This is a genomic window from Candidatus Accumulibacter contiguus (genome assembly GCF_036625285.1).
Classification (GTDB): Bacteria; Pseudomonadota; Gammaproteobacteria; order Burkholderiales; family Rhodocyclaceae; genus Accumulibacter; species Accumulibacter contiguus.
On sequence record NZ_JAZKUC010000001.1, the window covers coordinates 1,826,542 to 1,879,712 of the forward strand.

The window sequence follows — 53,171 nt, forward strand, 5'->3', positions numbered from 1 at the left end:
ATCACGAAATCCGCAGCGGCATGGGTTCTGGCCTGGTATTCAAGGACACCACGGACGGAACTGCCGCGGGAATCCGGATGGTCGTGGGCATTCACTTGCCGAAAAGCCGCCAGTAGTCCCCGAAGATCTCTTCCTCACTCGGTACCCGTTCCGGGATCGGCCGCACGATGCGCGTAATGTTGAGGAAGTGGCGATAGTTGAGGTTGTCGGAGAAGCTGTTCCCGGCCCAGGTGCCACAACCCATCGACAGCGAGAACGGCAGGCCGTTGGCGAACGAACCGCCGACCGCGTAGCAGTGCACCTGGTCCACGATGACCCGGCATACCGGGAGATCAAGGCCGAGGCGCAGTTGCTGTTCGGCGTTGGCGCCGTGAATGCCGACCGAATGCCCCTGGCCCTGGTACTCGTAGAGGCGCCGCACCTGGGCGATGGCGGCGTCGAAATCCGGCACCCGATAAACGGTGAGCACCGGCGAAAGCTTTTCGCCGGAAAAGGGGAATTGCGCTCCCACCCCTTCCTCGCTGACGAGGATGAAACGGCAACTCTCGTACGCCGCTCCGAAGAGTCCGGCCAGACGAGCAATTTCCGTCGCCGGGCGCGCGATCAGGCGGGGCGACAGGCGGCCCTCCGGGAACAGTGCCTTGGCCAGGCAGGCCTTCTCGGCCGGCGTCGCGAGTACGCCGCCTTCGGCACGCAGCGCAGCCAACAGCCGCTCCCAGGCGCCCTCGACGACAATCAGGCTGTTTTCGGAGGAGCAACTGGTGGCATGGTCGAAAGTCTTGGAGGTGGCGATGCGGGCTGCCGTGACCACCGGGTCGGCAGAGGGCAGGACGATCGCGGCGACATTGCCTGCCCCGACGCCGAGGGCCGGCTTGCCGCTCTGGTAAGCCGCTTTGACATTGTCCCGCGAACCCGTGGCAACGACCAGATCAGCCTGGGCCATGAGTTTCGCCAGCATCGCCCGCGAGCCCGGGGGAGGAAGTTGCTGGACCAGATCAAGGGGTGCGCCGACCTTGACCAGTTCGGCGTGAACGAAGTCGAGCAGCAGCGCACAGGTCGAGGCGCCCTTGGGTGAAGGGGCGAGAATGATCGCGTTGCCACCCTTGAGCGCATTGATCAGCTTGTTGGCCGGCGTCGCTGCCGGATTGGTCGATGGCGTCACTGCCGCCACCACGCCGACCGGGCGGGCAATCTCGGTCATGCCGCGCGCGCAGTCCTCGGCAATGACGCCGACCGTGCGCACGCCCTGCAGGTCGCGCAGCAGGCCGAGCGTCTTGCGGTGATTCTTGCGCACCTTGTCCTCGACCGCGCCAAAGCCGGTGTCGCGCACCGCCTGCTCGGCCAGGCGTCGGTTGCGGCCAGGCTCGATGATCGCCCAGCCGGCCGCGGCGACGGCCGCGTCGACCCGGTCCTGGGTCCAGGTCGCGAACTCGGCCTGGGCAGAGCGCGCGCGGCCGAGCAGTGTGCCGACCGGGTCGCTGTCGGTCACCGCTCAGCCTTTGGCACTACGCGCCGCGTATTTCGCCAGCAGGCGCTTCGGCGGCTTGAAGGCATCGCGGCCAAGAACGAGTGGGGCGCTTCGAATTGCAGATAGCTGTTGGCGACCAAGGTCTCGACAAACGCCTCCGGGGGCGTCATCCGCTGCCTTCCTGCTCCCATCCTCGATTCTCCGTGATTGAACACTCGATTCTAGGGGCCGGCGGCGGCGGCCGTAACGACGCTTTCCTGCTTAGCTTATTCGGCGATCGCCGTTCGGGAAAAAGCCCGAGGCGGATCCAGGATCTGCCCATTGGGGCCTTTCAAGGCGGCCCTGCTGAATGATTGATAAGCTAATCAGCACTCGGCAACGCCGGCTGGGCCTGGCAGGAGGTGCTGCCCTGCTTCATCCGCGCCGAGAGCAACGATCTCGGTCGCGGACCATTGCACGGCAACTCCGGACCGCTCAAGGTGTCGAGTATCGGCCAGGAGCACGAGTTGATGGAGGCGATCATCGCCGCCGGCGAATCCTTGGGCATTCCCCGTACTGTCGATTTCAACGGCCCGCAGCAGGAAGGCGTCGGCTACTACCAGCTCACCACGCACCGCGGCTGGCGTTCGTCGTCGGCCACCGGCTACCTGCAACCTGCCCGCCGGCGTGGCAACCTGCGGGTCCTCACCGGTGCCCAGGTCACCCGTATCCGCTTTGCCGGCAGACACGCCCGAGCCATCGAGTATCGCCGGGGCGGCAGTGAAGGATCGGCGCTGGCCGGCGGCGAAGTCATCCTCGCCGCCGGTGCCGTGCACAGCCCGCAACTGCTTGAACTGTCCGGCGTTGGCGATGCCGCGCGGCTGGGAACACTGGGCATTCCGGTGATTCGCCACCTGCCGGGGGTTGGCGAGAACCTGCAGGACCATCTGCAATTGCGCCTGATGTACCGGGTGGCCACACCGATCACCACCAACGACGATCTACGCACCCTCACCGGCAAGGCCCGTATCGGGCTGCAGTGGCTGCTGCGTCGCAGCGGCCCCCTGGCCATCGGTATCAATCAGGGTGGGTTGTTTACCCGTGTCTTGCCGGAATCCCACAGCCCCGATGTCCAGTTCCACTTCGCCACCCTGTCCGCCGACCAGGCGGGAGGCCAGCCGCACCCCTGGTCCGGTTGCACCTTTTCGGTCTGCCAGTTGCGGCCGGAATCCCGCGGCAGCGTGCATGCGCGCTCGCCGGACCCGCTGACGCCACCGGCCATTCGCCCCGGCTATCTGACCGCCGAACTGGACCAGCGAACCGCCGTCGCCGGACTGCGCTTTGCCCGCCGCCTGGCGTCAGCCTCAGCGCTGCAAGCTTACCTCAGCGAGGAATACCGCCCCGGGAAAGCCGCACGCAGCGACGAGGACCTGCTGCAGTTTGCCCGCGACTACGGAGTCACGATCTTTCACCCGGTCGGTAGCTGCCGGATGGGCAGCGACGAAATGGCCGTCGTTGATCAGCAGTTGCGTGTTCACGGGCTTGCGGGCCTGCGCGTCGTCGACGCCTCGATCATGCCGACTCTGGTTTCGGGTAATACCAATGCGCCAACGATAATGATTGCCGAAAAAGCGGCCGAAATGATCCTGGCCGCGGCTGCCGCTTGAACCCTGCTGGCCGGGGTCAATCAGGCGGCAGCCGCGGCCAGGATCAGGCGCCGATTCCAGCCAGCGCCTCGCCCAGTTGACTGAGGCAACGGCGACTGAAGATGATCGGTACGCGCATCTTGTTGGCGGTCCGCCGGGCCTTCAAGGCCAGGAGGTGATTGACCTGGTCGACGAGAACGACGACCAGGCGCGTCCCGGACGGAATCTGGCGGTGGCACTCGCTTTTCCGGCGACCATTCCAGTGGTGGACGGTCGCGTAGCCCCGGCTCTGCAGAAAATCGCTGTAGCTCCCCACGCGGTCGCCGCCGACGATCAGTGCGATCACGACGACTGCACTCCACACACCAGCCGGATGGAAGGATTCGCGGGCATCGCGGTCAGCCCGCCGGTTTCCAGATGACTACCTCGGCGGTATTCACCTTCTTCGGCACCAGTCCCTCGCCAAAGAACGCGTCAGCAATCTTCTGCTGCTCGGCGAGAGCTGCCGGCGCGACCGTGCGCACGTCATAGCTACGGCGGCTGTTGGCCAGTTCGACGGTAGCCGCATCGAGCCCCCAGACCGGTGCCAGCAGGCTCGCGGCCTCCTTCGGGTTGTGCCTGATCCAGACGCCCGCCTTCTTCAGTTCCTCGAAAATGATGTTCAATACCTGCGGATTGGCTCGGGCGTAGGGAGTGGAAACCAGGTAGTAGCGCTGGTAGTCGGCGACATTGCGGCCATCGCTGACGATGCGCACCTGCGACTGGCGTTGCACTCCGGCAAGGAAGGGATCCCAGGTCACCCAGGCATCGACGGCACCACGCTCGAAGGCGGCACGGCCATCGGCAGGACTGAGATAGGCCGGCTCGATGTCCTTGAACTTGAGGCCGCTCTGTTCCAACAGGGCAATCAGCAGGTAATGACTGCCCGCCGCCTTGGCCACCGCCACCCGCTTTCCCTTGAGGTCGGCCACCGCCTTGGCCACCGCCACCCGCTTTCCCTTGAGGTCGGCCACCGACTTGATCGGCGAATCCGCGCGCACCACCAGGGCCTGCGCAGTCGGCGACGGCGCTTCCTGAGCCAGATAGGTCAGGCGCGCGCCGGCTGCCAGCGCGAAGACCGGCACGGTATCGGCGACGTCGGCGCTGACATCGACGCTGCCGATGTTGAGGGCCTCCAGCAAGGGCAGGCCACTGGTGAATTCGTGCCAGCTCACCGTCACCCCGGCAGGAGTCAGGCGCTTTTCCAGCGTACCCCAGGTCCTCAGCAAGGTGATCAGGGTCGAGGATTTCTGGTAGCCGATGCGCAGGGTGGTCGTTTCGGCAGCCCGGGCCAGTGGCGCCAGGCAAGCACCGATGCCGGTAGCGGCAGCGATACCGAGGATCTGCCGGCGACTGAAGTTCAAGTTCATTGCAGACCTTCGCAAACGACGGGACCGTCGATGATTTCCTCGATCCGTCCGCTGAACTCGTTTCTAGCGTTGATTGACTGGATGTGCACGACATTCTCCGTTGGGGGATTGACAAGTACAGTCTGGCCAATGCTGACGCTCGCGGCAAATAATAAGAAATGAGTTCCTTATTACCCCGCGGCTCACCTTGCCCTGACGCAAGCCCCTTCCGGATGCCCCGTGGCGATAGAGGGCCGATCCGTCACGGCTGCGGCGAGACCTGCCGCCAATAGGCGACGCAAACCTCGGCCAGAGCCTGCGTCGAGTCGATGCTGATCGGCAGGAGTTCCGAGTCAATGTGGGTCAGCCCGATCGGTACCTCGGTACAGGCCAGCACCAGCCGGCGTGCCCCCCGCTCGACAAGCAGACGACCGGCGTGCTCGAGCAATTTGCCTCCGCGTTCCAGTTCGTAGTTCTTGATCGCGTAGCAGCCGGGAGTGAAGAATTCGTCCAGTTCTTCGTCGGTATGGGTGTGAAAGGGAATACCCCCGGCAACGAAACGCTGCTGGTAGATCTCGGCGCGCAAGGCACCCCTGGTTGCGATCAGCCCGACGGGTGCGACCGCCGAAGTTGCACGCGCCAAGGCTGCCAGCGTCGCATCGGCGATATGGATCACAGGCACGCTGCTGGCGGCAGCCAGGGCGTCAAACCACAGATGTGCCGTGTTGCAAGGGATGACGATCCGGGTCGCCCCCGCCGCGTTCAGTCGGGCGATACCGGCCAGCATCGCCGGCAGCGGGGACTCGCCAGTACCGGCCAATGCGCGCTGCCGGTCGGGGATTTGCGGCACATTCCAGACGACCGTCGGCACGTGTTCCTGGTCACGGCGGGCCGGCAGTGCGACGATCAGTTTGTGGAGAAAATCGACCGTCGCGAGTGGGCCCATCCCCCCCAGCACGCCGATCAGTGGCTGCGTCACCGACATCGATCAGAGCGCCGCTCTCGGCGCAAGCAGCGAACGGTAGGCAAACAGGCCGGTCGCTCCGCCAGTGTGCAGGAAGACAATGTTTTGTCCCTTCCGGAAATGCCTGTTGCGCACCAGGTCGACCAGGCCGGCGAAGCCCTTGCCGGTATATACGGGGTCGAGGAGAATGCCCTCGTGCCGAGCCAGCAGGTGCACGGCTTCGATCATGCCGTCGGTGGGCACGCCATAGCCCTCTCCGACGTAGTCGGAATTGACCACCACCGAGTCCTCGGGGAAGCTCCCGCGTATGCCGAGCAGGTCCCAGGTCCGGGCAGCCAACTGCCGAACGTTGTGTTCCTGCTTCTCCTTTGCCGCCCTGACGCTGATGCCGAGTACGGGAATGTGGCTGTTCGACCCCTGCAAGCCAACCAGTAATCCCGCCTGTGTACCCGTGCTGCCGGTCGCGTGAACCACGTGGTCAATATGCAGCCCGTGTTCGTTGGCGTGGGCAACGATCTCCTGTGCCGAAACGACATAGCCCAGTGCACCGATCGGATTGGATCCGCCACCCGGGATCAGATAGGGTGTTTCGCCGGCAGCGCGCAGACGTTCGCCTGCCGCGATCAATTCCCCGTGCATGTCGAGGCCAGCCGGCCGGGTTTCGATGACAGCCCCGAGAATCTGGTCGAGCAACACATTTCCGTTCGCGTAGTAATCCGCTGGTGCGCCGCTGACGCGCTCTTCCAGCAGAACGGTCGTCTTGAATCCGTACTTGTTGGCCGCCGCTATCGTCTGGCGGACATGGTTGGACTGGGTGGCTCCCTGGGTGAGGATATGTGTGGCGCCCTGCGCCAGTGCATCGCCGATCAGGAACTCCAGCTTGCGCGTCTTGTTGCCGCCCAATGCCAGGCCGGTATTGTCATCGCGCTTGATGTAGATGTTCGGGCCATCGAGAAGGCGGGTCAGGTTGCCCAGGAACTCCAGTGGCGTTGGCGCCTGGGTCAGGCGGACGCGCGGAAATGAAGCAAGGTTCATGTTTCTTGATGCTCCGTAACAGAAGGGTCAGGCAGGTTCGCCGACGAGGGACTTGGCCGCCTCTTCGCGCACCACGTGCAGAATGTTGCGCTTCAACTGGCCATAGCGTGGGTCCGCGACCAGATCTTCGAGGCTGCGCGGCCGCTCGAAGGGAACCTGCAGCTCCTCGCGGATACGGCCCGGCCGTGCCGACATGATCAGCACGCGGTCCGCCAGGAACAGCGCTTCGTCGATGTCGTGAGTGACAAAGAGGATGGTTGTCTGGATGGTTTGCCAGATCGTGGTCAGCAGTTCCTGCATGGCCAGCCGGGTCTGCGCATCGAGGGCGCCGAAGGGCTCGTCCATGAGCAGGATTTCCGGATTCGGCAGCCAGGCGCGCGCCAGGGCGGCCCGCTGGCGCATACCACCCGAGAGTTGCCAGGGAAAGTGCTCGGCAAAGTCCTGCAGGCCGACCAGGCGCAGGTAGCGCTCGGCATCGGGCAGATACTGCTGCGCGGTCTGACCCGACATGCGCGGTCCAAAGGTCACGTTGTCGCGTACCGACAACCACGGAAACAGCGTCGGCTGCTGAAACACCATGCCGCGCTCCGGGCCTGGGGCGTGGATGGGTCGGCCATCCAGCAGCACTTCGCCCCGGTCGGCCTGGTCAAAACCGGCCACCAGGTTGAGGATCGTCGACTTGCCGCAACCCGACGCACCGAGCAGGCAGACAAATTCACCAGCCGAGAGCACGAAGGAAACGTCTCTCAGCACGTCGCCGTCCAGGGCCGCAGAAGTTGGGCCGGCGAATTGCTTGCAGACCCGTTGCAGGGAAATCCTCGGTGGCAGGCTCATGAATCCATGCCGGCCCACGGCGCAAAGCGGCGTTGCAGGTGCACCAGCGACCAGTCAAAGAAATAGCCGGTCAGTCCGAGCAGGACGATGCCCAGCAAGACGACATCGGTACGCAGGTAACTGCCGGCATTGATCACCATCCAGCCCAGCCCCGAACTGGCAGCCACCATTTCGGCGGCGATCAGCGAGGTCCAGCCGATGCCGATGGACAGCCGGACGCTGGTGAAGAGTTCGGGCAGCGCATTCGGCAGTACCACATACAGGAACAGCTGCCGGCGGTTGGCGCCCAGGGTCTGCGCGGCTCGCCGGCGAGCCTGGCTGACGCCGAGTACGGCGGCCGCCGCACCCACCACGATGCTCAGGAAGCTGGAAATGAAGATCAGGAAGAACTTCGCCCCCTCGCCAATCCCGAACCAGACGATGACCAGCGGAATCAGCGCAATCTTGGGCAAGGGACGCAGGAACTGCACAAAGGGATTGAGCGCGGCGCCCAGGGTCGGTGACAAGCCCATCCCCAGGCCCAGTGGAACCCCGCTGACGATCGCCACCACGAACGCGACCAGCGCTCGCGCCGTGCTGGTGAGAAAATGCTCCCACAAGGGCGTTTGCCGGTAGCCGGAAGCAAGCAATTCAAGCGCCGTGCGCAGGATCTCGCTGGGTGGTGGGAGTAGCAGCGGGTCAACCCAGTTCAGGCTGCCGGAGAGCTGCCAGACCAGGACAAACAGAGTGACGGTGGTGCCACTGATCAGCGGATACTTCCAGCGTCGCCACGGCGCCGCCGGTTCTCGTGGACCTTTGCCGGTTGCCGCTTCCTGTTGTGGCAGCAGCAGCGCCAATTCAGCTTCAGAGCGCATTCCCACGGTTCACTTGCCAGCCAGGGCGCGCTGCAGGAAGGAAGTATTTATTGCCGGCGCATAGGACTCGGGAATATCCGCCTTGCGCAGTTCGCCAATCTCGGCCAGGAAGCTGGCGGCGTCATTGTACGATCGGGTGACGCGCGAATTGTTCTTGGTGGCCTCGTTGCCGATGTAGGCGGGGGTTAGCTGCTCGGCAATCGACGGATATTCCAGGCCGGACAGCGTGCTGCGTGCCGTATCCAGCGGGATGTCGAGATGCTTGGCAATTTGCTGCGCCGAGCCTTCGGGATCCTTCTTGTACTGGTCGACCTTGTCCTGCACCACGCGCAGGAACTTGACCACCAGGTCAGGATGTTTCTCGGCAAATTCCTTGCGCACCGCGAAGTTGTTGAAAATCAGCACACCATCCTTCTGCAGGTCGCGGGTGGCAAAGATCTCCTTGCCACCATCGCTTTCCAGTTGCTGGCTGAACGGCCCCCAGACGTAGGCGGCGTCGATATCGTTGCGTTTCCAGGCAGCAACGATTTCCGCGGGTTTGAGCGCCAGCGACTTGATCTTTTTGCGCTCGACACCGGCCAGTTTCACCGCCACTTCAAAAGCGTATTGTGCGGTCGAGTTGGCAGGAAAAGCGACGGTCCTGCCCTCCAGATCCTTGAGCTTGTTGATCCCTTTGCGGGCAATCAGGCGCTCGCTGGTGGCGATGATTTCCGGCGTACCAATCACCTCGATCGGCAGCCCGCGTGCAATACCGGCAGCCGCTGGACTTGATCCAAAGCGGGCAATGTCGATTTCCTTGGCAGCAAAGAGCGTCAGCACGTCCGCTCCGGAGTTGAACGGAATCCACTTTACCCTGGTCCCGAAAGCCTTGTCGAAAGCGCTGTCGATCTTGCCCAGAATCCAGACTCGCGGTCCGCCAGCGTAGGCGAAGCGCACCTCGGACGGCAGCGTTTCGGCATGCACCGAAGAGGACAGCGCCAGCACCGATACGACTAGAAAATACAGCAGCATCTCGATCCACTTTGCCAGCATGAGGGTTCTCCTGATTGGGTTCGTCCGGGCGAACACTATAGGGCGCTACCCTTCACGCTGGAACGAAGATAAAACGATGTTCTTATATGAACCTGGCACCCGCAGACCGCCGACTTGCCATCGCGGGCGCACCCATCTGCTACACTTCGCTGCGTGCCGCCGACGTCGATTTCCACCGCCTGGTCGATCAATCGGTCGTCCGGGCTGGCGCCCTGGCGGTACGCTTCGCCGTAAAAAGGGCTTGAAGGTCGAGCCGGGCTGGCGGTGCGCCTGCTGCACATGGTCGAAGGCCTCCTGCTCGAAGTCGCGGCTGCCGACCCAGGCCTTGACGTGGCCGTTGCGCGGATCGATGGCCAGGAAACCGATCTGTATCTGCGTCTTTTGTTGGCGCAGCACGCGCATGAGGTCCTTGTCGGCCGGCAGTTCCTGCATGGCCTGGGCAGGCGTCCGGCCCTTGGCGATGGCGGCGGCGTACTCCGGCGATTCGCGGATGAAGGCCTGGATCAGGCTGGAGTCGTTGCTCCACGCCGAGCGCTTTCCCCAGGCCGCGTTGGCGAGGTTCTGCAAGCTGTTGCCCTGCCATGAAGGGTTCGTATCAAGCACGAATGGGCTCGTGCGCAAGCGTTCTTGCCAAGGATTTTTCGGGAGGGAGAAGCAAAATTTACAGGACAGTGTATCGGCATGTCCCCCCGCTTCGGGGATTTTCTCACCCGCCGATTTTCCTGGCGCGATGGAATCCCCGTATGCCTCCTGCGAAGCATCAAGGGAGACGCAGGCTCAGCGGCTGCAACCAGACCGGCGTGCGCCTGTCGATGAGGGCGTTGATCTGCTGGCAAACGTAAAAAAGGACGCTGCGAAAAAGCAGCCGTCAGGCGGCCAGCGCCTGCATCAGGTCGGCAATCAGGTCATCGGCGAATTCGATGCCGATCGACAGCCGCAGCAGGTCGTCGGGAACCAGCGTGCCGGCGCCCTCGACACTCGCGCGATGTTCGACCAGGCTTTCCACGGCACCGAGCGAGGTGGCTTGCCGGAAGAGTTTGAGCTTGCCGGCCACGGCGCGGGCCCTTGACTCTCCGCCGGCGATACGCACCGACAGCATGGCGCCGAAACCACCCTGCATCTGGCGGGCGGCAACTTCGTGGCCCGGGTTCCCGGGTAGCCCTGGGTAAAGGACCTCGACGACAGCCGGATGAGCGGCCAGGAAATTCGCGATCTTTTCGGCGTTGCCCGCAGCAGTCCGCACGCGCAGGAAAAGGGTAAGCAGGCCGCGCTGCAACAGCCATGCTTCGAACGGCCCGAGCACGGCACCGCCAAGATTGCGCGCCTTGCGGATGCGCAGCCAAAAATCGTCGGTATCGCGGGTGGGTAGTGGTCCAGACGTGGATATCAGCCTCATATAGTATTTTATAATCAATATCTTATAGGTTAGCATATCCACTTGAGGAACACCACCCGCGGGTGATCAAGGCACCGGCGACGACATCGGAGTGGCCGTTCAGGTATTTTCAGGTCGCTGTTGGTGTACAGCGCCAGCTCGATGCCCCACTGGCTTGTGAAGTCGCGCAACCAGTTGCGCCAGGCCCAGTAAGCGGAGCGTGCTGCCACGAGGCGGTCGCCAGGTTTAAGGGCAAGCAGGACGGCCGTTGCCGCCGCCATGCCGGAGGCAAAAAGCAGTGCCTGGGCGCCGCCTTCGAGTTCGGCCAGCAGTTTTTCAGCGCCGTCGTAAGCCGGGCTCTGGTCGCGCGAGTAAATGACGACCACCTGGGTAGCTGCCATCGGCAGCCCGCTCGAAGGTGGTGGCCAGATGAATCGGCTGGACGATGTCGCGATACGGCTCGGCGACGCCGCTGCCGCCATGCGCGGCCAAGGTTTCTGGGTGAATCTGGCTCATGCCAGCCTCTGCCGTTCGAGATGCAGTTGCGGCGGCCGCTTCAGCGTCTGATAGATGACGCAGTAACGCTCGGAGAGGCGCAGCAGATTGTTCAACTGCTCGTCGCTCGCCTCGGTGTCGAGCACGAACTTCAGGCGGATGTCGGTGAAACCGACCGGCGCTTTCTTGCTGACTCCGAGGGTGCCGCGGAAATCATGTTTGAAAACCTTCAGTGGGCAAAATTGAATCGGGAAATGAACAGCGGCTCTCGGCAGCCCACCGATTGCTCAGGATTTTCGGAGAAGTCGAGGGAGTCGGGTTGGCCACCGTTGAGCAGGTTGAGGATATCAGCTGCACGCTGGGTCAGTTGCAGATTGCGGCGGTCGCGCGGGCGCGGCAGACCGATCTCGATCTCGCCGCTGATCCGCCCCGGGCGGCTGGCCATGACGACCACCCGGTCGCTCAGGTAGGCCGACTCGTTGACGTCGTGGGTGACCATCAACAGCGTCGTGTCGTGATGGCTGGTGATGGACAGCAGCAGATCCTGCAGGCGCATGCGGGTGAAGGCATCAACGGCACTGAACGGTTCGTCGAGCAGGAGCAGTGCGGGCTGGGTGAACAGGCCGCGGGCGATTGCCGCGCGCTGGGCCATGCCGCCCGAAAGCTGTTTCGGGTAGGCGTTGGCGAAATCTGCCAGGCCCACTTCGGTCAGCAGTTCATGGACCCGCGGATGCTTGCCGCCGGCCCGTCCGAGATCGAATCCGACGTTTTCGGCGACGGTCAGCCAGGGCAACAGGCGCGGCTCCTGAAAGATGAAACCGACATCGCGCGAATGCAGGTGGGGCCTTTCGCCCTTGACGCGGACCTCGCCCTGATAGTCAGAGCCCAGCCCGGCAATGATGCGCAGCAGGGTGCTCTTGCCGCAACCGCTCGGGCCGACCAGGCTGACGACCTGGCCCTGGTCGATGGAGAACTCGACATTGTCGATGACGTGATGGGTCTGAAAATCCTTGGCCTTGACGGCCAGTGCCAGCAATGGTTGTGACATGGTATGGCTCAGGAGGGACGGCTGTCGAAGACGTCGCGCCAGGCAAGAAGGCGGCGTTCGAGCCAGCACAGCAGGCTGTCGCTCAGTTTCCCGAGCAGGGCAAGGACGATGATGGCGACGATGACCAGGTCGGCCCGACCGGTCTCGCGGCCATCGGTCAGCAGATAGCCAAGGCCTTTTGTCGCGGCGATCAGTTCGGCGGCGACCAGGAACATCCAGGCCAGCGACAGCCCGGAACGCAGGCCGGTAAACAGGTTGGGCAGCGATGCCGGCAAAAAGATCCGGGTAATCAGCTTGGCACCGGTCAGCCCGTAGATACCGCCAACTTCGACCAGCTTGCGATCAACATTCTGGATGCCGGCCACGAAATTGAGGTAGACCGGGAAGAAGGCGCCGATCGCGATCAGCGTGATTTTCGGCGACTCGTCGATGCCCAGCCAGAGCAGCAGCAGCGGCACCCAGGCCAGCGAGGGAATGGCGCGAATCGCCTGGAAGGTCGGGTCGAGCAGTGCTTCGACACAGCGTGACAGGCCGACGGCAGCACCGACGATCAGGGCCAGGCCTGCGCCGATGGAAAATCCGATCACGACACGCAGCGAACTGACGCCGATATGACCGAAGATGGCGCCACTCTGTCCGAGATCGGCCAGCGTGAACACCAGTTCGCTCGGCGGCGGCAACAAATGAGCGCTGACCCAGCCGAGACGGACCACGCTTTCCCAAATGATCAGCAGAATCACCGGCACGATCAGACCCTGGCCCTTGCGGGCCAGGGTCTGCCACCGGAGTGAATTGCCTGCAGGGGTCTCGCCCGATGCGGGGAGAATGGCGGTACTGCTCAGGCTCATCCGGTGGACCCCTTAGCGAACGACGGCTTTGGCGAAGCTCGGCTCGATCAGTTCATCGATAACTTTGTTCACGTCCGTGCCCTTCTTGACCAGTTCCTCCTCGATCAGGATCGAACCGGCAGACTTGAAGGCCTTGATGTGTTCTTCACCCGGCACGGAGTTCTTGAAATCGTTGCGGGTCAGTTGCAGTTTGGCCACCGGTAGCGACAGTTTGGCTTCCTCGGAAATGATCTTGGCGGTTTCGTCCGGATTGGCGATGATCCACTTGCGTGCTTTTTCATAGGCAGCAATGACCTTCTTGACGTGATCCGGATGATCCTTGGCAAACTTCTCGGTGACATTGAGGAAGCCGTAGGTGTTGTAGGCAACGTTGCGGTAGATCAGCTTCGATCCGGCCTCGACTTCGCTGGCTGCCATCAGCGGATCCAGGCCGGCCCAGGCATCGACCTTGCCTTGCTCAAGAGCGGCGCGGCCATCGGCGTGCTGCAGTGCGACGTGCTCGATGTCGGACTTCTTCAGGCCTTCGGCGTGCAGGCTGCGCAACAGAAAAAGGAAGGGATCGGTGCCCTTGGTAGCGGCCACTTTCTTGCCCTTCAGGTCCTTGATCGATTTGATCGGCGAATCCTTGGGAACAACCAGCGCGGTCCATTCCGGGCGCGAGTAAATGTAGACACCCTTGATCGGGTTGCCGTTGGCCTTGCTCAATACTGCGGCCAGGCCAGCCGTCGAGCCGAAATCGATGCTGCCGCTGTTGAGATATTCGAGAGCGCGGTTGCTGCCGGCGCTGAGCACCCATTTGACTGGAACGTTTTCGGCCTTGAGGTCCTGCTCCAGCCAAAACGCTTGAGCACCAGGCTCGGTGCGAACATGACAACGCCCCGGGGTGCACGCAGCACGCCGGGGCGCTTCTCTTTCCCTAGGCCGGCAGCCGGCTAGCTGACTGCCCGGCCCTTTCCCCTCGCCAGGCGCTGCAGTACCGACACCAGCAAATCCACTTCCTGGCAGGTATTGTAGAAGGCCAGCGATGGCCGCACCGTGGCTTCGACACCGAAGCGGCGCAGGATCGGCTGCGCGCAATGATGGCCGGCGCGTACGGCAATGCCTTCCTCGTTGAGCGCTGCCCCGACCTCCTCCGGGCGGTAACCGGCGAGGACGAAGGACAGCACACTGGCCTTGTCGTCGGCCGTGCCGATCAGGCGAATGCCGGGGATCGGCTTGACCCGCTGCGTCGCGTAGGCAAGGAGGTCATGCTCGTAGCGCGAGATGTTCTCGATGCCGATCCGCTCCATATAGTCGATCGCCGCACCAAGGCCAACGGCATCGGCGATGTTGCCGGTGCCGGCCTCGAAGCGCGCTGGCACGCCCTGGTACAGGGTGCGCTCGAAGGTGACGTCGGCGATCATGTTGCCGCCTCCCTGCCAGGGCGGCATGTCTTCGAGAATGTCGCGCTTGCCGTAGACGACGCCGATGCCGGTCGGCGCAAATACCTTGTGGCCGGAGAAGACGAAGAAATCGGCATCGATGGCCTGCACGTTGACGCGCATGTGCGACACTGACTGGGCACCGTCGACCAGCACCCTGGCGCCCGCCCGGTGGGCGAGTTCAACGATTTCCTTGACTGGCGTGACGGTGCCCAGGGCATTGGAGACCTGGCTGACAGCCACCAGCTTCGTGCGGTCGTTCAACAGTCGCTGGTATTCTTCGAGCAGAAGCTGGCCCCTGTCGTCCACCGGAATGACCCGGATTCTGGCCCCCGTTTCGGCGGCGAGCTGCTGCCAAGGGACGATGTTGGCGTGATGTTCGAGCAGCGAGATGATGATTTCGTCGCCTTCGCGGATGTTCTGCCTGCCCCAGCTCTTGGCGACCAGGTTGATGGCCTCGGTGGCGCCGCGCACGAAAATGATCTCCTCGGCCGAACCCGCGCCGATGAAGCGCGCCACCTTGCTGCGAGCGGCCTCGTAGGCATCTGTCGAGCGCGCCGCCAGTTCGTGCGCGGCACGGTGGATGTTGGAGTTTTCGTGCTGGTAGAACTGCACCAGTCGATCGATGACCGCCTGCGGCTTTTGCGTCGTCGCCGCATTGTCGAACCAGACCAGCGGCTTGCCATTGACGCGTTCGGCGAGGATCGGGAAGTCGCGACGTACAGCCTGCACGTCGAAGGCCGGGAAGCGCCCGACATCGGACTGCGGGACTGACGCCGGCTGATCGAGGAAGTAGTAGCCGCCGTGGCCGGGCGCCGATGGCGGCGCTGCCGCCGGCAGTGAGCGTTCGCCGGCGAGTTCATCGAGCACGCGGCGCAGGGCGGCCTCGCCTGGCAGTTCGAAGGGGTGGGCGACGACGTGATTGTCCGCACCCGCTGCCGGTGCCTGGTGTGCTGACGAGAGCGCCGCTGCTTCACCGAGGAAGTAATACGGCGACCCCGGTACACCCGCGGGGGCGCTGATCGGGGCGGTCATCGGCAACGCGGCGGCATAGGCTTCGGGCACGCCAAACTCCGGCGCGACAGGCCCCGCTTCGACCGGCGCCTGGCCGACCGAGGGCGCGGCGAAGGGCTGCAACGCCGGCCCCGGCTCGCCGATGGCCAGGCCCTTGATCCCCGGCGCCAATGGCGAAGACGAGGCCTCGCCCCCTGGCAGTGCCCGGAAAAATTCGCCGGCGAGACGGGCAAGCGCCGTTTCGTCCGGCAGCCCCGGAATGGCCGCGAGGCTGAAGGGCAATGCGCCGGGCAGCGAATCAGCGGTAGGTGTCAGCATAGTCATGGTATTTGTCGATCTCCACGTCATCGAGGACAGCCAATGCGTCTTCCGTATGGACAGCCAGCGAGCAATAGAGCGAAATCAGGTAGGAGGCAATGGCATTACGGTCGATGCCCATGAAGCGCACCGACAGGCCGGGGCTCTGTTCGCCCGGCAGGCCCGGCTGATAGAGGCCGACGACCCCCTGGCGCTTGTCGCCGACGCGCAGGAGCAGAACCTTGGTCTTGCCGTCCTCGACCGGCACCTTGTCCGACGGGATCAGCGGGATGCCGCGCCAGGTCACGAACTGCGAGCCGAACAGCGAAACGGTCGGTGGTGGAACGCCGCGGCGGGTGCACTCGCGGCCAAAAGCGGCAATCGCCAGCGGATGCGTGAGGAAGAAGGCGGGTTCCTTCCAGACCTTGGTCAGCAGATCGTCGAGGTCATCCGGCGTCGGCGCGCCGCTCAGCGTCGTGATGCGCTGACCGTCGGCGACATTTGCCAGCAGGCCGTAGTCGCCGTTGTTGATCAGTTCGTTCTCCTGCCGCTCCTTGATCGTCTCGATGGTCAACCGCAGTTGTTCCTTGATCTGGTCGTGCGGACTGCTGTACAGGTCCGAAATACGGGTGTGTACGTCGAGGACGGTGGTGACGGCGCTGAGGAAGTACTCGCGTGGCTTCTCCTCGTAATCGACGAAGGTCTGCGGCAGTTCCGACTCGTCGCGCTTGGCGCAGGCGACTTGCACATTGCGCGGGTTCTTGACCTGGTTCAGGCGGTAGATGCCGGCTTCGACGGGCAGCCATTGCAGCAGGTGCGTCAGCCAGCGCGGGGAAATGGTCGAGAGCTGCGGGACGGTCTTGGTGGCGTTGGCCAGTTGCCGTGCGGCGACATCGCTCAGGGCGGCTTGGTGGGGACTATCTGCCATGGGGTACTCCTTGCAATTGTGACAGGGGTTATAAGAAAAACGCATAAGCAAATAAATTTTGCTTAAAAGGCAACATTACCCTTTGCGGGACGGGTAGCTCAACATGCTATAGCCACCACCAGGGCCGATGCCGCTGACTTCGGGCGAGCGCTATCCACGCTCGCAACGAGCGACCAGAGCCGAGAGGTCGACCTCCAGCGCTCGTGCCAGCTTGTCGGCGGTGATCAGCGAAGGACAGGCAATGCCGCGCTCGATCTCGCCGACGTAGGAGCGGTTGAGGTTGGCCTTTTCCGCCAGACGCTCCTGCGACCAGCCGTGCGCCTGACGTAACTGCCGGACGACGACCGGGAAGCGGTCGCTGAGGCCGTTCAAATGCCGCCGCCGTCTTCGAGAATCTCGTTCCTGGCAAACGCCTGGGTGACGATGCTCCCCGGCGGAACGCTGTGCGTCAGCCAGACGTTGCCGCCGATCGACGAGCCCCGGCCGATCGTGATGCGGCCGAGGATGGTGGCGCCGGCGTAGATGACCACATCGTCCTCGACCAGCGGATGGCGCGGCGAGCCCTTCTCGAGGGCGCCGTCGGCATCGACGGTGAAGCGTTTGGCACCGAGGGTAACCGCCTGATAGAGACGAACCCGCTGGCCAATGACTGCGGTTTCGCCAATGACGACGCCGGTGCCGTGATCGATGAAGAAGCTGCTGCCGATACTGGCGCCAGGGTGGATGTCGATGCCGGTGGCGGAGTGGGCGAGTTCGGCGACGATACGGGCCAGCAGCGGCACGCCGAGCCGGTACAGGGTATGCGCCAGGCGGTGGTGAATGGTCGCCAGCGTCCCTGGATAGCAGAGAACGATTTCATCGACACTGCGAGCAGCCGGATCGCCACGGTAGGCGGCCTCGACATCGCTGTCGAGAAGGACACGAATGTCGGGCAAAGCGGCAGCAAACTGGCGCACGACCTCGATCGCCTGCTTCTCGATGGTCGCGGCGTCGACCTCCGGGTCGTGCCGGGCAACATGCTGCAATTCCAGGCGCACCTGGTCTACGAGACTGCGCAACGCGATGTCGAGGGTGTGGCCGACATAGAAATCTTCGCTGTGTCCCTGCTTCAGATCGGGCGGGCCAAGGCGCATCGGAAAGAGTGCGCCGCACAGCCGCTCGACGATGTCGCGCAGAGCGTCACGGGAAGGAAACTCGCGGGCGCCCGATTCGAGGGCGCGGTGCTGCGCCAGGCGCCAGCGCTCACGAGCAGCGCGCAGATCGCGGACGATGTCGTCAAGACCCGAGAGCGCCGAGTTCGACGGATCGGGTAGTGAACGAAAGGTTGCGTTCATCAATCGTTTTTCCTCAACGCTCAGTCCTGAACCCAGGGCAGGCCATGGTAGCGCCAGCCACCGGTCACACCGCGTTGTCCGTCGGCAGTAATCTCGCCCTCGAAGCCTTCCAGAACGTTGAACACCCGCAGGAAGCCAGCGCGTGTAGCGGCTTCGGCGGCCGCGGCCGAGCGCTTGCCGCTGCGGCAAATGAGGAGAATCACGTCGTTCTTGGCGGCCTTGCCTGCGAGTTCACGGGCGAAGCGCGGATTCTTCGTCAGAGCCGCCCCGGATTGCCATTGCACCAGTGGAGTACCGGGCACGTGACCGACGTACTTGTATTCCTCGGTGGTGCGCACGTCGATGAGAATGGCGACCCCCGCCTCCGCCAAAGTCCAGGCCTCGTGCGGCGGAATCGTACCGGCGTAGGGAAGGTTCTCGCGCGCGGCACGCGCGGTCGCTGCGGCGAGGATGCCGTGCAGGTCGGCGTCGTGCGCAGCAGCATCCGAGTCGTATTCCGTCGCGATCGGGGCAAAGTCGGGTTGGGCAGTGGCAAGCATCGAAGTCTCCTGGACATGGAAAACCAGCCGTCGTGGTGATGGCGCCGGCCTGTGGGCAGCACTCTAACCGCAGGGTCTGTGACAGCGAACGAAGAAAAACTGCGTTGCTTATAACGGAATGGCGCTAATAGTCTGTGGGGTATAAGCAACGAATGAAACAATCGTTCTTGTCGCTTGTTGGACACGCTAGAGTTCCATCCTGAATTTCCCCACTCTCAGGAGAACGCGATGATCCAGTTGAAAACCCTGCGCTGCCTGCTACCTGCCCTGGCCCTGGCAACGGGGCTCGGCAACGCCACGGCGGAAGCGCTCAAGGTTGGCTATCTGCCGGTGACCGGCCACGCCAAGTTCTTTGTCGCCAAGGAGCAGGGCCTGTTCGCCAAGGAAGGGCTGGAGGTCGAGTTGATCGAATTCCAGAATTCCGCCGACGGCCTCAACGCCATCGTTGCCGGCAAACTGGATATCGGCGCCTTCGGTACCACCGCACCGGTGGCGCACATTGCCAAGGGTGCCAAGATCAAGATCATCGGCGGCATCATGGGTGGCGATGCCGCACTGATCGCGACGCCGGCGAATGCAGCGAAGATCGCCAGTGTGGCCGATCTCAGGGGCAAGAAGATCGCCACCGTACGCATGGCTTCCGGGGATGCCGTGCTGCGCGGCGCCCTCAAGGACAAGGGTCTCAACTGGAAGACCGACGTCCAGATCTTCGAATTGAAGAACCCGCCGGCGGTGATCGAGGCAGTCAAGTCCGGCCAGGTGGACGCCGGGTTGGTGTGGGGACCGCACGACCTACGGGCCGAAGATCAGGGCTTGAAGGTGGTGATTCACTCCACCGATCTGCAGCCCGGTCATCCGTGCTGTCGCCTGGTAGTCACCGAGGCCAGCCTGAAGAACCCGGTCACCTGGGAGAAATTCCTGCGCGCCATCCTGCAAGCCGAGAAATTCGCTGCCGAAAACAAGAAAGAGACCATCGAATCGATCGCTCATTACGTCAAGATCGACCGCCAGTTGCTGTGGCGCGGTTACTACTCGCCGTATCTTGACCAGTCGAGCGACCCGGATGTCAAGGGTGTCAAGCACTTCGCCGACGTGATGGTGAATAGCGAGTTCATTTCCGCCAAGCCCGACCTCGACGCCGCGATCGACGTGCGTGTGTATGAGAAGGTGCTGAACCAGTTGGCGAGGGAAAATCCGGGCGATCCCTTCTGGAAGAAGTTGCAAAGAGAATTCAAGCAGAAGGACGCGTGATGAGCCCTGGCCTCAAGCTGGAGGGCGTTGGCTTCGCCTACGACACGACGCAGGTCCTTCAGGACATCAACGTCACGATTCCGGAGGGTCAGTTCGTCAGCCTGCTGGGAGCCAGCGGCTCTGGAAAGACCACCTTGCTGCGGCTGGCGGCGGGCCTCGATCCAGTCGGCAGCGGCCGCCTGACCTGGAATGGCGCGGCGGTGGTCGGCACCAGCCTGGAGCGCGGCGTGGTTTTTCAGGATTACGCGTTGTTTCCCTGGTTGTCGGTGGTGGATAACATCGAGATCGCGATCGCCAAGGCCAAGCCGAAGGTCAGGAAAGCCGAACGGCTGGCGGAGGCCGCCAGATACCTCGGGGATCTGGGGCTGCAAGCAGCGATCGGCAAGTACCCGGGCGAACTGTCGGGAGGCATGCGCCAGCGCGCCGCGATTGCCCGTGCGCTCGCCCTGGGTTCCCCGCTGCTGTTGATGGACGAGCCCTTCGGGGCGCTCGATCCGGTGAACCGTGCTCGTTTGCAGGACCTGCTGCTGGAGGTCTGGGAAGTCGCGACACCGAGAAAGACCATCGTCTTTGTCACCCATGATGTGGACGAGGCGATCTACCTCGGCGATCGCCTGGTCGTCCTCGGGTCGTCACCGGGTCGGGTGATCGCCGACCTGGAGGTGCCACTGCCGCGACCACGCGAGCGGCGTAGCCTGCTCGACAGTCACAGCCTGCATGCGCTGCGGGAACAGGTGGCGGCGACGCTGGTGCAGGATACCCTGGAGCGGCTCAAAGCCGCCTGAAGCCCGCCCGCTGCAATTCAACAAGGCAACAAGGAGGATGACCGATGAGTGACTTTATTGCCCTGGTGGACCTGCAGGTGCCGGCAGCGGTGCCTGCCGCATCGGCTGAGCCCGGTCCGGCACCCGGCTGGCTGGGCCGTGCGTTGGCAAGCGTTTCGGTCTGGATCGTACTGCTGCTGGCCTGGTGGGTCGCTTCAGTCCATCTGCCGCTGGGCGACAACCCGCTGCTGCCGTCGCCGCTGATCACTGCCAGGGCACTGTGGGAATCGCTGCCCGAACTATGGGCGGGGACCCTGTCATCGCTGACCATCCTGATCCCCGGCTTCGCCCTGGCAACACTGCTTGGCATCGTCTCGGGGCTGACAGTGGGCACGTCAGCGCGGCTACAGCGGATCTTCCTGCCCTTCGCCAAGGTCGCCGGCCCAGTGCCGCCGACGGTATACATCCCGTACGCGATCGCCATCCTGCCTACCTTCAAGCTGTCGGCGATCTTCGTTGTCTTCATCGGCGCCTTCTGGCCGATCTTCCAGAATGCCGTTGCCGGGGCGCATGCGCTGGAACAGCGTTATCGCGACAATGCCCGCATCCTCGGCCTGACTCGCTTCGAGTACCAGCGGCGCGTCGTTTTTCCCGCGGCCTTGCCGCATGTCTTCACGGGTATGGCGGTGGGCCTGGCCTTCTCGTTCATCCTGCTGACCGTCGCCGAACTGTTCGGCGCCAACGCCGGCCTCGGCCGCTTTGTCCAGTATTACGCGGATTTTGCCGACTATCCCAAGATGGTTGCCGGGATCCTGTATACCGGCCTGGTGACATTCCTGGCGATGACGCTTCTCGACGGCGTCCGCCGGCGGTCGCTGTTCTGGTTGAAATAGCATGCGGCGTCACCCTTTCCGTCCGTTGATTCCGACATACCTGCAGGTCGCTGCCGGCCTGCTGTTCTACCTGGTCGGCGGCGGGTCGCAGGCGGCGCTCTTCGAGCGAAGCGCTGACAATCTGCAGCAAGAGGCGGAGGCAGCCCACGCGGAAGGGAAGCGCTTGGCTGTCGTCCTCACCCTCCCGGATTGCCCCGGCTGCCGGGAAATGGAGAAAACCGCCTATCGTGACCGGCGCACGGAGAAGCTGATCGAAGGCCGCTTCCGGACGGTTCGTCTTGACCTCTCGCGCTCTGCGCCGATCATCGACGCACTGGGGCGTGCCACGACGGTCGCCGATTTCGCCAAACGCCTTCGCGCCGTCGCGACGCCGTCCTTCGTCTTCTTCGCGAGTGACGGCAGTTTCTCTTACCGGTACACGGGCACTCTCGATCAAGCCGGGCTACGCGACCTCGCCGATTACGTTGTGCGGGCGAAGTTCGAAGACTTTCCGTTCGTGCCACGGAACGCTGCCCGCGGCAACCCTGCCGCTCGTCAGGAGAGGGCGCTGTACGCCTCTCCTCCCGCCGGCAGTCTGCCGCTCTACCTGCAACTGGTGGCGGAGAAAAGACCGTCGGCGAGTGCGGGCTATACCGTGGACCATACGGCCGGTGTCTTCCTGTTTGATGCCAACGGTCGCCTGCGCGGCCTCGCCCCGTTCGGCCAGAGCGTCGCCGACCTGCGCAGCGACCTGGCCCACCTGCTGGCTGAAGGCTCCGGCGGACCAGCAATAGCGCAGCGACTTGCGCGTGCCAACTGAAGAGATGGACGAATGCCCACCAACAAACTGATTACCCTTGCCGAGGCCGTTCGCCGCTACACTTGGGATGGCATGCAGTACGCGAGCGGTGCGGCCCTGCCGGTCGGTTCGGATGCCATCGTCTTCGGGCGTGAACTGTTGCGCCAGCAGCGCCGCGAACTGCACGCCATCTTTCACGCCAACACCCAGCAACTCAACCTGCTGGCAGCGGCAGGCGCGGTGACCCGGGCAGAATGTGGTTTCAGCGGGCTGGAGGGCTTCGGCTTTGCCAACGGCCTGCGGCGGGCCATCGAGCAGGGCAGACTGGTCCTTGAGGACTTCTCGAATCTGGCGATGGCGCTGCGCCTGCTGGGTGGTGCGCTGAACTGGCCGTTCGTTCCGGCGACGGTCAATATCGGCTCGGACCTGCAATACCGGCGCGCTTTCGAGCCCGACGTGCACCCCAATCCAAACAAGATACCTTCGGTGACCGATCCCTTTTCGGGGAAGCAGATCGGCGCTTTCTCGCCGCTGCGTCCTGATCTGGCGGCGATCCACGTGACGCTCGCCGATCCGGAGGGCGACGCGATCATGCTCGGCACGGAGTGGAGCCGCTTCGAACTGTCGCGGGCGGCGAGAAGAGTCGTTCTGCTGGCCGATGCCATCGTGGACACCGACTGCATGCGCCAGTATCCGAATCTCGTGCGCATCCCCGGGATCGTCGTCGAAGCCGTCGTCTACTGGCCGTTTGCTGCCTGGCCGCAAGCTTCGCCCGGTATGCACGACGTAGACGAGGCCCACATGAAGGCGATGAACGTAGCTCTCGGTAGCGACGATGGTACGGCCGCCTACATCCGCGACTACGTCGAAAGTTACGCCGATCTCGATGGCTATCTCGACCTGATCGGCCGCGAGACGATCAGCGAACTTTCGAACGGGGCGACCGCTTTCCTGCTTGACCCCTACCGGCGCTGGCTGCTTCCCCATGCCGAAGCGCTGGCCCTCACCGCGGAGGCCAGCACATGACTACCGATTACAGCCGCCAGGAGATGATGGCCATCGCCACCGGCCGCGAGATTCGCGATGGCGAACTGGCCATCTTCGGCGTGGGTCTGTCGATGCTCGCCGGCTACTTCGCGCAGGCCCATCACGCTCCCGGCGTCCGCGCCATGACCGAAGGCGGCGTCTATGGCGCGAGACCGGTTGGCGGCCTGCCCTGGGGGATCGAATGCAATCGCCTGGCGGTCAATGCGGTGAGCTTCACCAGTGCCCTGGACGCCCTCGGCTGCCTGGTCGCCTCCGGTCGCTGCGACGTCGGTATCATCGGCGCCGCTCAGGTCGATCGCTTCGGCAATGTCAACACGACCGGCATCTGGGACGGGCCGATCGGCGAAATATACCGCCCACCGAAGACTCGCCTGACCGGCGCCGGCGGCGCCAACGACATCGCCTGTGGTGCCAAGCGGTACCTGATCATGGTTAGCCATGAGCCGAAACGCTTCGTGGACCGGGTGAGCTACGTCACATCACCGGGTTACCTCGACGGTGGCGACGCCCGTGAACAGGTGGGTTTGATCGGTGGCGGTCCCTCTGCAATCATCACCACCCTCGGCATCCTGCGGCCCGACCCGCAAAGCCGCGAATTCCAGCTCGACGCCTATTTTCCATTTTCCGGTGCCGAGGAGATTCTGAGCAATACCGGCTGGGATCTAAAGGTGGCGGCCGACGTCCGCGTCGTCTCCGAGCCATCGTCCGAGGAACTCGCGGCCCTGCGCCGCGTGGACGAAACCGGCATGCTGCGCCGGTAGCGAGGGCCAAAGGGCCCCGGCGGGCCCTAAGTTCGTCGGAGTTCATGGAACAGGGCGAGGCCTTCCGGCCATGCGCCGTAACCCGACTCGACGTTGATGTGACCTGCGTCGCCAAGGTTGCGGTAGCGGCTACCCCAGACGCCTGCCCAGTGTTCGGCGACGCTGCGCTTTACCCACGGATCGTTGTTGCTGGCGACGACAAGGCTGGGGAAGGCAAGTCGCTCTTCCGGGAGCTCGGCCGCTGCCCCGAAACGCTCGGGATCGGCAGGTGCCACGAGCAGGGCCGCGCGGATACGGGTGGGGCAGACCAGACCGGCGCTGACTGTTGCGAGGCAACCAAAGCTGTGAGCGACAATCCACACCGGCTTGCTCTGGGCGTCGATGGCTGCGCGCACGCGTGCCGCCCATTCGGGAAGACCGGGCTGGTTCCAGTCGGCTTGCTCAACCCGCCGGGTATCGCTGAGCGTGCTTTCGAACCAGGTCTGCCAATGAGTTGGCCCACTGTTGCGCAGACCCGGGACGATCAGGGTGATATCCATGGACTTGTCGATCAGCCCAGGGTGTCTTTCCAGATGCTTGTCGCCCAGGCCCGCGTGTAGAGACCTTCCTCGACCGACGCCTCTTTCGAAACGCCACCGGAGCCCTCCACCACCAGCGGCACCTTTTTCTCCGGCCAGATCTTTCGCTGCGCGTCCTCGACGACGGCGATGCGGCAGGGTAGAAAAGCCGCGAACTCGAGACTGTAATCGAGGAGTTCCCGGGCAAGCAGCGCGTCACAGAAGTGGTAGATCTCGACCCTGGGTGTCGGCTTGCCGGTCATCGCCTCGATTTCCTTGTGGACCGGGTGGGTACCAATGAACTTCAGGTTGATCTTGTTTGCCCGGAGCTTCATGGAGGTGATGACATCATCCCAGGAAAGACCCGGCTGCGCTGCGACCTTGTAGGTCACCAGGTTGATCAGTTCGCGGATCGAAAGCGGTGACTGCGCCAGCGACGTCTGAAGAAACGTTCGCCGTGCCTCTGGCGTAATCGGGTCCATCATGGTGTTGGGAGTGAACGGCCGCACATTCGACGCTGATAAGGGGATCGCTGCCGGGAGGCTGGAAGGGCCGCCGACGTTCGCGGCGTCATTGGCTTGCGCCAAAGCCCCGCTGGCAGCCAGGGTCAGACTCATTGCGAGGAGAGCGCTCGGGTGGCTCGCCATGTCACCTTCTCGCTTTGTCGTTCATGCTCTTCTCCTTTCCAGGCCTGCCGAAACGGGCCGACAAGCGGCGCATGATGCCAACCACCAGGAGTATCGCAAACGATTTATTTCCCATAAGCAAATAGTGATTCTGCCGACTCGCGCCGGATCCCGAGGTGGCGCGAATAGCGCTGCCGGAAATTGGCTTCGGCAAATATGGTTATAAGAAATTCTTACTTTGCCTGCCGTTGCTCCCTGCATAATCTTGGGGTTTCTTTGATCGTCGAATCGCCTGGGGTGCCGTGACCAGTTGCCAGATTGCCAGGGCCTTGTTGCCGCTTCCCGCTGCAAGCAGCGTTCAGACGTAGGCGAGCGAACCGCATCCGGGGGTGGATTGAGGGTCAATCGGATGTCGCATCACGCAACACCAGAGACGACGAGCGCCGGATCAAGCACCGGCGATTCCCCTGCCTGCGAGCTGCCGGCCCATTGGCAATTGCCGACCATGCAACGCAATGCGCTGAGAAAGGTATTTGATCGTCCCGAGTTTACTCCCGGTGAGGTGGCCGGCCTTGGTCATCGGCGCCTCGAGCGGGCCGAGGGAATCGGCCGAAAGGGCCTGGCAACGATCATTGAGTGGTTGCGGTACCAGGGCTACGAACTCGCTAGCGACGCCCATGGTTCACAAGCCCGAGATCTTGCTACGGCTCGGCGGCAGATCAAGAAGCTCGAAAAGGCCATGCGTGTTCTGCGAACTCACGGTTATACGGTCCTCCGGAGCGAACCCTCCGCGGATGACGGCAAGGACTGCTGCAACTCGCCAGAGATTCCTGACATCTCTGAATAAGGCGATCTCCGGGAATCAAGCCAATGATTTATCTATTTTTTAATTCAATCTGTTGTTTGTTTTCTGGTGCGGATGATTATCGATACCGCTCGCCAAGTGTAAAAAATTTCGACACCCGGAAGCCGTCAATGGGCTTCCAGGAGCGAGCCAATCGCGCGGAAAGCCCCAGCAAGGGCGGGAAGCGGGCTTTGCGCGGAGTGTAAAAACCGACCGCCGGAATCGGAATGCTCGGGGCTGCCATCCAGGCCACTCTGCCATCAGCGGCCAACGTCGGACTTCGGACCGACCGAGCGGCATCGCCGCCCTCCCCTTCAGCGCCAGGCCTTCCGCAGGCCATGGCCCCTACTTGCTCAACAACCTCATTCCCCGCTCCAGCCCATCGAGTGTCAGCGGAAACATCCGACCCCCCATCAGGTTGTAGATCAGCGAGGTCGATTGCCGGTATGGCCACGACTGTTCCGACTCGGGGTTGAGCCAGATCGCGTGCGGCCAGGTTTCGGCCAGGCGGCGCAACCAGGTGGCGCCGGGTTCGGCGTTGTTGTATTCGAGGCAGCCGTTGGGCTGTACGAGCTCGTAAGGACTCATCGACGCGTCGCCGACGAAGATCAGCTTGTAGTCATTGCCGTATTTGTGCAGCACGTCCTGGGTGGCGATGCGCTCGCTGTGGCGACGGCGATTATCCTTCCACAGACGGTCATAGACGCAATTGTGGAAATAGTAGTGTTCGAGGTGCTTGAACTCGCTGCGGCAGGCCGAGAAGAGTTCTTCGCAGACGCGGATGTGGTCGTCCATCGAGCCGCCGATGTCGAGGAACAACAGCACCTTGACGGCGTTGTGACGTTCCGGGCGCATGTGCAGGTCGAGCCAGCCGGCGTTGCGCGCGGTGCCGGTGATCGTGCTTTCGAGGTCGAGCTCGTCGGGAGCGCCCTGGCGGGCAAAACGGCGCAGGCGGCGCAGCGCGACCTTGATGTTGCGCGTGCCGATTTCGACACGATCGTCGAGGTTGCGGTATTCGCGCTTCTCCCAGACCTTGACCGCCGAGCGGTTCTCGCTCCTGCCGCCGACGCGGATTCCCTCGGGATGCGTGCCACCGTGTCCAAACGGCGAGCTGCCGCCGCTGCCAATCCATTTGTTGCCGCCGGAATGTCGCTCCTTCTGTTCGGCGAGGCGCTGTTTGAAGGTTTCCATCAGCTTGTCCCAGCCGAGCTTTTCGAGTCTGGCGCGTTCGGCGTCGCTCAGATGCTGCTTGACCGCCTGCCGCAGCCACTCTTCGGGGATCAGTACGTCCATCCCCGGCAGTGCCTCGACTCCCTTGAAGTACTCGCCGAAAGCACGGTCGAACTTGTCGAAATGGGTCTCGTCCTTGACCAGGGTGGCACGCGACAGCACATAGAAGTCGTCGATGCTCTGTTCGATGACATGCTGCTGCAGCGCTTCGAGCAGGGTCAGGAATTCCTTGATCGATACCGGCAGGCGGCTCGCCTTGAGGTGCAGGAAGAAGTCGATCAGCATCGTTGCTGCCCGATTTGCCTCAGCGGTTCTGACGCGCCATGAAAATCAGGCGCTCGAAGAGGTGTACGTCCTGCTCGTTCTTCAGCAGCGCGCCGTGCAGTGGCGGGATCGCGGACTTCTGATCCTTGCTGCGCAGCACTTCCGGCGGAATGTCTTCGGCCAGCAGCAGCTTGAGCCAGTCGAGCAGTTCCGAGGTCGAGGGTTTTTTCTTCAGACCCGGAATCTCGCGCAGTTCGAAGAAGACCTCCAGTGCTTCGCACAGCAGTGTCGGTTTCAGGCCGGGGAAGTGCACGTTGACGATCCTGGTCATCGTCTCCTTGTCGGGAAAGCGGATGTAATGGAAAAAGCAGCGACGCAGGAAGGCGTCGGGCAGTTCCTTCTCGTTGTTCGAAGTGATGAACAGCACCGGTCGGTGGCGCGCACGCACCTGCTGACGGGTTTCGTAGACAAAGAACTCCATGCGGTCGAGTTCGCGCAGGAGATCGTTGGGAAATTCGATGTCGGCCTTGTCGATCTCGTCGATCAGCACCACCGATGGCGTTTCGCATTCAAACGCCTGCCAGAGAATGCCCTTGACGATGTAGCTGCCGATGTCGGCAACCTTCGCCTCGCCGAGCTGCGAGTCGCGCAGGCGCGACACCGCATCGTATTCGTAGAGCCCCTGCTGCGCCTTGGTCGTCGATTTGACGTGCCACTCGAACAGCGGCAAGCCCAGGGAGGCAGCCACCTCTTCGGCGAGCATGGTCTTGCCGGTCCCCGGCTCGCCCTTGATCAGGAGCGGGCGCTGCAGGGTGATCGCGGCGTTGACCGCCAGGGTCAGGTCGCGGGTGGCGACGTAGGTATCGGAACCGGAAAAGCGCATGGCGGGAATCCTCTCAGTGACGGTCTGATTTTACCCGCAAATGTCCCGACAAGGGTCAGGCTGTGGCGTTTCAGCGGCTCGCCGTCTGCCGCAAGCAATCCAGGTAAGCCGCCGCATCGATTGCCCCACCCTGCCGCTGCGCACGCCAGAGCGCCTCGCCAAGACACTCGATGAACGCGTGTTCGGCGGCATGCACCTCAAGGCGGGTGCGCAGGGCCTGATAGGCGGCACGAATTCCCGGTGGCTGGTCGATGCTGATCTGTTCGGCGATGGCGAGGTGCAGCGAGAGATGGAGAAAGGGATTCATCTGCCCGCTCTCGGGCGTGAACTCCTGCTCCAGCGCCAGCGCCGGGTTTTCGAGCAGAGCGTGGTATTCGGGGTGATGCAGGATCAGGTCGGCAGCCGTGACCTCGGCGCCTTCGAGAATCGCACGTTCGCGGTATTTACGCCAGGCTTCGCAGAAAAACTGGCGGACCTGTTCACGGCTGGGATTGAACATGGCTTCTCCAGGCTGCGCGGGGGATCGGAGCAGTGACGGCGTTCATCGGGGCGGCGGCCCGGGCGGAGCACTGGTCTTCTCCGGGTAGGCACAGAGATCGGCAATGCTGCAGCGCCAGCAATCGGGCTTGCGCGCCTTGCAGACGTAGCGCCCGTGCAGGATCAGCCAGTGATGGGCGGCATGCAGGAATTCCTCCGGTACCGCCTGCAGCAGCGCACGTTCGACGGCCAGGGGAGTCTTGCCGGGGGCCAGCCCGGTGCAATTGGCGACTCGAAAGATGTGCGTATCGACGGCGATCGTGGCCTCGCCGAAAGCGGTGTTGAGAAGCACATTGGCAGTCTTGCGACCGACCCCCGGCAGCGCTTCGAGGGCTGCGCGCGAGTGCGGGACTTCGCCGCCATGTTGTTCGAGCAACTGCCGGCAGGTGGCGAGGATGTTTCTGGTCTTGCCCTGGTAAAGGCCGATGCGGTTGAGGTAGGGGGCCAGACCGCTTTCGCCGAGCGCCAGTATCGCCTGCGGCGTCGGCGCGTCGGCAAAGAGCTGCCGGGTGGCGAGATTGACGCTCTTGTCGGTGGCCTGTGCCGACAGGATGACGGCAATCAGCAACTGGAAGGTGCTGGCGTAGGCCAGTTCGGTGGTCGGTTCCGGGTTGGCCAAGCGCAGGCGGGCGAAGAGTTCCTGGGCTTGAACACGGTTCATCGTCGCCGACTCAGACGCCATCGCCGAGCGCCAGCAGTGGTGGCTGTGATTTCGGCCGGCGCGCAGCGGCGCGGGCTTCGAGCCAGTTTTTCCAGGAAATCAGGCAGCCGAGCAGGATGAAGGCGCCAGGTGGCAGCATTGCCAGCAGAAAACCGGGATAGTCGGCCGGCAGCAACTGCAGGGGCTGCAGCGCCGGAAAAACCATGTCGATACCGGCCAGCAGCGTACCGCCGCCGATCAGTTCGCGCAGCCCACCGAGCAGGGCAAGCGTCCACAACATGCCGACGCCCATGAAGACGCCGTCGAATGCCGCTTGCAGTGGCGGATTCTTGTTGGCGAAGGCTTCGACACGCGCCAGCACGATGCAGTTGGTGACGATCAGGGGGATGAAGATGCCAAGAACCAGGTACAACTCATGCAGTTGGGCATTGAACAGCAGATCGACAACGGTCACCAGCGCGGCGACGATGAGGATGAAGACCGGGATGCGAATCTCGTGCGGGATCAGGTTTCGCAGCGATGCGACGGCAACATTGGCGATGGCCATGACGACGATCGTCGCCAGCGACAGCATCACGCCGTTGACCAGATTGGTGGTCACGGCGAGCAAGGGGCAGAGGCCCAGAATCTGCACCAGGCTGGTATTCTGGTGCCAGATGCCGTTGGCGCCGATCTGGCGGAATTCTTCACGACTGATCATTTCTCTCCTCCTGCGCTCGCGCTAACGGTCATGACTTTTCCAGGCACCCTCGATCGTGAAAGTCATGACCGTTTCCCTCTCCCCCGACCCCTCCCCCGCGAGGGGGGAGGGGAGATTCGTGAGTCGCTGACGCGACTTTTACATGCAAGAGTTGCTGGCGATTTTCGGCAACGTAGTGTAAGGCCTTGTGCACCGCCTTGATCACGGCGCGCGGCGTCACCGTCGCGCCAGCGACCGAGTCGAAGCGACCCTTGTCCTTCCTGACCCGCCATTCGCGGTCGGCTACCGTCGCCAGCGAGAGACCGTCAAACTGCCGGATCCACGGGTGCTCCTTGTTCTTGTCCTTCCTCGGATCGATGTAGTCGCCCAGGCCTGGGGTCTCCTTGTGTTGCGTGACGCGGACGCCGAGCAGCGTTCCGTCGGCGGCGACGGCGATCAACAGGCGGATCTTTCCGGAATAGCCATCGGGAGCGACCGCTTCAAAAACCAGCGCGCTGGTCTGGCCGGCCTTGCGTGCCAGGTAGGCAGTCGTGGCTTCGTCGGTACCGAGGGCAGTGCTCGGCGGCAGCGGCAGATGATCGTTCAGCAGGTCGTTATCGTAGAGTTCGCGCGGCAGCACTTCAGCGATCAGCTTCATTTTTTCCTCTGCGGCGGCGGCCTCGATCGCCGTCCGGGTCGACAGGAAAGCGGCAGCCAGCAGGCTGGTGAACGCCACCACGAAAATCAGCAGGATGAGCGCCGTGCGCACCGCCATCCTGGCCGCACTGGGCGTCTTCTGCGGTAGCGTCATTACTGCTTCTTCATGCCGAAGATCGGCGGTTGCGTGTACCTGTCGATCAGCGGCACGCAGAGGTTCATCAGCAGCACGGCGAAAGCGACGCCGTCCGGATAGCCGCCAAAAACGCGGATGATGTAGGCCATCACACCGGCGGCAAAGCCGAAGATCAGTTTGCCCCTGTTGGTGGTACATCCGGAAACCGGGTCGGTGACGATGAAGAAGGCACCGAGCATCGCGCCGCCGGAGAACAGATGGAAGAGCGGATTGGCAAACTGTTGCGGGCTCCAGACCCAGAGTACGGCGGCGAGCAAGGACAGGCCGCCGATGAAACCGAGCGGTGCATGCCAGGTGACGATCCTGCGCTGCCACAGCCACAGCCCGCCGACGAGATAGCCGGTAGTGACCCATTCCCAGCCACGCCCGGCGAAGTTCCCGAAAACGTCCTGCGTCGCCAGCAGCGTCGGCACGTCGACCGCGCCATCGCCGAGTTTCAGGGCGGTCTTGAGTGCATCCAGCGGAGTCGCTCCGCTCATCCCGTCGATACGCGGTGCGAGACCGGCAATCAGCTTGAACTGCTCGATCAGGGTCAGCTTGAGGCCGAGCGCCGGCCACTGCGACATCAGCGCCGGAAACGAAACGATGCACACGGCGAAGGCGATCATCGCCGGATTGAAGGGATTCTGACCGAGTCCGCCATAGAGATGCTTGGCGACGACGATCGCGAACAGCGTGCCGACGACGATCAGCCACCACGGCGCCAGCGGCGGAAAAGCCAGGGCAATCAGCCAGGCAGTGACGACCGCGCTGCCATCGCTGAGGAACAGGGCGAGTGGCCTGCCGCGCAGCCAGAGCATCAGCGCCTCTCCGGCCAGCGCGGCGAGCGTGGCCAATAGCAACTGCAAGACGATGCTCACACCGAGCAGCCAGACACCGGCGGCAATTCCAGGCAACAGGCCGATCAGCACCTGCAGCATCACCCGCCGCACGCTGCTTTGCCCGAGCAGATAAGGAGGAGTCGAGAACTCCGTCATTCTGCTGCCCGCTCCGGTGGGGTCACTGTGTTCAGCGGCGACTCTGCCTGCAGGGCGGCGCGGCGCGCCTCGATGGCGGCGATTTCGCGCTGCTGCTGGGCAGAGAGTTGCCCGGTATTTCTGGGCTGGACGGCGGCGCGCTGGGCACGGGCACGTTCCATCGCCGCGACGATGGTCGCCTTCTTCTGCGCATCGGCATCGGCCGCAGAGCTGACAACGGCCGGTTCGCTGGCCAGGGCGCTGCTAACGCCCGCTTCAACGACCGCTGCGCTCGCAACAGCGCTGGCCGGCTTCCGTTCGCTGCTCCGGGCTGTGCTGGCCCTGGCCAGGCGATCGGCCTTCTCGGCCTGTTCCCGCTCGGCGCGTGCATTGCGCAGTTCGAAGCGGGCTTTGGCGGCTTCTGCCGCCTGCTTTTCCCGCTCACGCGACCAGATTTCACTCTTGGCAAAACGAAAGTACTGCACCAGCGGAATGTGCGACGGGCAAACGTAGCTGCAGCAGCCGCATTCGATACAGTCGAAGAGGTAATACTCCTGCGTCTTGCCGAAGTTTCTGGCGCGCGCGAACCAGTACAACTCGAACGGTTGCAATTCGTGCGGACAGACTTCGGCACAGGCGCCGCAACGGATGCACGGCATCTCGGGCGGACTCGGCGGGAACAGCGTCGGCGAACCGGCGATGACACAGTTGGTGGCCTTGACCACCGGCGCAGCGAGGTCCGGGATCTCGAAGCCCATCATCGGCCCACCCATCAGGTATTTGTTGGTGTCGGCTTTCGGCTGGCCGAGCGCGACCAGGTCGCGTAGCGGCGTACCAAGCCGTACTTCCCAGTTGCGTGGCTGCAGGACGTTGCCAGTCAGCGTGACGATGCGCGAGATCACGGGCTCGCCATAGGCCAGCGCCCGATACGCGGTATAGGCAGTGGCGACGTTGAAGCACTGCACGCCGAGTTCGGTCGAGCGCTTGCTGGCCGGGACTTCCTTGCCGGTCAGGACGCGGATCAACTGCTTGGCACCGCCGGCCGGGTAGCGGGTGGGAACGGCGACCACTTCATGATCCTCACCCAGTCGCTGCACCGCTGCCTGCATTGCCGCGACGGCTTCCGGCTTGTTGTCCTCGATGCCGATCAGCACTCGCCTGGCCGCCAGCAGCTCACGAAAGATCGCGCTTCCGCGCACGATTTCCTCGGCGCGCTCGCGCATCAGCAGGTCGTCGCAGGTCATGAAAGGCTCGCACTCGGCACCGTTGATGACCAGTTGTTCGACGGCGACAGACCTGGCCGCGGTGAGCTTGGCGTGGCTCGGAAAGACGGCGCCGCCAAGGCCGACGACGCCGGCATCGCGCAGCGCTTCGCGTACGCCCTCGGGCGGCAGGCTCCGGTAATCGAGCGGTGTGCACGAGATCCATTCGTCACGGCCATCCGGCTCGATGACCACGGTCAGCGTCGGCAGCCCCGAAGGGTGCGCAGCAACGTGCTCTTCGATGGCCAGAACGGTTCCGGAGGTCGGCGCATGCACGGCTGCCGACACCCAGCCGTCGGCACCGCCGATCAATTGCCCTTTGAGTACCGGCTCGCCGACCTGAACGAGCGGATTCGGCACGCCACCGATGCTCTGGTGCAGCGGCACGTACAGGCGCGCCGGCAGCGGCGCCTGGCCAATCGGCTCCTGCACCGAAGGCGCCTTGTTGGTCTGCGGTTTGACGCCGCCCTTGAAGCCGAAGAGGTGCTGGAGCATTGCGGGCAATTCAGGCGGCGCGCTTGATTTCGATCACCGGATATTTCCATTTCCAGTTGTCGAGATTCTCGGTGATCGGCTGCATGTGAATGCACTCGACCGGGCAGGGTTTGATGCACAACTCGCAACCGGTGCACAGCGATTCGATGATGGTGTGCATCTGTTTGGCGGCGCCGACGATGGCGTCCACCGGGCAGGCCTGGATGCACAGGGTGCAGCCGATGCAGGTCGCCTCGTCGATGATCGCCACCTGTTTCGGCTTCTCCTCGACTTCCAGCGGCTTGACTTCGCGACCGAGCAGGTCGGCGAGCTTGCGCACACCATCCATGCCGCCTGGCGGGCACAGGTTGATGTCGGCCTCCCCCGCCGAAATGGCCGCTGCGTATGGTTTGCACCCCGGATAACCGCATTGGCCGCATTGAGTCTGTGGCAGGATCGCTTCGATCTTCTCGACCAGCGGATCTCCTTCCACCTTGAACTTGATCGACGCATAGCCGAGTGCGGCACCGAGGACGATGGCACCGAGCGCCATGATCGCCAGCGTGATGATCATTGATACTTGTCCAGCCCGGCGAAGCCCATGAACGCCAGGCTCATCAGGCCAGCGGTGACCATGGCAATCGCCGTTCCCCGGAAATGGGTCGGCACATCGGCGCCCTCGACGCGTTCGCGGATGCCGGCGAAGAGAACGAGCACCAGCGAGAAGCCGATGGCGCTGCCGGCACCAAACAGCAGCGATTCGACGAAGTCATATTTGTTGGCGATGTTCAGCAAAGGCACACCGAGCACCGCGCAATTGGTGGTGATCAGCGGCAGGTAGATGCCGAGCACCTGGTGCAGCAAGGGGCTGGTCTTCTGGATCACCATTTCGGTCAGTTGCACGATGGCGGCGATGGTGACGATGAAGGAAAGCGTCCGCAGGTATTCGAGCCCGAACGGCATCAACAGGTAGTGGTCGATGACATAGCTGGCACCGGTCGCCACGGTGAGCACGAAAGTGGTCGCCGCACCCATGCCAAACGCCGTTTCCAGCTTCTTGGAAACGCCCGTGAACGGGCACAGGCCGAGGATTTTCACGAGCACGACGTTGTTCACGAGAACGGCGCCGACAAGGATGAACAGGTAGTGGGTCATGGTGCGCTTACCCTGAAAGTCGCGCCAGCGGCTGACGAATCCTGACCTGAGCCTTGTCGAAGGATTCCCCTTGCCCACGCGCGGGAGAGGACTTGAGGGAAACGATCGTGGCTTTCATGATCCGGGGTGTCTGAGTAGCCACGACCGTTGGGCAGGAAGCGAAAGGGTCCGGGGCGCCGCGATTATCTCCCGGCGAGCACGTGCATTCAACCACTTTGCCAACCACGCCATGCACTGTCAGGCACGGCGCTGCCCAGCGATCGCTGCAGCCGCTTCGGCAACCAGTTCCGGGCCGCGGTAAATGAAGCCCGTGTAGAACTGCACCAGGCGGGCACCGGCTGCGACTTTCTCGGCCGCATCGGCACCACACAGGATGCCGCCGACGCCGATGATCGGCACTTCACCGGCCAGGGCGAGCGAAAGTTTCTTCACCACTGCGTTCGACATCGTTCGCAGCGGCGCACCGGAAAGGCCGCCCGCCTGCTCGGCGTTCGCCAGGCCTGCGACAGCGGCTCGCGAGAGCGTGGTGTTGGTGGCAATGACGCCATCCATCCGGTGCTGGCGCAACAGGTCGGCAATCGCCTGGATCTGCGAATCTTCGAGGTCCGGAGCAATTTTCAGTGCCAGCGGCACATACCGGCCATGGCGGTCGGCGAGCCGTGACTGGGCGCTTTTCAGCCGGCCGAGCAGCGCGTCGAGCGCAGTGTCCTGCTGCAGTTCGCGCAGGTTCTTGGTGTTCGGACTCGAAATGTTGACCGTGACATAACTGGCGGCGCCATAGACGCGCTCCAGACAGGTCAGGTAATCGTCGGCAGCATTCTCGATCGGGGTGTCGAAGTTTTTGCCGATATTGATTCCGAGAATTCCACCAGCGCGAGCGAAGCGGGAACTGGCGACATTGGTCAGCAGCTTTTCGACGCCATCGTTGTTGAAGCCCATGCGATTGATGATCGCCTGCCGCTCCGGAATGCGGAACAGGCGTGGCTTCGGATTGCCGGGCTGCGCACGCGGGGTCACTGTACCGATCTCGATGAAACCGAAACCGAGGGCAGCCAGTGCGTCGATATGCTCGCCGTTCTTGTCGAGACCCGCCGCCAGGCCGACCGGGTTGGGAAAAGCAAGCCCCATCACCTGCAGCGGGTCCGGCGGCACTGCCGCGGCGAGCAGACAGCGCGCGCCCGTGGCGTTGAGGAAATCGATGCCGCTCATCCCGACAAGGTGTGCGGTTTCGGGGTCGAGAGCGAAGAAAAAACGACGTAACAGAGGATAGAACATGCCGGCATTTTACCGCATCGCAGCATGCCGCGCGTGTTCGGCCCTATTGCCCGGTGGCAGATGGCACCGTTCGTGACATACTCGCGCTTGCCGATTATGGATGAATTCCTACAGGAGATCAGGCATGGCCCGCGTTTTCTTCGGCTGTTGTCGCCTGGCGACAGCCATGGTTCTGCTGCTCGGTTTCTTCTCCACGAACCTGGCGGCCCGCGACCTGCGTCTGGCAACGACCACCAGCACCGACAACTCGGGTCTGCTGCGCGCCATCCTGCCGCAGTTCGAGTTGCAGCAGGGCGTCAGGGTGCAGGTCATCTCGGTCGGCACCGGCAAGGCGCTCAAGCTGGCCGAGAACGGTGACGTCGATGTCGTGCTGGTGCATGACCGCCAGGCCGAAGAGGCTTTCGTCGCTGCCGGACACGGCGTCAATCGACGCGATGTGATGTACAACGATTTCGTCGTCGTCGGTCCCGGCAGCGACCCGGCCGCACTGCGCGGTGGCAGGGAGGTACTCGATGCCTTTCGCCAGATCGCTGCCAGACAGGCGCGCTTCGTTTCCCGTGGTGACGATTCGGGAACCGAACGGATGGAAAGAAGCTACTGGCAACAGCTCGGCATTGTCACCAGGGGAGCGCCGTGGTATGTCTCGGCCGGGCTCGGGATGGGCGAGGTACTGACCATGGCTGGCGAGATGCAGGCCTACACACTGACCGATCGGGCCACCTTCGCCAGTTACAAGACCCGCACCGGCCTCGCAATCCTCGTCCAGGGTGACCCGCGCATGTTCAATCCGTATGGCATCATCGCCGTCAATCCGAAAAAGTACCCGGAGATCAATTTTGCCGGTGCAATGGCGCTGATCGAATGGCTGAGCAGTCCCGCCGGGCGCTCGGCGATCCGTTCCTTCCGGCCGAACGGCGAGCAGCTGTTCTTCGTCACGCCGGCGAGGTAAGGACTCTGGGACTTTTCGATGCCAGCGAAGCAGCGCTGCGCCTGCTGTTTTCCGGCGATCCCGAGCTGTGGCAGATCGTCGGCGTTTCGCTGTCGGTGACGCTGCGCGCGATGCTGATGGCCATGCCCCTGGGGATTGGCATCGGCTATCTGCTGGCGACGCTGGAGTTTCCAGGGCGGCGACCGCTGATCGTCGTGACGCAGGGGCTGCTGGCGTCGCCAACGGTGGTCGTCGGTCTGATCCTCTACCTGCTGCTTTCGCGCCAGGGGGTTCTGGGGCCGCTCCAATTGCTGTTCACCCAGACCGCGATGGTCATTGGCCAGGTGCTGATCGCCCTGCCGGTGCTGATCGCCTTCTCGCTCGCGGCGATCCAGGGCGCCGATCCGCGTGCCCGCGAGACCGCCGTCGCGCTCGGCGCATCGGCTCCGCGCATCGCCTGGACGATGCTCGTCGAAGTGCGCTTCGCGCTGATGGCGGCGGTCTGCAACGCTTTCGGCCGGGTCGTCTCGGAGATCGGATGCTCGCTGATGGTGGGCGGCAACATCGCCGGCGTGACGCGCAACATCCCGACGGCGATCGCGCTCGAAACCAGCAAGGGCGAGTTCGCGCAGGGCATTGCCCTCGGCATCGTCCTTCTGGTCGTTGCGCTGGGAATCAATTCGGCTTTTGCCTTTTTTCAGGGAGAATCACGACGATGAGCCTGCTCGGCGTGACTACGCTGACCAAATCCTTCGCGGCGCGACGCCTGTTCTCGATCGATACGCTGACCCTGCAGACCGGCGAGAGCTATGTCCTGACCGGTGAGAACGGCAGTGGCAAGTCCACCCTGCTGCGTATCCTGGCCGGCATCGAAGTGCCGGACAGTGGACTTGGGCACTATCAGGATCGGTGCTTCAACTGGCAGCCCTATCCCGACTGGCTGCGCCGGGAGGTGATCTACGTGCATCAGCAGCCCTACCTTTTCCATACCAGTGTCGCCGACAACATCGCTTACGGACTGCGCGTCAGAGGTGTCGAAGCGAACCAGCGGCAGCGGCTGGTCGCGGCAGCGATCGCCTGGGCACGCCTGACGCATCTGCTGGCGACGCCGCCGCAGAAGCTTTCCGGAGGAGAAAGGCAGCGCGTGGCTCTGGCACGCGCCTGGGTATTGAAGCCCAAGGTGCTGCTGCTCGACGAACCGACGGCCAATCTCGATGCCGAATCGCGGCGGCAAACCATCGACCTGCTGCGCGGCTTCTGCGCGGCGCGGACCACGGCGGTCATCGCCTGCCATGATCGCGACCTTATCGAACTGCCCGACATGCGTCGGCTGGATCTGGCAAGCGGTCAGCTCTGCGTCGGAAGCTTTGGCATTGTATCTTCAAGCACCTCACCGTCGATGGCCTGCGAATCGACGACCCGATGCAGGTAAGCGTAAGCCACCCGCCACTGCTGCCGCCCCACCTGGAGCGTTACCGTCTTGTCGTTGAGCCGGATGACCCTGCCGCTGCGTTGCTGCTGGTTGCGGTCAAGATACCCGACGATCTCGCCAACGGCCACCTCGTTGTGGCCGAGGCCGCGCTGCGGCTGCTCACGAATCTGTACGTCTGCGCCATCGATGTTGATCGCGGCATAGTCGAGCAGCCAGTACTTGCCCGTTGCCAGCTCAAGCACCAGCGCCCGCTTGCGGTTCAATTCGATGATTTTCGCCTTGCAGGACGTATTGCCCTGGCTATCGAAGTATTCGATGAGTTGCCCGACGCGCAGCCGGGAGCGAATCGCCTCGGCCCATTGCGGCTGGTCGAGAACACGGTTGATCGCCGCGCGCATCCGGAACAACTCGAATGCGGAAGCCTGATTCATTGCCTTGAGCACATCCGAGAAATTCATTTCGATATCCTTTGTCGTCCGCCTCAATTACTTATTCGGCATGGATTTTCCGTGCCGCCGCAAGCGGGGATGGTTCGGCCATTCGCTCCTGCAGATCGATCCACTGCCCTTCGAACAGCCCTTCGACCGGTTTGAAGTTTGCCTTGTAGGCCATCTTCCGGCTGTCGCGAATCCAGTAGCCGAGGTAGAGATACGGCAGACCATTGGCGACACACTGCGCGATCTGCCAGACGATGTTGTAGGTGCCGAGAGCGGCCGGCCGCAGATCCGGATCGTAGAAGGTGTACACCGACGACAGACCGTCGTTGAGGACATCGAGGATACTCACCATACGCAGCACACCCGCGTCGGTGAACTCGATCAGCCGGGTATCGACGCGGCTCTGCAACAGGAAATGCGTGTATTGTTCGTGGCTGTCCTGATCCATGCCACCGCCAGCGTGCCTCGCCGCTTGATAGCGCAGATAGAGCTGATAATGTTCGTCAAGAAAACCGAGTGGCAGCTCGCGCGCCTGCAAGCCGGTGTGCCTGCGGATACTGCGGAGCTGGCTGCGGTTCGCCGCGAAGCGATCGACCGGCAGTCGCACCGGAATGCAGGCGTGGCACTCGTCGCACTTCGGCCGGTAGGTGAACACCCCGCTGCGCCGAAAACCGCTGCGAACGAGTTCGCCATAGACCTCGGTGTTGATCAGATGACTCGGGGTCGCGACCTGCGAACGCGCTCGTTCGTCCGGCAGGTAGCTACAGGTGTAGGGCGCCGTGGCATAGAACTGCAGCAGCGAAAAGGGCAACTCGGAATCGTTGAGCCGGGACAAGTCTCAAGTCCAGGCTTGGCTGGCACCAGCGGCCGGCCATCGGCCAGGTTGCCAGGCCTGGGCCACCAGCGCCCGCAAGCGGGCCATGAAAACGGCTCGCGGAATCTCGCGCGCGCCGAGAGAGGCAAGATGCGCAGTGTTCATCTGGCAATCCACCATGCCGAAGCCCTCTTCTTCAAGGAAACGGGCAAGATGTGCGGCGGCGACCTTGGAGGCATCGGAGACGCGCGCGAACATGGACTCTCCGTAGAACATGCGGCCAATGGCCAGGCCGTACAGACCACCAACGAGTTTTCCTGCCAGCCAGGTTTCCACCGAATGGGCGATACCGAGCTGGAAGAGCTGCCAGTAGGCGCGCTGCATTTCACTGGTGATCCAGGTGCCGTTCTGACCGGCACGCGGCGCCTCCGCGCAAGCGCGGATCACCGCCGGAAAATCGTTGTCCAGCTTCACTTCGAAGCGACCCGAGCGCAAGCTGCGGCGCAGCGAACGCGAGATTCGGAATTCGCCCGGAAAGAGCACCATGCGCGGGTCCGGACTCCACCACAGGATGGGCTCGCCCTGCGAGTACCAGGGAAAGATGCCCCGCTGATACGCATCGAGCAGGCGCTGCGCAGACAGGTCGGCACCGGCACAGAGCAGCCCGTTGGGTTCGGCCAACGCCAGTTCCAGTGGCGGAAAAGGGTGTGTGCTCTCTATCCAGGGAATCATCGATGGAACGGGATGGGCTGCACCTTCGCCCGGGAAGCCCGGGTTGCGGTCTTGAAGGCGACGACGTGGTCGACGTCGAGGCGGATGCCGATTTTTTCGCCAATGGCGTGATTGTGGTGCGACGGTACCAGCGAGAGCACTTCGATACCGCTGTCCAGGCGCAAGGTGTAGAGAATCTCGGCCCCGCGAAAAGCCTTGTGCCGGATTTCCGCCTGCAGCTCGCCCTGGTCGTCGTGGATGATGTCGTCCGGACGCAGCAGCACTTCGACGCCGCAGCCCTGACCACAGGCATCGCATCCCTGGCTGCATTCGAGTGGCAGACGGGACTGGAGCATGCCCAGCTCGACTTCTACCCTGCGGTCGTCAATCACCTTACCGGGCAGGAAAACACCCTGGCCAACGAAGTCGGCGACAAAACGGTTCGCTGGCTGATGGTACAAGCGGTACGGTGTGTCCCATTGCTGGATGGTGCCTTCGGCCATGACGCCGATCTCGTCGGCCATGGCGAAGGCTTCATGCTGATCATGGGTCACCAGCACGGCCGTGATGTTCTGGCTCTTGAGGATCTCGCGCACTTCCAGCGACAGGCGCTCGCGCAGATCGACGTCGAGATTCGAGAAGGGTTCGTCGAGCAGGATCAGTTGCGGACGCGGAGCCAGCGCGCGCGCCAGTGCGACACGCTGTTGCTGGCCGCCCGAGAGTTCATGCGGATAATGGTTGCCCTGAGCACTCAGTCCGACGGTGGCCAGCAATTCACTCACCCGGATCTGGCGCTGACTGCTGTCAAGGCCAGCCAGGCCGAAAGCGACGTTGGCCGCAACCGTCAGGTGCGGGAACAACGCGTAGTCCTGAAAAACCATGCCGATATGCCGCTGCTCCGGTGGCAGGCTGCGACCGGGACTGCTGACGCTGCGGCCCTGCACACGAATCTCGCCGGCGGCGATGTCCTCAAAACCGGCGATACAGCGCAGCAGCGTCGTCTTGCCGCAGCCCGAGGGTCCCAGCAGGCAGGCAATGCTGCCGGTTTCGACGCAAAAGTCCACGCCATTGACGACAGTATGCGATCCATAACGTTGAACGATGCCTGCCAGTTCGAGGTGTGCCATCAGGGTTTGGTCATCAAGGGGTGCCGGTCAAAGGCGTCGGTTTGCGCTTGTTGCCGCCAGGAACAAGCGGGCACAAGCTGGCTGTCCATTATAATTCTAACGGTCATGACTTTTCCAGGCACTCCCGATCATGAAAGCCATGACCGTTTCCCTCCCTTGCAGGGCGCATTCCGGCTGGCACGCCGGATATGTGCGGTGCTGAGGACCACCAGTCGGGAATATTTCATGATTACCCATGCAGAACGAATGCAAAAGAAGAAGGAAGTCGTTGACCGGAAGATCGCCGCGGCGCAGGTCGAGCGCGGTGTGCTGGTAGTCAATACCGGCAACGGCAAGGGCAAGTCGACCGCCGCCTTTGGCGTCGTCGCGCGCGCCCTGGGACACGGCATGCGGGTCGCGGTCGTGCAGTTTGTGAAAGGACGTTCCGATGGCGGTGAAGAAGCCTTTTTCCGGACCCAGCCGGGTGTCGCCTGGCATGTAGGCGGGGCAGGTTTTACCTGGGAAACCCAGGACAAGGAGCGCGATGCTGCGGCCGCCTGGCTCGCCTGGAAGGTCGCTTGCGAACACCTCCGCGATCCCGGCGTCGGGCTCGTCGTCCTCGACGAAATGACTTACGCCTTCAAATACGGCTGGCTCGATGTCGCAGCCGTCCTGGCCGTGCTGCGCTGCCGCCCGGCCGAACAACACGTCATCGTCACCGGTCGGGCGGCACCGCAGGCGCTGCGCGATGCGGCCGATACGGTGAGCGACATCGCTATGGAAAAGCACGCCTTTCAGGCTGGAGTCAAGGCCATGCCGGGACTCGAGTGGTGATGGCCAGCAGCACCGATCGGCCAGACTGCCCTGCCCTGCTCGTCGCCGCAGCGGCCTCCGGACAGGGCAAGACCACCATGGTCGCCGCGCTGGCCCGCCTGCATGCCCGCCAGGGAAGGCGGGTGACGGTCTTCAAGTGTGGACCGGATTTTCTCGATCCGCAAATCCATGCGGTGGCCAGCGGGCGGCCCTGCCAGAACCTCGACCTCGGCATGTGCGGTGAAGCCGATGTCCGCTGGCGACTGGCACGCGCTGCGGCGGATTCCGACCTGATCCTCATCGAGGGCGTGATGGGTCTGTTTGACGGGCAGCCCTCGGCGGCCGACATCGCCCTCCTCTTCGGCATCCCGGTGATGGCCCTGATCGATGCGCGGGCGATGGCCCAGACCTTCGGTGCGATGGCCCACGGCCTGGCCAGCTACCGGCCTGGCCTGCCATTTGCCGGCGTCCTGGCCAACCGGGTCGGCAGCGCGCGTCATGCCGAGCTGCTGAAGGACAGCCTGCCGCCCGGCATGGCCTGGTTCGGCGCCCTGCCGCGCAGTGACGATTCGCTGCCCGAACGTCATCTGGGTCTGCTGCAGGCGGCGGAAGTGAGCGATCTGGACGCACGCCTGGATCGTCTCGCCGATGCCCTGGCGGCAACCACAGCCGTCGACCTGCCGCCCAGGGTCAGCTTCGCCATTGCAGCGGCGCCGGTCGTACCGCCACTGCTCGCCGGCCGCTGCATCGGCGTGGCTTGCGACACTGCTTACGGTTTCATATATCCGGCCAACCTTGAAACGCTGCGGCAACTCGGTGCTGAGCTGCATTTTTTCTCGCCGCTGGCAGGCGACCCGCTGCCTGCCTGCGACGCGGTCTGGTTGCCGGGAGGTTACCCCGAGCTGCACGCACCGGCCTTGTCAAGGAACGGCGCATTATGGAGCGCCTTGCGAGCCCATGTCGAAGCCGGTCAGCCCGTGCTCGCCGAATGTGGCGGCATGATGAGCCTGTTCGAGACGGTGAGCGACAAGGCTGGCGCCAGTCACGACTTTGCCGGCCTGCTGCCGGGTCGAGCAGTGATGCAGAAGCGCCTGACGGCGCTCGGCATGCAGTCCGCCGATCTGCCCGAGGGCCGGCTACAGGGCCATACCTTTCATTACTCGAAGAGCGAAACGCCCCTGCTGCCGCTGTGTCATGCGCAAACGCCCGATGGTCGGACAGGCGAGGCGATCTACCGCCTGGGCCGTCTGACCGCCTCCTACGTCCACTTCTATTTCCCTTCCAATCCAGTGGCGATTGCGGACTTGTTCAGTGAGTGAACGGAATGTTTGGCAAGGCTCAAAGCTTTCACATTAAGCGCTTTCCCAATAAGGTCGGACACCAATCCGCTCGGCCAGGTAGTCGATCAGCACCCGTACCCGCTGTGGCACGTACCGATTGCCGGCGAGCAGGGCGTAGATGCCAAGCTCGGGCATCGGGTAGTCGCGCAGAATCGCTTGCACCCAACCGGCCTCGATGACTGCGGCGGTCAGAAAGCTGGGCTGCGCGGTGATGCCGAGACCACGAATCGCTGCCTCGAGCAGGGCATCGCCGTTGTTGGCGCGCATGCGGCCGCGTACCGGAAAGACTTCCGTCACGCCGTCTACCAGAAACGGCCAGCCTTCTTGCTGGGCAGGCAGGTAGATCAGGCACTCACGCTCCGCCAGTTCGCGAGGATGCCTGGGTTCACCGTGGCGACGCAGGTACTCTGGCGAGGCAACCACTACCAGATGGCTGCTGCCGATCCGCCGGGCGACATCGAGCGGTTCGAGGCGCTGGGTGATGCGGATCGCGAGATCCAGTCCTTCCTCGACCAGCTTGACGCGGCGGTCGGTGAAGTCGATTTCGGTGATCACCTCGGGGTAGGTGACGCTGAAATCCATCAACAGCGGTGACAGGTGACGCAGACCGAAACTCAGCGGCACGCTGAGGCGAATCAGGCCGCGCGGTTCCTGGCGTTCGTCGGCCAGACCGCTCTCGGCGGCTTCGACGAGGTTGAGGATTTCCCGGCAAGACTCCAGATAAGCGCTGCCGGCCGAGGTCAGGGTCAGGCTGCGGGTGCTGCGGGCGATCAACTTCACCCCGAGGTGGGCTTCCAGAGCCGCCACCTGGCGCGTGATCACCGAGCGGGCGACATCCATCTGCCGCGCGACTGCGGCAAAACTGCCGATCTCGGCAACCCGCAGAAAAATTCGCATGCTGTCGAATCGGTCCATGGTCTCTCCACACGGTGTTATTTTGTTGCCAACATCGCAACAAACAATTGCAGATTGTCCCCTATTTCGTTCTCAATGACTGCACTACAGTTCGCCCATCGCAACCGTTCTGGAAAAACACATGCTCCTCGTCACCGGTGCCACCGGCCAACTCGGTCGCCGCATTGTCGATCAACTGCTCGCCCGGAAAGGCGGCGCCACCGACATCGCCATCAGCGTGCGCGATCCGGGAAGGGCGGCAGACCTCGGCCAACGGGGCATCGAGGTCCGTCACGGCGACTTCGACCAGCCGGCAACGCTGGTCAGCGCATTCGCCGGCGTCGACAAATTGATCCTGGTCTCCACCGACGGTCCCAGTGATCTCCGCATCCGCCGGCACCGCAATGCCATCGATGCGGCCCGCGCCGCCGGCGTCAGGCACATCCTCTACACCAGTTTCATCGATGTGGCCGCCGACTCGCCGGCCGAGTTCGCCGCGGTTCATCGGACGACCGAGGCCGAGCTTGCCGCCAGTGGTGTTCAATTCACTGCGCTGCGCAACCCGCTGTATGCCGATCTTCTGCCAATGAACGTGGCCGCCGCGTTCATCAACGGTGTCTTCGAGCTGCCGGCAGGAAGCGGCCGCGCCAGTTTCGTCAGCCGTAGCGAACTCGCGGAAGCCACGGCCGCCGCTGCGCTGGCACCGGCATTGGCGAGAAGCGTGTATGAATTGACCGGCCAGGCAACGCACGACTACCACGAGCTGGCCGCCGCGGTCGCCAGGGCCACCGGCAAACCCGTACGCTACCAGCCGGTCAGCACGGACGCCTACGCGCAGGCACTCGTAGCGCAGGGCTTGCCGCCCTGGTTTGCCGACGCACTGGCAAGCATGTATGCGGCGGTGGCGGCGGGCAAGTTCGACCGCATCAGCAATGACTTTGCCCTGCTCGTCGGGCATCCGCCGCGCCCCCTCGCCTGCCTGGCGCAGGAACTCTTCAGCAATCACTGATCAGCACGAAATACGATGCCCATGCGCACCCCTTCCCTTCCCGCCCTGTTCCTTGCCCACGGCGCGCCGACCATGGCGCTGCAGCCAGGGCCGGCAGGCGCCGCGCTGGTGCGGGCCGCCGCGAACCTGCCCAAGCCGCGCGCGATCGTCGTCGTCAGCGCGCATTGGCAGACGCCGCGGCCGACCATCGGCACGGCACCAGAACTCGAAACCATCCATGACTTCCACGGTTTTCCGCCGCAGCTGTACCATCTCCGCTACCCGGCGCAGTCGCATCCGGGTGTCGCCGAACAGGTCCGCAAGCTGCTCGGCGAGGACGGCCTCGACGTCGAGGTGGATGAGAACCGTGGCCTCGACCACGGCGCGTGGACACCGCTGCTGCTGATGTACCCACAAGCCGACATTCCCATCGTCCCGCTTTCGCTGCAGAGCGGCCTCGGTCCCGAACATCATTGGCGGGTCGGGCGCGCCCTCGCTCCGCTGCTCGCCGATGGGGTGCTGCTGATCGCTTCGGGCAACATCACGCACAACCTCGGCGATTTCCGCAAGTCGTTTGCTGAGGCTACGGGAACACCGACCTACGTGGCCGAGTTTGCCAACTGGATCTGGCAGCGCCTCGCTGCCGGCGACGAAGAAGCACTGCTTGCCTACCGTCAGCGCGCTCCCAACGCCGTCCGCGCGCATCCGACCGAAGAGCACCTTCTGCCGCTCTACGTCGCCCTCGGCGCCGCCGGCGCCGACTACCGGCCCGAGCGCCTCTACCAGGGCATCGCTTCGGTCGTCCTGGCGATGGACAGCTATGCGTTCTGGCCAATGATTGTCCGCCCCCAATAAGGAGAATGCCATGCCCGAGACCCGCTACACCCACACCGCCATTGCCCTGCACTGGCTGATGGCCCTGCTGCTGATCGCTCTCTTCAGCCTCGGCCTCTACATGAGCGACCTGCCGGTGTCGCCGCAGAAGCTGAAGCTCTACTCCTGGCACAAATGGGCCGGCGTCAGCGCTTTCCTGCTGGTCCTGCTGCGCCTTGCCTGGCGTATCGGCCACCGGCCACCAGACTTGCCGGCAGCCATGCCGGGCTGGCAGAAAACCGCCGCGCAGGGACTGCACCACCTGCTCTACCTGCTGATGATCGCCATTCCACTTTCCGGCTGGCTGATGAGTTCGGCCAAGGGCTTCCAGACCGTCTATTTCGGGATCATTCCCCTGCCCGACCTGCTGCAGAAGAACAAGGAACTCGGCGAACTGCTGGAACTGGTGCACAGCAGCCTCAACTTCACCCTCGCCGGACTGGTTGTCGCACACATCGCTGCCGCTCTCAAACATCATCTGCTCGACCGCGACGAGGTGCTCGCGCGGATGCTGCCCTTCCTCACCAGAAATCGTTGAAGACCTTGAATGGACAACTCATGACTCCCTTTCGCATCCTCCTCGGCACGCTGGCCGTGGCCGTCGCCGGTAGCGCCGGCGCTGCCGAATATGGTCAGTTTCAGGCCGACAAAAGTACGCTGACCTTCGTGTCGAAACAGATGGGCGTTCCCATCGATGGCCGCTTCAGGAAGTTCGCCGTCAGCGTCGCCTTCGACCCGGCCCGGCCGACTGCCGCCAGCGCCAGACTGGATCTCGATCTGGCGAGCATCGACGCCGGTTCGAAAGACGCTGACGACGAGGTCGTCGGCAAACCCTGGTTGCATGTGAAAGTGTTTCCCACCGCCACTTTCGTTTCCTCTGCGGTCCGCCCGCTCGGCGGCGACAAGTACGAACTCGCCGGCAAGCTGACCATCAAGGGCAAGAGCCAGGACCTCACCGCACCCTTCACTTTTCGCCAGGACGGCGGCAACGGCGTCTTCGACGGTGCCTTCATCCTAAAACGCCTCGATTTCGCGGTAGGCGACGGCGTCTGGTCCGACGTCAGCACCGTCGCCAACGAAGTCCAGATCAAGTTTCACATCGTTGCTGCCCCGGCAGCGGTTCGTAAGTAAGTCCACCACCTGCAGGAGTCATCCCATGAAAAAACAGATCAGCCTCGTCGCCCTCGCCAGCCTCTTCGCCGCGCCGGCATTCGCCGCCCCGGAAACCTATCTGGTCGACCCGAATCACACCTACCCGCGTTTCGAATACAACCATTTCGGTTACTCGAACCAGATCCAGCGCTTCAACAAGACTTCCGGCACCATCGTCTTCGACCGTGCCGCCAGAACCGGCTCGGTAGACATCGCCATCGATGCCCGCTCGGTCGATACCGGTTATGCGCTGTTCAACGAGCATCTCCAGGGTGAAGACTTCTTCGACACCGCCAGATATCCGACCATCACCTACCAGTCCACTGCCGTCAGATTCGACGGCGACAAGCCCGTGGCCGTCGAAGGAAAGCTCACCATCAAGGGCATCACCAGGCCCGTGACGCTGACGCTGAGTTCCTTCCAGACGATGCCCCACCCGATCCTCAAGAAGGACGCGCTCGGCGCCAACGCCAGCGCCAGGATCAAGCGCTCCGAGTTCAACGCCGGCAAGTACGTGCCCAATGTCGGCGACGACGTCACCCTCAGCATCGCTGTCGAAGCGCTGAAGCAGTAGGCTGATCCAGAGTGGAACCCAACCCCGCACAAGGGTAGCCTCTCGACACAATGAGCAGTTCTCGATCCCCGGAGGAAACGCAATGCCAACCCTGACCGCCGAAGCCCTCGACCAACTATTCGTCCACGCACGCACGCACAATGCGTTCGCGCCCGATCCGATCCCGGAAGCGACCCTGCGCCGCCTGTACGACCTGATGAAGTGGGGACCGACCTCGATGAACTGCCAGCCGGCACGGCTGGTTTTCGTCACCAGCCCGGAAGGCAAGGCCAGGCTCGCGCCGGCGCTTTCTCCCGGCAACCTCGACAAGACCCTGGCGGCACCGGCGACGGTGATCATCGCCACCGACAGCCGTTTTTACGAGCATCTGCCGACGATGTTCCCGGCATACGACGCCAAGCCGATGTTCGAGCGCAATGCCGAACTCGCCGCCAGCACCGCTTTCCGCAACGGTACGCTGCAGGGCGCCTACCTGATTCTCGCCGCGCGTTCGCTGGGTCTGGATTGCGGCCCGATGTCCGGTTTCGATGCCGGCAAGCTCAATGCCGCGTTCTTTCCGGACGGGCGCTACCAGGCCAATTTCCTCTGCAACCTCGGCATCGGTGACCCCGCCGCCGTGCATCCGCGCGGCCCGCGTCTGAGTTTCGAGGAAGCCTGCCGGATCGACTGACCCCCGGAGGGCAGGCTTCGGACAGCTCAGTCCGGAGGCTCGCCGCCCTCCTCCTTCCCCACACGTTCCTGCTTCTCCCGCAAACGCTGGTTCTTGTCGTCGCTGCTCAGAAAGAAGTAGCGTCCGGCGAGTACACAGCCTTTCATTCCGGGGTCGCAGACCAGGCCGTTGAGCCTGGCGCACTTGCCGTCGATTTCGTGGGGGCAGCCCCAGGAGGCCATGGTAGCTCCTCGATGAATCAGAGCGGTATGCGCGAAGCACTGACCGGCAGCGCCGCCAGGCGCTGCATCTCGGCGGTGCTCAGGATGCTGGGGTCGGCAAGAAAGGCCTTCACGAAATCCGTGGAGTCGGCACCCCAGAACAGTTCGCCACCGACATCCAGAGTGGGTACGCCAAAGACGCCGCGCCCAATGGCGTGTTCGGTTCCCATCTTCAGGGCATCCTTGATTTCCTGCCGCGACAGTTCTTCCGGATCGATTTCCAGCGAACGCGCCAGTGCAGCAATCTGCCGCGCGTCTGAAGGATCGGCGCCAGTGGTCCACAAGGCATCGAAAATCTTGCGCACGGCGTGTGCGGTGCCTCCGGCAGCAATCGCCAAGCGCAGGTAGGGAAGCGAATTGAAGGGATGCGCGGCCGGAAAGCAAAACGGAATGCCAAGCCGGGCCGCCCACCAGGTACAGGAGCGATAGGTCCACGAGCGTTTGGGCGGGATCTCGGCGGGTCCCTTCTGCTCCCAGTGATTCAGCAAACCGGCGAAGAGCACCGGCCGGTAGGCAATCTCCAGATCCGGTGGCAGTTCACCGAGTCGGATCAGCCCGAGATAGGCGTAGGGCGAGATGAAATCGAAATACCAGTCAGCCTGCTGCATGTCTCTTGCCTCCAAAACCAGGGATTATGCAGCAGTCCGCGCCAGCGCCCGCATTTCTTGGGGACCGAAAGGAATGGAATCCCCCGGAAAATCTTGCCTGTCTGCCGCAGCGAGCCCGGAATGAGCGACAATGATCAACCTGCATCAAGGCTGCTCGCCACCACCAACCACCATGAAAACATTCTCGACCCTGATCCTCTGCATCACCCTGCTGTTTTCTGGCTGCTCGCAACCGCCGAACTTCAAATCGACCGACATTTCCGGTGCCGACTGGGGCAAGGGCTTCACCTTGACCGACCCGCAGGGTCAGACACGTCGTCTTGTCGATTTCCAGGGCAAGGCGCTCATCGTCTTCTTTGGTTACACGCAGTGCCCTGACGTCTGCCCGACGACGCTTTCATCGATGCGCGAGGTGCTGGGCCGTCTCGGCGACGACGCCGGCCGCGTCCAGGTGATCTTCGTCACCCTCGATCCGGCGCGTGACACGGCGCAGGTATTGGCCGAATACGCCCGCGCGTTTCATCCGAGTTTCATTGGCCTTTACGGCGACGAGACGGCCACCGCGGCAGTCGCCAGGGATTTCAAGGTCTTCTACGCCCGGCATGCAGGCAGCACCCCCGGCAGCTACAGCATCGACCACTCCACGGGCAGCTATGTCTTTGATCCCCAGGGAAGGCTGCGGCTTCTCGTCCGCCACGGCGAAACGCCCGCCAACGTCGCTGCCGATCTGAAGCTGTTGCTGGCCGGCAAATGATCTTTCAGGAAACATGACATGCAACGCTTTCTCCTGCTGCTCGCCTTGTCCTTTCCTTTCAGGCTGCTGCCGCAACTCCCGGCGAAGCGATCAACCTCGACATCGGCACCCCGCCGGTGGTGGTCGTCAAGCACAGCCTCGCACAGCGCGCATCACGGCTGGTCCGCTTCTACGACGCCGGAATCATCGGGCTGGCTTACGATGGCATGGTCAAGATGCGTGACGGCAGCCGCCTGACCTGACGCAACGGCAGATCGCCGAGAAACTCATCGACAACGAGAACCCGGACCGCAATTCGCTGATCTACGCCATCGCCGAAGCGCACGGCGGCCAGGCTTACGAGCCCGCTGCCCGCGCGGCGCAGGTCAAGCGCTGGAAGGAGCAGTTCCACTCCGGCTGGTGGATCGAGGATGCGCAAGGCCGGTGGAGCATCAAACCCTGACGCCGCCTCTCGCAGGTGACCCGGTCAACTGCGGCATCTTGTCGCAGCGAGATGCACAGGTACGAATTTATAATCGTCTTCCCTCAACGATCAAGGAATCCGGCATGAAAACCACACCCACCGTCGTGACGCTGGCGATGCTGCTCAACTGCTCGCCGCTGGCAGCGCTCGCTGCCGATGTCGAGATCAAGGATCCCTGGGTTCGTGGAACGGTCAGCGGCCAGCAGGCGACCGGTGCCTTCATGGCCATCACCAGCAAGTCAGGGGCGGTGCTGGTCGGTGCTGCCAGCCCGGCAGCCGGCAACACCGAAATCCACGAAATGAAGATGGACGGCGGCGTCATGAAAATGCGTGCCATCCCGCGCCTTGAGCTACCGGCCGGCAAACCAGTGCAGCTCGGACCCGGCGGCTACCACGTCATGCTCATCAACCTGAAACAGCCGCTCAAGAAGGGGGATACGGTACCGCTGGCGCTGCAGGTCGAAGGCCCGGACAAGAAAATCGAAGTCGTCGAAGTCAAGGCCGAAGTACGCGACCTGACTGCAAGCACGCCGCCAGCCAGCGAACACAAACACTGAGCGCCTCTGATCATTCAACGCTGGCGGGCGTTCGGTGCGCTGTGTCCAAGAAGAGCCGCCATCAGCCACTGCTGCCGCTTGAATCTGAACCGGTATCAACCGGCCAGGCATGCTTCATACGGCCATGACTTTGCAAGATACCCCCGATGATGAAAGTCATGACCGTTTCCCCCCCTTGCAGGGCGCATTCCGGCTTGCACGCCGGAATCGTTCGATGGGCGCAGAGCATGCTCTGCGAATTCCCCATCTCACCCCCCGACCCCTTGTATGCTCTCCCGCAAGTGGAGAGGGGAGATTCGAGAGTCGCTCGCGACTTTCATACTAACAGCCTTCCAGCGGCGCCGCATGGTGCTCATCCCCAGCAAGGCCGGGACAAGCAGCAGCAAGGTACCTGGTTCCGGCACGCGCACGCGGGTCCAGCCGATCACGTCGAGGGACTGGATGTCGCGTGCGGTGACCACGTTCAGTTGGCCTGTCGGCACCGCCGTAGGATCCATGATGCCAATGCCAAAACCGTCCTTCCAGTGGCTCGCCTGCCGGCCGTCGCCTTGGTTCACCCCAGTCGACCAGGCGTTGCTGACCAGGGCGGTGCAGTTACCGTCGATCGCGAAGTCCTTCGCGCGCTTGTCGGCGGTCCAGTCCATGTCCGCACCAGCGGCCTGGCTCGCGGCAGAGCAACGGGTAAAGTCGAGCAGGGTCGCCAATCGGTCGAAAGCGGTGTCGCTGAACTTGTTGAAGTTGTCCTTGGCGTCGAGCAGGTCGACGCCGCTGACAAAGCCCATGGCGTGGCCAAGCTCGTGGATGGCGATGCCGACGAAGTCAAACAGACCCGTGCCAATCCCGTCGGTCTGGTCGAAGTCGAAGGAAAAATTGCTACTGAAGGTAATTTGCGCATCCTCGGCCGTGGCGTTGGCGGCCAAGAGCCCGATCGCCTTCGCATTCGCGGTCGTGAGTTGCATGTCTGTAACGCCCGAATGCAGGTGCGCGTTGGCGTTGGTCGTCGTGCCATTGATGTACTTGCCATAGCTGGACCCCCCCGGCAGCCCGAGGACCATGGTGGCGTCGTCCGCGCTGGTCGAATCGGCGCCGAGTGCCGTTTTCACGGCCAAGAAGTTCGTAAATATGTCAGACGAAGCGGCTCGTCCCAGGGTGCTCGAGCCAAGCGGAGCAAAGCCGGCGGTGATGTTCACCGTGATCGGGTCGATGAACACGCTCTGCCAGTAGTTCGCCGCCGCCCGGAAGCCCAAGTCCGCATTCGCGTTACCCGTCGAGGTCAGATTGATGATTAGCGCATGCGCGGGTGTCGCTGCGCCCAAGGCCATGGCGGCCGCCGCAGCGAAGGCCAATTGTTTGATCAGCGTGGGCAGGGCCATATTCGTTTGCATCTCATTCCCTTCATGGAAATTCAGTCTTGAGCTCCGCGTCACCTGCCGGTACTACAGCGTCCAAAAAGCAATGTCTGCTTGAGTGCGTTACAAGTGTAACAATGCTCGACACTTGGCGGGTCGTTTCGCAGCATGTGGCGCACCGCCCTTGAGACGGATCGGG

Annotated in this window: 63 protein-coding genes and 3 pseudogenes (1 of these 66 running past the window's edge); 23 read left to right on the forward strand and 43 right to left on the reverse strand. The window is 63.3% G+C overall.

Annotated elements, in window-relative coordinates:
- Both V5B59_RS08895 and sauS read right to left on the reverse strand, forming a co-directional pair.
- On the reverse strand, nucleotides 1-95 hold the start of the coding sequence (locus V5B59_RS08895) for a class I adenylate-forming enzyme family protein (RefSeq protein WP_308240058.1). The gene continues 583 nt to the left of window position 1, outside the view; only the first 95 of its 678 coding nucleotides appear in the window; it begins with the start codon at nucleotides 93-95; the stop codon falls past the left edge of the window.
- On the reverse strand, nucleotides 92-1,489 hold the full coding sequence (gene sauS, locus V5B59_RS08900) for an acylating sulfoacetaldehyde dehydrogenase (protein ID WP_169069461.1): 1,398 nt from the start codon (nucleotides 1,487-1,489) through the stop codon (nucleotides 92-94). Before sauS ends, V5B59_RS08895 begins: the two co-directional genes overlap by 4 nt.
- A 350-nt stretch (nucleotides 1,490-1,839) precedes the next feature.
- Between sauS and V5B59_RS08905 the strand changes: the two are divergent.
- Nucleotides 1,840-3,114 (forward strand): annotated as a pseudogene (locus tag V5B59_RS08905) (GMC family oxidoreductase); the annotation flags it as partial.
- Between the two features lie 43 nt (nucleotides 3,115-3,157).
- Here V5B59_RS08905 and V5B59_RS08910 read toward each other — a convergent pair.
- From V5B59_RS08910 to V5B59_RS09005, 20 genes and pseudogenes are all read right to left on the reverse strand, one after another.
- Entirely contained in the window at nucleotides 3,158-3,439 is a 282-nt protein-coding gene (locus V5B59_RS08910; protein ID WP_332351813.1) for a DUF2325 domain-containing protein, read from the reverse strand.
- 52 nt (nucleotides 3,440-3,491) lie between these two features.
- Nucleotides 3,492-4,502, reverse strand: coding sequence for an ABC transporter substrate-binding protein (locus V5B59_RS08915; RefSeq protein WP_169069462.1), 1,011 nt, complete (start codon nucleotides 4,500-4,502; stop codon nucleotides 3,492-3,494).
- A 241-nt stretch (nucleotides 4,503-4,743) separates the two neighbouring features.
- Nucleotides 4,744-5,460, reverse strand: a complete 717-nt coding sequence (locus V5B59_RS08920; RefSeq protein WP_169069513.1) for an aspartate/glutamate racemase family protein — start codon at nucleotides 5,458-5,460, stop codon at nucleotides 4,744-4,746.
- A gap of 9 nt (nucleotides 5,461-5,469) precedes the next feature.
- Nucleotides 5,470-6,480, reverse strand: coding sequence for a D-cysteine desulfhydrase (locus V5B59_RS08925; RefSeq protein ID WP_169069463.1), 1,011 nt, complete (start codon nucleotides 6,478-6,480; stop codon nucleotides 5,470-5,472).
- A 27-nt stretch (nucleotides 6,481-6,507) separates the two neighbouring features.
- Nucleotides 6,508-7,314, reverse strand: a complete 807-nt coding sequence (locus tag V5B59_RS08930; RefSeq protein WP_169069464.1) for an ABC transporter ATP-binding protein — start codon at nucleotides 7,312-7,314, stop codon at nucleotides 6,508-6,510.
- Entirely contained in the window at nucleotides 7,311-8,168 is an 858-nt protein-coding gene (locus V5B59_RS08935) for an ABC transporter permease (protein ID WP_169069465.1), read from the reverse strand. The genes V5B59_RS08930 and V5B59_RS08935 overlap by 4 nt, the downstream gene beginning before the upstream one ends.
- 9 nt (nucleotides 8,169-8,177) lie before the next feature.
- On the reverse strand, nucleotides 8,178-9,200 hold the full coding sequence (locus V5B59_RS08940) for a taurine ABC transporter substrate-binding protein (RefSeq protein ID WP_248594685.1): 1,023 nt from the start codon (nucleotides 9,198-9,200) through the stop codon (nucleotides 8,178-8,180).
- 45 nt (nucleotides 9,201-9,245) lie between these two features.
- A complete protein-coding gene (locus V5B59_RS08945; RefSeq protein ID WP_211203302.1) occupies nucleotides 9,246-9,803 on the reverse strand; it encodes a hypothetical protein in 558 nt (185 codons plus the stop codon).
- A 265-nt stretch (nucleotides 9,804-10,068) separates the two neighbouring features.
- Entirely contained in the window at nucleotides 10,069-10,596 is a 528-nt protein-coding gene (locus tag V5B59_RS08950) for a PLP-dependent transferase (RefSeq protein ID WP_372703516.1), read from the reverse strand.
- Between the two features lie 29 nt (nucleotides 10,597-10,625).
- Complete coding sequence (locus V5B59_RS08955) at nucleotides 10,626-10,976, reverse strand: PLP-dependent transferase (RefSeq protein WP_248594686.1); 351 nt, start codon at nucleotides 10,974-10,976, stop codon at nucleotides 10,626-10,628.
- The gene (locus V5B59_RS08960) at nucleotides 10,912-11,091 is read right to left on the reverse strand and encodes a hypothetical protein (protein ID WP_248594687.1); all 180 of its coding nucleotides are present in this window, start codon (nucleotides 11,089-11,091) and stop codon (nucleotides 10,912-10,914) included. Before V5B59_RS08960 ends, V5B59_RS08955 begins: the two co-directional genes overlap by 65 nt.
- A pseudogene (locus V5B59_RS08965) lies at nucleotides 11,088-11,285 on the reverse strand (OsmC family protein); the annotation flags it as partial. The pseudogene V5B59_RS08965 and the gene V5B59_RS08960, both read right to left, overlap by 4 nt.
- A 14-nt stretch (nucleotides 11,286-11,299) precedes the next feature.
- Nucleotides 11,300-12,118, reverse strand: coding sequence for an ABC transporter ATP-binding protein (locus tag V5B59_RS08970; protein WP_169069468.1), 819 nt, complete (start codon nucleotides 12,116-12,118; stop codon nucleotides 11,300-11,302).
- 8 nt (nucleotides 12,119-12,126) lie between these two features.
- Complete coding sequence (locus V5B59_RS08975; RefSeq protein ID WP_169069469.1) at nucleotides 12,127-12,966, reverse strand: ABC transporter permease; 840 nt, start codon at nucleotides 12,964-12,966, stop codon at nucleotides 12,127-12,129.
- A gap of 12 nt (nucleotides 12,967-12,978) precedes the next feature.
- Nucleotides 12,979-13,862 (reverse strand): annotated as a pseudogene (locus tag V5B59_RS08980) (aliphatic sulfonate ABC transporter substrate-binding protein).
- Nucleotides 13,863-13,898: 36 nt separating this feature from the next.
- The gene (locus V5B59_RS08985; protein WP_372703519.1) at nucleotides 13,899-15,719 is read right to left on the reverse strand and encodes a family 2A encapsulin nanocompartment cargo protein cysteine desulfurase; all 1,821 of its coding nucleotides are present in this window, start codon (nucleotides 15,717-15,719) and stop codon (nucleotides 13,899-13,901) included.
- On the reverse strand, nucleotides 15,700-16,626 hold the full coding sequence (locus tag V5B59_RS08990) for a family 2A encapsulin nanocompartment shell protein (RefSeq protein ID WP_169069471.1): 927 nt from the start codon (nucleotides 16,624-16,626) through the stop codon (nucleotides 15,700-15,702). Before V5B59_RS08990 ends, V5B59_RS08985 begins: the two co-directional genes overlap by 20 nt.
- 150 nt (nucleotides 16,627-16,776) lie before the next feature.
- On the reverse strand, nucleotides 16,777-16,998 hold the full coding sequence (locus V5B59_RS08995) for a helix-turn-helix domain-containing protein (protein WP_169069472.1): 222 nt from the start codon (nucleotides 16,996-16,998) through the stop codon (nucleotides 16,777-16,779).
- Nucleotides 16,995-17,960, reverse strand: coding sequence for a serine O-acetyltransferase EpsC (gene epsC, locus V5B59_RS09000; protein WP_169069473.1), 966 nt, complete (start codon nucleotides 17,958-17,960; stop codon nucleotides 16,995-16,997). The genes V5B59_RS08995 and epsC overlap by 4 nt, the downstream gene beginning before the upstream one ends.
- A gap of 20 nt (nucleotides 17,961-17,980) precedes the next feature.
- Entirely contained in the window at nucleotides 17,981-18,499 is a 519-nt protein-coding gene (locus V5B59_RS09005; protein WP_169069474.1) for a rhodanese-like domain-containing protein, read from the reverse strand.
- A 228-nt stretch (nucleotides 18,500-18,727) separates the two neighbouring features.
- Here V5B59_RS09005 and V5B59_RS09010 point away from each other — a divergent pair, with 228 nt between their 5' ends.
- From V5B59_RS09010 to V5B59_RS09035, 6 genes are read left to right on the forward strand one after another with little or no spacing between them, the layout of a single operon-like run.
- Complete coding sequence (locus tag V5B59_RS09010) at nucleotides 18,728-19,750, forward strand: ABC transporter substrate-binding protein (protein WP_169069475.1); 1,023 nt, start codon at nucleotides 18,728-18,730, stop codon at nucleotides 19,748-19,750.
- A complete protein-coding gene (locus V5B59_RS09015; RefSeq protein ID WP_169069476.1) occupies nucleotides 19,750-20,535 on the forward strand; it encodes an ABC transporter ATP-binding protein in 786 nt (261 codons plus the stop codon). Before V5B59_RS09010 ends, V5B59_RS09015 begins: the two co-directional genes overlap by 1 nt.
- A 44-nt stretch (nucleotides 20,536-20,579) precedes the next feature.
- Nucleotides 20,580-21,407, forward strand: a complete 828-nt coding sequence (locus V5B59_RS09020; protein WP_169069477.1) for an ABC transporter permease — start codon at nucleotides 20,580-20,582, stop codon at nucleotides 21,405-21,407.
- A gap of 1 nt (nucleotide 21,408) precedes the next feature.
- Nucleotides 21,409-22,206, forward strand: a complete 798-nt coding sequence (locus tag V5B59_RS09025; protein WP_169069478.1) for a thioredoxin fold domain-containing protein — start codon at nucleotides 21,409-21,411, stop codon at nucleotides 22,204-22,206.
- Between the two features lie 12 nt (nucleotides 22,207-22,218).
- Nucleotides 22,219-23,211 (forward strand): CoA transferase subunit A, encoded by a 993-nt coding sequence (locus V5B59_RS09030; RefSeq protein ID WP_169069479.1) that lies wholly within the window; start codon nucleotides 22,219-22,221, stop codon nucleotides 23,209-23,211.
- Nucleotides 23,208-23,993, forward strand: a complete 786-nt coding sequence (locus V5B59_RS09035) for a CoA-transferase subunit beta (protein ID WP_169069480.1) — start codon at nucleotides 23,208-23,210, stop codon at nucleotides 23,991-23,993. Before V5B59_RS09030 ends, V5B59_RS09035 begins: the two co-directional genes overlap by 4 nt.
- A gap of 26 nt (nucleotides 23,994-24,019) precedes the next feature.
- Here the strand turns inward: V5B59_RS09035 and V5B59_RS09040 are convergent, their stop codons facing one another.
- Both V5B59_RS09040 and V5B59_RS09045 read right to left on the reverse strand, forming a co-directional pair.
- Nucleotides 24,020-24,532, reverse strand: a complete 513-nt coding sequence (locus V5B59_RS09040; RefSeq protein WP_169069481.1) for an RBBP9/YdeN family alpha/beta hydrolase — start codon at nucleotides 24,530-24,532, stop codon at nucleotides 24,020-24,022.
- Nucleotides 24,533-24,543: 11 nt separating this feature from the next.
- Complete coding sequence (locus V5B59_RS09045) at nucleotides 24,544-25,197, reverse strand: DUF302 domain-containing protein (protein WP_169069482.1); 654 nt, start codon at nucleotides 25,195-25,197, stop codon at nucleotides 24,544-24,546.
- Nucleotides 25,198-25,585: 388 nt separating this feature from the next.
- Between V5B59_RS09045 and V5B59_RS09050 the strand changes: the two genes are divergently transcribed.
- Nucleotides 25,586-26,023 carry a hypothetical protein gene (locus V5B59_RS09050; protein ID WP_169069483.1) on the forward strand — a complete coding sequence of 146 codons (438 nt, stop codon included), beginning with the start codon at nucleotides 25,586-25,588 and terminating at the stop codon, nucleotides 26,021-26,023.
- 342 nt (nucleotides 26,024-26,365) lie between these two features.
- On the opposite strand, the gene V5B59_RS09055 is transcribed toward V5B59_RS09050, so the two are convergent.
- From V5B59_RS09055 to V5B59_RS09105, 11 genes are all read right to left on the reverse strand, one after another.
- Complete coding sequence (locus V5B59_RS09055) at nucleotides 26,366-27,535, reverse strand: vWA domain-containing protein (protein WP_169069484.1); 1,170 nt, start codon at nucleotides 27,533-27,535, stop codon at nucleotides 26,366-26,368.
- A 19-nt stretch (nucleotides 27,536-27,554) separates the two neighbouring features.
- Nucleotides 27,555-28,397: an AAA family ATPase gene (locus V5B59_RS09060; RefSeq protein ID WP_332351814.1), complete on the reverse strand. Its 843-nt coding sequence runs from the start codon at nucleotides 28,395-28,397 to the stop codon at nucleotides 27,555-27,557.
- Between the two features lie 70 nt (nucleotides 28,398-28,467).
- Nucleotides 28,468-28,896: a DUF1841 family protein gene (locus V5B59_RS09065; RefSeq protein ID WP_169069485.1), complete on the reverse strand. Its 429-nt coding sequence runs from the start codon at nucleotides 28,894-28,896 to the stop codon at nucleotides 28,468-28,470.
- A 42-nt stretch (nucleotides 28,897-28,938) separates the two neighbouring features.
- On the reverse strand, nucleotides 28,939-29,595 hold the full coding sequence (nth, locus tag V5B59_RS09070) for an endonuclease III (protein ID WP_169069486.1): 657 nt from the start codon (nucleotides 29,593-29,595) through the stop codon (nucleotides 28,939-28,941).
- 10 nt (nucleotides 29,596-29,605) lie between these two features.
- Entirely contained in the window at nucleotides 29,606-30,295 is a 690-nt protein-coding gene (locus V5B59_RS09075) for an electron transport complex subunit E (protein WP_211203303.1), read from the reverse strand.
- Between the two features lie 28 nt (nucleotides 30,296-30,323).
- The gene (rsxG, locus tag V5B59_RS09080) at nucleotides 30,324-31,085 is read right to left on the reverse strand and encodes an electron transport complex subunit RsxG (protein WP_332351816.1); all 762 of its coding nucleotides are present in this window, start codon (nucleotides 31,083-31,085) and stop codon (nucleotides 30,324-30,326) included.
- On the reverse strand, nucleotides 31,085-32,104 hold the full coding sequence (locus V5B59_RS09085; RefSeq protein WP_169069488.1) for an RnfABCDGE type electron transport complex subunit D: 1,020 nt from the start codon (nucleotides 32,102-32,104) through the stop codon (nucleotides 31,085-31,087). The genes rsxG and V5B59_RS09085 overlap by 1 nt, the downstream gene beginning before the upstream one ends.
- On the reverse strand, nucleotides 32,101-33,840 hold the full coding sequence (gene rsxC, locus V5B59_RS09090; RefSeq protein ID WP_169069489.1) for an electron transport complex subunit RsxC: 1,740 nt from the start codon (nucleotides 33,838-33,840) through the stop codon (nucleotides 32,101-32,103). The genes V5B59_RS09085 and rsxC overlap by 4 nt, the downstream gene beginning before the upstream one ends.
- 10 nt (nucleotides 33,841-33,850) lie before the next feature.
- Entirely contained in the window at nucleotides 33,851-34,393 is a 543-nt protein-coding gene (gene rsxB, locus V5B59_RS09095) for an electron transport complex subunit RsxB (protein WP_169069490.1), read from the reverse strand.
- Nucleotides 34,390-34,974, reverse strand: a complete 585-nt coding sequence (gene rsxA / locus V5B59_RS09100; RefSeq protein WP_169069491.1) for an electron transport complex subunit RsxA — start codon at nucleotides 34,972-34,974, stop codon at nucleotides 34,390-34,392. The genes rsxB and rsxA overlap by 4 nt, the downstream gene beginning before the upstream one ends.
- 237 nt (nucleotides 34,975-35,211) lie before the next feature.
- Entirely contained in the window at nucleotides 35,212-36,249 is a 1,038-nt protein-coding gene (locus V5B59_RS09105) for a quinone-dependent dihydroorotate dehydrogenase (protein ID WP_332351817.1), read from the reverse strand.
- A gap of 124 nt (nucleotides 36,250-36,373) precedes the next feature.
- Here V5B59_RS09105 and V5B59_RS09110 point away from each other — a divergent pair, with 124 nt between their 5' ends.
- Genes V5B59_RS09110 through V5B59_RS09120 form a run of 3 tightly spaced genes read left to right on the forward strand, consistent with a single transcriptional unit; the run spans nucleotide 36,374 to nucleotide 38,609 of the window.
- Nucleotides 36,374-37,198 carry a substrate-binding domain-containing protein gene (locus V5B59_RS09110; protein ID WP_211203304.1) on the forward strand — a complete coding sequence of 275 codons (825 nt, stop codon included), beginning with the start codon at nucleotides 36,374-36,376 and terminating at the stop codon, nucleotides 37,196-37,198.
- A 5-nt stretch (nucleotides 37,199-37,203) separates the two neighbouring features.
- On the forward strand, nucleotides 37,204-37,896 hold the full coding sequence (locus V5B59_RS09115) for an ABC transporter permease (RefSeq protein ID WP_034912602.1): 693 nt from the start codon (nucleotides 37,204-37,206) through the stop codon (nucleotides 37,894-37,896).
- Nucleotides 37,893-38,609, forward strand: a complete 717-nt coding sequence (locus V5B59_RS09120) for an energy-coupling factor ABC transporter ATP-binding protein (protein WP_169069493.1) — start codon at nucleotides 37,893-37,895, stop codon at nucleotides 38,607-38,609. The genes V5B59_RS09115 and V5B59_RS09120 overlap by 4 nt, the downstream gene beginning before the upstream one ends.
- Here the strand turns inward: V5B59_RS09120 and V5B59_RS09125 are convergent.
- From V5B59_RS09125 to V5B59_RS09140, 4 genes are read right to left on the reverse strand one after another with little or no spacing between them, the layout of a single operon-like run.
- Nucleotides 38,525-39,067 carry a hypothetical protein gene (locus V5B59_RS09125; protein ID WP_169069494.1) on the reverse strand — a complete coding sequence of 181 codons (543 nt, stop codon included), beginning with the start codon at nucleotides 39,065-39,067 and terminating at the stop codon, nucleotides 38,525-38,527. The two genes, V5B59_RS09120 and V5B59_RS09125, sit on opposite strands and share 85 nt — an antisense overlap.
- A 31-nt stretch (nucleotides 39,068-39,098) precedes the next feature.
- Entirely contained in the window at nucleotides 39,099-39,881 is a 783-nt protein-coding gene (locus tag V5B59_RS09130; protein WP_034912557.1) for an arginyltransferase, read from the reverse strand.
- A gap of 3 nt (nucleotides 39,882-39,884) precedes the next feature.
- Nucleotides 39,885-40,592, reverse strand: a complete 708-nt coding sequence (gene aat / locus V5B59_RS09135) for a leucyl/phenylalanyl-tRNA--protein transferase (protein WP_034912559.1) — start codon at nucleotides 40,590-40,592, stop codon at nucleotides 39,885-39,887.
- Entirely contained in the window at nucleotides 40,589-41,698 is a 1,110-nt protein-coding gene (locus tag V5B59_RS09140) for an ABC transporter ATP-binding protein (protein ID WP_169069495.1), read from the reverse strand. The genes aat and V5B59_RS09140 overlap by 4 nt, the downstream gene beginning before the upstream one ends.
- A gap of 225 nt (nucleotides 41,699-41,923) precedes the next feature.
- On the opposite strand from V5B59_RS09140, the gene cobO reads away from it, so the two are divergent.
- Complete coding sequence (gene cobO / locus V5B59_RS09145; protein WP_034912565.1) at nucleotides 41,924-42,511, forward strand: cob(I)yrinic acid a,c-diamide adenosyltransferase; 588 nt, start codon at nucleotides 41,924-41,926, stop codon at nucleotides 42,509-42,511.
- Nucleotides 42,511-43,809, forward strand: coding sequence for a cobyrinate a,c-diamide synthase (locus V5B59_RS09150; RefSeq protein ID WP_034912574.1), 1,299 nt, complete (start codon nucleotides 42,511-42,513; stop codon nucleotides 43,807-43,809). The genes cobO and V5B59_RS09150 overlap by 1 nt, the downstream gene beginning before the upstream one ends.
- Before the next feature lie 33 nt (nucleotides 43,810-43,842).
- Here V5B59_RS09150 and V5B59_RS09155 read toward each other — a convergent pair whose 3' ends face one another.
- Nucleotides 43,843-44,745, reverse strand: a complete 903-nt coding sequence (locus V5B59_RS09155) for a LysR family transcriptional regulator (RefSeq protein ID WP_034912577.1) — start codon at nucleotides 44,743-44,745, stop codon at nucleotides 43,843-43,845.
- A gap of 121 nt (nucleotides 44,746-44,866) precedes the next feature.
- Here V5B59_RS09155 and V5B59_RS09160 point away from each other — a divergent pair, with 121 nt between their 5' ends.
- The 6 genes from V5B59_RS09160 (at nucleotide 44,867) to V5B59_RS09185 (ending at nucleotide 48,981) form a co-directional block, all read left to right on the forward strand.
- Nucleotides 44,867-45,733, forward strand: coding sequence for an SDR family oxidoreductase (locus V5B59_RS09160; protein WP_169069496.1), 867 nt, complete (start codon nucleotides 44,867-44,869; stop codon nucleotides 45,731-45,733).
- A 15-nt stretch (nucleotides 45,734-45,748) separates the two neighbouring features.
- Nucleotides 45,749-46,567, forward strand: coding sequence for a DODA-type extradiol aromatic ring-opening family dioxygenase (locus tag V5B59_RS09165; RefSeq protein WP_034912583.1), 819 nt, complete (start codon nucleotides 45,749-45,751; stop codon nucleotides 46,565-46,567).
- A 10-nt stretch (nucleotides 46,568-46,577) separates the two neighbouring features.
- Nucleotides 46,578-47,123 (forward strand): cytochrome b, encoded by a 546-nt coding sequence (locus V5B59_RS09170; RefSeq protein ID WP_169069497.1) that lies wholly within the window; start codon nucleotides 46,578-46,580, stop codon nucleotides 47,121-47,123.
- A 20-nt stretch (nucleotides 47,124-47,143) separates the two neighbouring features.
- The gene (locus V5B59_RS09175) at nucleotides 47,144-47,716 is read left to right on the forward strand and encodes a YceI family protein (protein WP_169069498.1); all 573 of its coding nucleotides are present in this window, start codon (nucleotides 47,144-47,146) and stop codon (nucleotides 47,714-47,716) included.
- Between the two features lie 25 nt (nucleotides 47,717-47,741).
- Nucleotides 47,742-48,311, forward strand: coding sequence for a YceI family protein (locus V5B59_RS09180; RefSeq protein ID WP_332351818.1), 570 nt, complete (start codon nucleotides 47,742-47,744; stop codon nucleotides 48,309-48,311).
- An 82-nt stretch (nucleotides 48,312-48,393) separates the two neighbouring features.
- Nucleotides 48,394-48,981 carry a malonic semialdehyde reductase gene (locus tag V5B59_RS09185; RefSeq protein WP_169069499.1) on the forward strand — a complete coding sequence of 196 codons (588 nt, stop codon included), beginning with the start codon at nucleotides 48,394-48,396 and terminating at the stop codon, nucleotides 48,979-48,981.
- Nucleotides 48,982-49,007: 26 nt separating this feature from the next.
- Here V5B59_RS09185 and V5B59_RS09190 read toward each other — a convergent pair whose 3' ends face one another.
- Entirely contained in the window at nucleotides 49,008-49,202 is a 195-nt protein-coding gene (locus tag V5B59_RS09190) for a hypothetical protein (RefSeq protein WP_034912592.1), read from the reverse strand.
- 17 nt (nucleotides 49,203-49,219) lie between these two features.
- Nucleotides 49,220-49,849 (reverse strand): 2-hydroxychromene-2-carboxylate isomerase, encoded by a 630-nt coding sequence (locus V5B59_RS09195; RefSeq protein ID WP_169069500.1) that lies wholly within the window; start codon nucleotides 49,847-49,849, stop codon nucleotides 49,220-49,222.
- A gap of 172 nt (nucleotides 49,850-50,021) precedes the next feature.
- Between V5B59_RS09195 and V5B59_RS09200 the strand changes: the two genes are divergently transcribed.
- The 4 genes from V5B59_RS09200 (at nucleotide 50,022) to V5B59_RS09210 (ending at nucleotide 51,623) form a co-directional block, all read left to right on the forward strand.
- The gene (locus V5B59_RS09200; RefSeq protein WP_332352184.1) at nucleotides 50,022-50,603 is read left to right on the forward strand and encodes an SCO family protein; all 582 of its coding nucleotides are present in this window, start codon (nucleotides 50,022-50,024) and stop codon (nucleotides 50,601-50,603) included.
- Nucleotides 50,604-50,719: 116 nt separating this feature from the next.
- Nucleotides 50,720-50,845 carry a hypothetical protein gene (locus V5B59_RS09205; RefSeq protein ID WP_332351819.1) on the forward strand — a complete coding sequence of 42 codons (126 nt, stop codon included), beginning with the start codon at nucleotides 50,720-50,722 and terminating at the stop codon, nucleotides 50,843-50,845.
- An 11-nt stretch (nucleotides 50,846-50,856) separates the two neighbouring features.
- Nucleotides 50,857-51,045 (forward strand): DUF1318 domain-containing protein, encoded by a 189-nt coding sequence (locus tag V5B59_RS26185; RefSeq protein WP_408612951.1) that lies wholly within the window; start codon nucleotides 50,857-50,859, stop codon nucleotides 51,043-51,045.
- Nucleotides 51,046-51,149: 104 nt separating this feature from the next.
- Nucleotides 51,150-51,623: a copper chaperone PCu(A)C gene (locus V5B59_RS09210; protein ID WP_034912597.1), complete on the forward strand. Its 474-nt coding sequence runs from the start codon at nucleotides 51,150-51,152 to the stop codon at nucleotides 51,621-51,623.
- 248 nt (nucleotides 51,624-51,871) lie between these two features.
- Here V5B59_RS09210 and V5B59_RS09215 read toward each other — a convergent pair whose 3' ends face one another.
- Entirely contained in the window at nucleotides 51,872-52,996 is a 1,125-nt protein-coding gene (locus tag V5B59_RS09215; RefSeq protein ID WP_332351820.1) for an NF038122 family metalloprotease, read from the reverse strand.
- Nucleotides 52,997-53,171: the final 175 nt, after the last annotated feature.

Excerpts from the sequence above, each read along its gene's own strand:
- V5B59_RS09180 (WP_332351818.1), top strand. The coding sequence starts at position 47,742 with ATGAAAAAACAGATCAGCCTCGTCGCCCTCGCCAGCCTCTTCGCCGCG.
- V5B59_RS08925 (WP_169069463.1), bottom strand. The coding sequence starts at position 6,480 with ATGAACCTTGCTTCATTTCCGCGCGTCCGCCTGACCCAGGCGCCAACG.
- V5B59_RS09210 (WP_034912597.1), top strand. The coding sequence starts at position 51,150 with ATGAAAACCACACCCACCGTCGTGACGCTGGCGATGCTGCTCAACTGC.
- V5B59_RS09015 (WP_169069476.1), top strand. The coding sequence starts at position 19,750 with ATGAGCCCTGGCCTCAAGCTGGAGGGCGTTGGCTTCGCCTACGACACG.
- rsxB (WP_169069490.1), bottom strand. The coding sequence starts at position 34,393 with ATGATCATCACGCTGGCGATCATGGCGCTCGGTGCCATCGTCCTCGGT.
- nth (WP_169069486.1), bottom strand. The coding sequence starts at position 29,595 with ATGAACCGTGTTCAAGCCCAGGAACTCTTCGCCCGCCTGCGCTTGGCC.
- V5B59_RS09020 (WP_169069477.1), top strand. The coding sequence starts at position 20,580 with ATGAGTGACTTTATTGCCCTGGTGGACCTGCAGGTGCCGGCAGCGGTG.
- V5B59_RS09150 (WP_034912574.1), top strand. The coding sequence starts at position 42,511 with ATGGCCAGCAGCACCGATCGGCCAGACTGCCCTGCCCTGCTCGTCGCC.
- rsxG (WP_332351816.1), bottom strand. The coding sequence starts at position 31,085 with ATGACGCTACCGCAGAAGACGCCCAGTGCGGCCAGGATGGCGGTGCGC.
- V5B59_RS09035 (WP_169069480.1), top strand. The coding sequence starts at position 23,208 with ATGACTACCGATTACAGCCGCCAGGAGATGATGGCCATCGCCACCGGC.
- V5B59_RS09065 (WP_169069485.1), bottom strand. The coding sequence starts at position 28,896 with ATGTTCAATCCCAGCCGTGAACAGGTCCGCCAGTTTTTCTGCGAAGCC.
- V5B59_RS08950 (WP_372703516.1), bottom strand. The coding sequence starts at position 10,596 with ATGAGGCTGATATCCACGTCTGGACCACTACCCACCCGCGATACCGAC.
- V5B59_RS09185 (WP_169069499.1), top strand. The coding sequence starts at position 48,394 with ATGCCAACCCTGACCGCCGAAGCCCTCGACCAACTATTCGTCCACGCA.
- V5B59_RS09160 (WP_169069496.1), top strand. The coding sequence starts at position 44,867 with ATGCTCCTCGTCACCGGTGCCACCGGCCAACTCGGTCGCCGCATTGTC.
- V5B59_RS09010 (WP_169069475.1), top strand. The coding sequence starts at position 18,728 with ATGATCCAGTTGAAAACCCTGCGCTGCCTGCTACCTGCCCTGGCCCTG.
- V5B59_RS09040 (WP_169069481.1), bottom strand. The coding sequence starts at position 24,532 with ATGGATATCACCCTGATCGTCCCGGGTCTGCGCAACAGTGGGCCAACT.
- V5B59_RS09105 (WP_332351817.1), bottom strand. The coding sequence starts at position 36,249 with ATGTTCTATCCTCTGTTACGTCGTTTTTTCTTCGCTCTCGACCCCGAA.
- cobO (WP_034912565.1), top strand. The coding sequence starts at position 41,924 with ATGATTACCCATGCAGAACGAATGCAAAAGAAGAAGGAAGTCGTTGAC.
- V5B59_RS09005 (WP_169069474.1), bottom strand. The coding sequence starts at position 18,499 with ATGCTTGCCACTGCCCAACCCGACTTTGCCCCGATCGCGACGGAATAC.
- V5B59_RS09120 (WP_169069493.1), top strand. The coding sequence starts at position 37,893 with ATGAGCCTGCTCGGCGTGACTACGCTGACCAAATCCTTCGCGGCGCGA.
- rsxA (WP_169069491.1), bottom strand. The coding sequence starts at position 34,974 with ATGACCCACTACCTGTTCATCCTTGTCGGCGCCGTTCTCGTGAACAAC.
- V5B59_RS09190 (WP_034912592.1), bottom strand. The coding sequence starts at position 49,202 with ATGGCCTCCTGGGGCTGCCCCCACGAAATCGACGGCAAGTGCGCCAGG.
- V5B59_RS08935 (WP_169069465.1), bottom strand. The coding sequence starts at position 8,168 with ATGCGCTCTGAAGCTGAATTGGCGCTGCTGCTGCCACAACAGGAAGCG.
- V5B59_RS09125 (WP_169069494.1), bottom strand. The coding sequence starts at position 39,067 with ATGAATTTCTCGGATGTGCTCAAGGCAATGAATCAGGCTTCCGCATTC.
- V5B59_RS08930 (WP_169069464.1), bottom strand. The coding sequence starts at position 7,314 with ATGAGCCTGCCACCGAGGATTTCCCTGCAACGGGTCTGCAAGCAATTC.
- V5B59_RS09060 (WP_332351814.1), bottom strand. The coding sequence starts at position 28,397 with ATGCGCTTTTCCGGTTCCGATACCTACGTCGCCACCCGCGACCTGACC.
- V5B59_RS09025 (WP_169069478.1), top strand. The coding sequence starts at position 21,409 with ATGCGGCGTCACCCTTTCCGTCCGTTGATTCCGACATACCTGCAGGTC.
- V5B59_RS08985 (WP_372703519.1), bottom strand. The coding sequence starts at position 15,719 with ATGCTGACACCTACCGCTGATTCGCTGCCCGGCGCATTGCCCTTCAGC.
- V5B59_RS09165 (WP_034912583.1), top strand. The coding sequence starts at position 45,749 with ATGCCCATGCGCACCCCTTCCCTTCCCGCCCTGTTCCTTGCCCACGGC.
- V5B59_RS08960 (WP_248594687.1), bottom strand. The coding sequence starts at position 11,091 with ATGAGCCAGATTCACCCAGAAACCTTGGCCGCGCATGGCGGCAGCGGC.
- V5B59_RS09050 (WP_169069483.1), top strand. The coding sequence starts at position 25,586 with ATGTCGCATCACGCAACACCAGAGACGACGAGCGCCGGATCAAGCACC.
- epsC (WP_169069473.1), bottom strand. The coding sequence starts at position 17,960 with ATGAACGCAACCTTTCGTTCACTACCCGATCCGTCGAACTCGGCGCTC.
- V5B59_RS08975 (WP_169069469.1), bottom strand. The coding sequence starts at position 12,966 with ATGAGCCTGAGCAGTACCGCCATTCTCCCCGCATCGGGCGAGACCCCT.
- V5B59_RS08990 (WP_169069471.1), bottom strand. The coding sequence starts at position 16,626 with ATGGCAGATAGTCCCCACCAAGCCGCCCTGAGCGATGTCGCCGCACGG.
- aat (WP_034912559.1), bottom strand. The coding sequence starts at position 40,592 with ATGATTCCCTGGATAGAGAGCACACACCCTTTTCCGCCACTGGAACTG.
- V5B59_RS09140 (WP_169069495.1), bottom strand. The coding sequence starts at position 41,698 with ATGGCACACCTCGAACTGGCAGGCATCGTTCAACGTTATGGATCGCAT.
- V5B59_RS08970 (WP_169069468.1), bottom strand. The coding sequence starts at position 12,118 with ATGTCACAACCATTGCTGGCACTGGCCGTCAAGGCCAAGGATTTTCAG.
- V5B59_RS09195 (WP_169069500.1), bottom strand. The coding sequence starts at position 49,849 with ATGCAGCAGGCTGACTGGTATTTCGATTTCATCTCGCCCTACGCCTAT.
- V5B59_RS09045 (WP_169069482.1), bottom strand. The coding sequence starts at position 25,197 with ATGGCGAGCCACCCGAGCGCTCTCCTCGCAATGAGTCTGACCCTGGCT.
- V5B59_RS09215 (WP_332351820.1), bottom strand. The coding sequence starts at position 52,996 with ATGGCCCTGCCCACGCTGATCAAACAATTGGCCTTCGCTGCGGCGGCC.
- V5B59_RS09085 (WP_169069488.1), bottom strand. The coding sequence starts at position 32,104 with ATGACGGAGTTCTCGACTCCTCCTTATCTGCTCGGGCAAAGCAGCGTG.
- V5B59_RS09200 (WP_332352184.1), top strand. The coding sequence starts at position 50,022 with ATGAAAACATTCTCGACCCTGATCCTCTGCATCACCCTGCTGTTTTCT.
- V5B59_RS09170 (WP_169069497.1), top strand. The coding sequence starts at position 46,578 with ATGCCCGAGACCCGCTACACCCACACCGCCATTGCCCTGCACTGGCTG.
- V5B59_RS09030 (WP_169069479.1), top strand. The coding sequence starts at position 22,219 with ATGCCCACCAACAAACTGATTACCCTTGCCGAGGCCGTTCGCCGCTAC.
- V5B59_RS08955 (WP_248594686.1), bottom strand. The coding sequence starts at position 10,976 with ATGGCAGCTACCCAGGTGGTCGTCATTTACTCGCGCGACCAGAGCCCG.
- V5B59_RS09155 (WP_034912577.1), bottom strand. The coding sequence starts at position 44,745 with ATGGACCGATTCGACAGCATGCGAATTTTTCTGCGGGTTGCCGAGATC.
- V5B59_RS09055 (WP_169069484.1), bottom strand. The coding sequence starts at position 27,535 with ATGCTGATCGACTTCTTCCTGCACCTCAAGGCGAGCCGCCTGCCGGTA.
- rsxC (WP_169069489.1), bottom strand. The coding sequence starts at position 33,840 with ATGCTCCAGCACCTCTTCGGCTTCAAGGGCGGCGTCAAACCGCAGACC.
- V5B59_RS09075 (WP_211203303.1), bottom strand. The coding sequence starts at position 30,295 with ATGATCAGTCGTGAAGAATTCCGCCAGATCGGCGCCAACGGCATCTGG.
- V5B59_RS08940 (WP_248594685.1), bottom strand. The coding sequence starts at position 9,200 with ATGCTGGCAAAGTGGATCGAGATGCTGCTGTATTTTCTAGTCGTATCG.
- V5B59_RS08915 (WP_169069462.1), bottom strand. The coding sequence starts at position 4,502 with ATGAACTTGAACTTCAGTCGCCGGCAGATCCTCGGTATCGCTGCCGCT.
- V5B59_RS09110 (WP_211203304.1), top strand. The coding sequence starts at position 36,374 with ATGGCCCGCGTTTTCTTCGGCTGTTGTCGCCTGGCGACAGCCATGGTT.
- V5B59_RS09175 (WP_169069498.1), top strand. The coding sequence starts at position 47,144 with ATGACTCCCTTTCGCATCCTCCTCGGCACGCTGGCCGTGGCCGTCGCC.